At 41.8% G+C, this 57,671-nt stretch carries 52 protein-coding genes, 1 tRNA gene, 3 pseudogenes and 1 other annotated feature (1 of these 57 running past the window's edge); of the genes and pseudogenes, 21 read left to right on the forward strand and 35 right to left on the reverse strand.

Annotated elements, in window-relative coordinates; all coding sequences use genetic code 11:
- Positions 1 to 219 precede the first annotated feature (219 nt).
- On the forward strand, positions 220 to 513 hold the full coding sequence (locus tag FTU71_RS09285) for a hypothetical protein (protein ID WP_004970123.1): 294 nt from the start codon (positions 220 to 222) through the stop codon (positions 511 to 513).
- Between the two features lie 85 nt (positions 514 to 598).
- Here the strand turns inward: FTU71_RS09285 and FTU71_RS09290 are convergent, their stop codons facing one another.
- Positions 599 to 1,507 carry a DMT family transporter gene (locus tag FTU71_RS09290; RefSeq protein WP_096902732.1) on the reverse strand — a complete coding sequence of 303 codons (909 nt, stop codon included), beginning with the start codon at positions 1,505 to 1,507 and terminating at the stop codon, positions 599 to 601.
- A 285-nt stretch (positions 1,508 to 1,792) separates the two neighbouring features.
- On the opposite strand from FTU71_RS09290, the gene FTU71_RS09295 reads away from it, so the two are divergent.
- On the forward strand, positions 1,793 to 2,338 hold the full coding sequence (locus tag FTU71_RS09295) for a glutathione peroxidase (protein ID WP_179994487.1): 546 nt from the start codon (positions 1,793 to 1,795) through the stop codon (positions 2,336 to 2,338).
- 161 nt (positions 2,339 to 2,499) lie between these two features.
- Positions 2,500 to 3,105 carry a hypothetical protein gene (locus tag FTU71_RS09300; RefSeq protein WP_179994488.1) on the forward strand — a complete coding sequence of 202 codons (606 nt, stop codon included), beginning with the start codon at positions 2,500 to 2,502 and terminating at the stop codon, positions 3,103 to 3,105.
- 85 nt (positions 3,106 to 3,190) lie between these two features.
- Here FTU71_RS09300 and FTU71_RS09305 read toward each other — a convergent pair whose 3' ends face one another.
- The 11 genes from FTU71_RS09305 to FTU71_RS09355 form a co-directional block, all read right to left on the reverse strand.
- Entirely contained in the window at positions 3,191 to 3,676 is a 486-nt protein-coding gene (locus tag FTU71_RS09305) for a DUF2846 domain-containing protein (RefSeq protein ID WP_179994473.1), read from the reverse strand.
- A 124-nt stretch (positions 3,677 to 3,800) separates the two neighbouring features.
- Positions 3,801 to 4,220 (reverse strand): F0F1 ATP synthase subunit epsilon, encoded by a 420-nt coding sequence (locus FTU71_RS09310; protein WP_168419253.1) that lies wholly within the window; start codon positions 4,218 to 4,220, stop codon positions 3,801 to 3,803.
- 27 nt (positions 4,221 to 4,247) lie between these two features.
- The gene (gene atpD / locus FTU71_RS09315; RefSeq protein ID WP_004970134.1) at positions 4,248 to 5,642 is read right to left on the reverse strand and encodes a F0F1 ATP synthase subunit beta; all 1,395 of its coding nucleotides are present in this window, start codon (positions 5,640 to 5,642) and stop codon (positions 4,248 to 4,250) included.
- A gap of 29 nt (positions 5,643 to 5,671) precedes the next feature.
- Positions 5,672 to 6,541, reverse strand: a complete 870-nt coding sequence (gene atpG / locus FTU71_RS09320) for a F0F1 ATP synthase subunit gamma (RefSeq protein ID WP_004970136.1) — start codon at positions 6,539 to 6,541, stop codon at positions 5,672 to 5,674.
- Between the two features lie 83 nt (positions 6,542 to 6,624).
- Positions 6,625 to 8,169, reverse strand: a complete 1,545-nt coding sequence (gene atpA, locus FTU71_RS09325) for a F0F1 ATP synthase subunit alpha (protein WP_004970138.1) — start codon at positions 8,167 to 8,169, stop codon at positions 6,625 to 6,627.
- A 40-nt stretch (positions 8,170 to 8,209) separates the two neighbouring features.
- On the reverse strand, positions 8,210 to 8,746 hold the full coding sequence (locus FTU71_RS09330; protein ID WP_004970141.1) for a F0F1 ATP synthase subunit delta: 537 nt from the start codon (positions 8,744 to 8,746) through the stop codon (positions 8,210 to 8,212).
- Positions 8,747 to 8,760: 14 nt separating this feature from the next.
- Positions 8,761 to 9,231: a F0F1 ATP synthase subunit B gene (locus tag FTU71_RS09335; RefSeq protein ID WP_004970142.1), complete on the reverse strand. Its 471-nt coding sequence runs from the start codon at positions 9,229 to 9,231 to the stop codon at positions 8,761 to 8,763.
- Positions 9,232 to 9,270: 39 nt separating this feature from the next.
- Complete coding sequence (gene atpE / locus FTU71_RS09340; RefSeq protein WP_000424060.1) at positions 9,271 to 9,516, reverse strand: F0F1 ATP synthase subunit C; 246 nt, start codon at positions 9,514 to 9,516, stop codon at positions 9,271 to 9,273.
- An 85-nt stretch (positions 9,517 to 9,601) separates the two neighbouring features.
- The gene (atpB, locus tag FTU71_RS09345; RefSeq protein WP_004970145.1) at positions 9,602 to 10,477 is read right to left on the reverse strand and encodes a F0F1 ATP synthase subunit A; all 876 of its coding nucleotides are present in this window, start codon (positions 10,475 to 10,477) and stop codon (positions 9,602 to 9,604) included.
- A 103-nt stretch (positions 10,478 to 10,580) separates the two neighbouring features.
- Positions 10,581 to 10,979 carry an ATP synthase subunit I gene (locus FTU71_RS09350; RefSeq protein WP_004970147.1) on the reverse strand — a complete coding sequence of 133 codons (399 nt, stop codon included), beginning with the start codon at positions 10,977 to 10,979 and terminating at the stop codon, positions 10,581 to 10,583.
- Positions 10,980 to 11,151: 172 nt separating this feature from the next.
- On the reverse strand, positions 11,152 to 11,991 hold the full coding sequence (locus FTU71_RS09355) for a metal ABC transporter solute-binding protein, Zn/Mn family (RefSeq protein ID WP_179994474.1): 840 nt from the start codon (positions 11,989 to 11,991) through the stop codon (positions 11,152 to 11,154).
- A 135-nt stretch (positions 11,992 to 12,126) separates the two neighbouring features.
- Between FTU71_RS09355 and FTU71_RS09360 the strand changes: the two genes are divergently transcribed.
- From FTU71_RS09360 to znuB, 3 genes are read left to right on the forward strand one after another with little or no spacing between them, the layout of a single operon-like run.
- Entirely contained in the window at positions 12,127 to 12,621 is a 495-nt protein-coding gene (locus tag FTU71_RS09360; protein WP_004970151.1) for a transcriptional repressor, read from the forward strand.
- The gene (gene znuC, locus FTU71_RS09365) at positions 12,597 to 13,385 is read left to right on the forward strand and encodes a zinc ABC transporter ATP-binding protein ZnuC (RefSeq protein WP_131261255.1); all 789 of its coding nucleotides are present in this window, start codon (positions 12,597 to 12,599) and stop codon (positions 13,383 to 13,385) included. The genes FTU71_RS09360 and znuC overlap by 25 nt, the downstream gene beginning before the upstream one ends.
- A 3-nt stretch (positions 13,386 to 13,388) precedes the next feature.
- Positions 13,389 to 14,189: a zinc ABC transporter permease subunit ZnuB gene (gene znuB / locus FTU71_RS09370; RefSeq protein WP_004970154.1), complete on the forward strand. Its 801-nt coding sequence runs from the start codon at positions 13,389 to 13,391 to the stop codon at positions 14,187 to 14,189.
- Here the strand turns inward: znuB and FTU71_RS09375 are convergent.
- Entirely contained in the window at positions 14,186 to 14,584 is a 399-nt protein-coding gene (locus tag FTU71_RS09375; RefSeq protein ID WP_136144785.1) for a hypothetical protein, read from the reverse strand. The genes znuB and FTU71_RS09375 overlap by 4 nt on opposite strands.
- Before the next feature lie 111 nt (positions 14,585 to 14,695).
- Positions 14,696 to 15,316, reverse strand: coding sequence for a LysE family transporter (locus FTU71_RS09380; protein ID WP_096902738.1), 621 nt, complete (start codon positions 15,314 to 15,316; stop codon positions 14,696 to 14,698).
- Positions 15,317 to 15,476: 160 nt separating this feature from the next.
- Here FTU71_RS09380 and FTU71_RS09385 point away from each other — a divergent pair, with 160 nt between their 5' ends.
- The 6 genes and pseudogenes from FTU71_RS09385 to FTU71_RS09410 all read left to right on the forward strand — a co-directional run.
- Positions 15,477 to 16,397, forward strand: coding sequence for a Dyp-type peroxidase (locus FTU71_RS09385; RefSeq protein ID WP_179994475.1), 921 nt, complete (start codon positions 15,477 to 15,479; stop codon positions 16,395 to 16,397).
- Positions 16,398 to 16,627: 230 nt separating this feature from the next.
- Positions 16,628 to 17,176 (forward strand): annotated as a pseudogene (locus tag FTU71_RS09390) (IS982-like element ISAba4 family transposase); the annotation flags it as partial.
- 49 nt (positions 17,177 to 17,225) lie between these two features.
- Positions 17,226 to 18,445 (forward strand): annotated as a pseudogene (locus FTU71_RS09395) (IS3 family transposase).
- Positions 17,501 to 17,617 (forward strand) — a sequence feature (AL1L pseudoknot). Its footprint overlaps the pseudogene before it by 117 nt.
- 133 nt (positions 18,446 to 18,578) lie before the next feature.
- Positions 18,579 to 18,806, forward strand: a complete 228-nt coding sequence (locus FTU71_RS09400) for a hypothetical protein (protein ID WP_004970172.1) — start codon at positions 18,579 to 18,581, stop codon at positions 18,804 to 18,806.
- Positions 18,807 to 19,011: 205 nt separating this feature from the next.
- Positions 19,012 to 19,087: transfer RNA gene (locus FTU71_RS09405), tRNA-Thr, on the forward strand.
- Positions 19,088 to 19,449: 362 nt separating this feature from the next.
- Positions 19,450 to 19,707, forward strand: a pseudogene (locus FTU71_RS09410) (PAAR domain-containing protein); the annotation flags it as partial.
- A 70-nt stretch (positions 19,708 to 19,777) separates the two neighbouring features.
- On the opposite strand, the gene FTU71_RS09415 reads toward FTU71_RS09410, so the two are convergent.
- The 7 genes from FTU71_RS09415 to FTU71_RS09445 all read right to left on the reverse strand — a co-directional run bounded on the left by FTU71_RS09415 (position 19,778) and on the right by FTU71_RS09445 (position 27,824).
- Positions 19,778 to 20,608 (reverse strand): cyclopropane-fatty-acyl-phospholipid synthase family protein, encoded by an 831-nt coding sequence (locus FTU71_RS09415; RefSeq protein ID WP_179994349.1) that lies wholly within the window; start codon positions 20,606 to 20,608, stop codon positions 19,778 to 19,780.
- 297 nt (positions 20,609 to 20,905) lie between these two features.
- Positions 20,906 to 22,213 carry an FAD-dependent oxidoreductase gene (locus FTU71_RS09420; RefSeq protein ID WP_004970183.1) on the reverse strand — a complete coding sequence of 436 codons (1,308 nt, stop codon included), beginning with the start codon at positions 22,211 to 22,213 and terminating at the stop codon, positions 20,906 to 20,908.
- A gap of 423 nt (positions 22,214 to 22,636) precedes the next feature.
- A complete protein-coding gene (locus FTU71_RS09425; protein WP_179994350.1) occupies positions 22,637 to 23,521 on the reverse strand; it encodes a pirin family protein in 885 nt (294 codons plus the stop codon).
- 196 nt (positions 23,522 to 23,717) lie between these two features.
- Positions 23,718 to 24,281 carry an alkyl hydroperoxide reductase subunit C gene (ahpC, locus tag FTU71_RS09430; protein WP_004970191.1) on the reverse strand — a complete coding sequence of 188 codons (564 nt, stop codon included), beginning with the start codon at positions 24,279 to 24,281 and terminating at the stop codon, positions 23,718 to 23,720.
- A gap of 250 nt (positions 24,282 to 24,531) precedes the next feature.
- Positions 24,532 to 25,107: a single-stranded DNA-binding protein gene (gene ssb / locus FTU71_RS09435; RefSeq protein WP_096902231.1), complete on the reverse strand. Its 576-nt coding sequence runs from the start codon at positions 25,105 to 25,107 to the stop codon at positions 24,532 to 24,534.
- Positions 25,108 to 25,158: 51 nt separating this feature from the next.
- Positions 25,159 to 26,523 (reverse strand): MFS transporter, encoded by a 1,365-nt coding sequence (locus tag FTU71_RS09440; protein ID WP_179990582.1) that lies wholly within the window; start codon positions 26,521 to 26,523, stop codon positions 25,159 to 25,161.
- A 215-nt stretch (positions 26,524 to 26,738) separates the two neighbouring features.
- Positions 26,739 to 27,824 (reverse strand): DUF475 domain-containing protein, encoded by a 1,086-nt coding sequence (locus FTU71_RS09445; RefSeq protein WP_004970195.1) that lies wholly within the window; start codon positions 27,822 to 27,824, stop codon positions 26,739 to 26,741.
- A gap of 304 nt (positions 27,825 to 28,128) precedes the next feature.
- Between FTU71_RS09445 and tenA the strand changes: the two genes are divergently transcribed.
- Both tenA and uvrA read left to right on the forward strand, forming a co-directional pair.
- Complete coding sequence (gene tenA, locus FTU71_RS09450; protein ID WP_179994351.1) at positions 28,129 to 28,803, forward strand: thiaminase II; 675 nt, start codon at positions 28,129 to 28,131, stop codon at positions 28,801 to 28,803.
- Positions 28,804 to 28,945: 142 nt separating this feature from the next.
- A complete protein-coding gene (gene uvrA / locus FTU71_RS09455) occupies positions 28,946 to 31,780 on the forward strand; it encodes an excinuclease ABC subunit UvrA (RefSeq protein ID WP_179994352.1) in 2,835 nt (944 codons plus the stop codon).
- Positions 31,781 to 31,904: 124 nt separating this feature from the next.
- Here the strand turns inward: uvrA and FTU71_RS09460 are convergent, their stop codons facing one another.
- Complete coding sequence (locus FTU71_RS09460; protein WP_180111914.1) at positions 31,905 to 33,605, reverse strand: GGDEF domain-containing protein; 1,701 nt, start codon at positions 33,603 to 33,605, stop codon at positions 31,905 to 31,907.
- A 1,125-nt stretch (positions 33,606 to 34,730) separates the two neighbouring features.
- Here FTU71_RS09460 and omp33-36 point away from each other — a divergent pair.
- Positions 34,731 to 35,642, forward strand: a complete 912-nt coding sequence (gene omp33-36 / locus FTU71_RS09465) for a porin Omp33-36 (protein WP_257218283.1) — start codon at positions 34,731 to 34,733, stop codon at positions 35,640 to 35,642.
- 90 nt (positions 35,643 to 35,732) lie between these two features.
- Here omp33-36 and FTU71_RS09470 read toward each other — a convergent pair whose 3' ends face one another.
- The 3 genes from FTU71_RS09470 to FTU71_RS09480 all read right to left on the reverse strand — a co-directional run bounded on the left by FTU71_RS09470 (position 35,733) and on the right by FTU71_RS09480 (position 38,678).
- Positions 35,733 to 36,431: an ion channel gene (locus tag FTU71_RS09470; RefSeq protein WP_154321178.1), complete on the reverse strand. Its 699-nt coding sequence runs from the start codon at positions 36,429 to 36,431 to the stop codon at positions 35,733 to 35,735.
- 203 nt (positions 36,432 to 36,634) lie between these two features.
- A complete protein-coding gene (locus tag FTU71_RS09475; RefSeq protein WP_179994354.1) occupies positions 36,635 to 38,344 on the reverse strand; it encodes a cation acetate symporter in 1,710 nt (569 codons plus the stop codon).
- 1 nt (position 38,345) lies between these two features.
- Positions 38,346 to 38,678 (reverse strand): DUF485 domain-containing protein, encoded by a 333-nt coding sequence (locus FTU71_RS09480; RefSeq protein ID WP_179994355.1) that lies wholly within the window; start codon positions 38,676 to 38,678, stop codon positions 38,346 to 38,348.
- A 185-nt stretch (positions 38,679 to 38,863) separates the two neighbouring features.
- Between FTU71_RS09480 and FTU71_RS09485 the strand changes: the two genes are divergently transcribed.
- Together FTU71_RS09485 and FTU71_RS09490 are read left to right on the forward strand one after the other, a co-directional pair.
- Positions 38,864 to 42,355 carry a PAS domain-containing hybrid sensor histidine kinase/response regulator gene (locus FTU71_RS09485; RefSeq protein WP_179994356.1) on the forward strand — a complete coding sequence of 1,164 codons (3,492 nt, stop codon included), beginning with the start codon at positions 38,864 to 38,866 and terminating at the stop codon, positions 42,353 to 42,355.
- A gap of 536 nt (positions 42,356 to 42,891) precedes the next feature.
- Complete coding sequence (locus FTU71_RS09490; protein WP_179994357.1) at positions 42,892 to 43,659, forward strand: hypothetical protein; 768 nt, start codon at positions 42,892 to 42,894, stop codon at positions 43,657 to 43,659.
- A 125-nt stretch (positions 43,660 to 43,784) separates the two neighbouring features.
- Here FTU71_RS09490 and FTU71_RS09495 read toward each other — a convergent pair whose 3' ends face one another.
- Together FTU71_RS09495 and FTU71_RS09500 are read right to left on the reverse strand one after the other, a co-directional pair.
- Complete coding sequence (locus FTU71_RS09495) at positions 43,785 to 45,485, reverse strand: NAD-dependent malic enzyme (protein ID WP_004970216.1); 1,701 nt, start codon at positions 45,483 to 45,485, stop codon at positions 43,785 to 43,787.
- A 170-nt stretch (positions 45,486 to 45,655) separates the two neighbouring features.
- Positions 45,656 to 45,937 carry a DUF2798 domain-containing protein gene (locus FTU71_RS09500; RefSeq protein WP_004970219.1) on the reverse strand — a complete coding sequence of 94 codons (282 nt, stop codon included), beginning with the start codon at positions 45,935 to 45,937 and terminating at the stop codon, positions 45,656 to 45,658.
- 195 nt (positions 45,938 to 46,132) lie between these two features.
- On the opposite strand from FTU71_RS09500, the gene argS reads away from it, so the two are divergent.
- Together argS and FTU71_RS09510 are read left to right on the forward strand one after the other, a co-directional pair.
- Positions 46,133 to 47,923 (forward strand): arginine--tRNA ligase, encoded by a 1,791-nt coding sequence (gene argS, locus FTU71_RS09505; protein ID WP_104852866.1) that lies wholly within the window; start codon positions 46,133 to 46,135, stop codon positions 47,921 to 47,923.
- A gap of 34 nt (positions 47,924 to 47,957) precedes the next feature.
- Positions 47,958 to 48,566 carry an SPOR domain-containing protein gene (locus FTU71_RS09510; RefSeq protein WP_004970222.1) on the forward strand — a complete coding sequence of 203 codons (609 nt, stop codon included), beginning with the start codon at positions 47,958 to 47,960 and terminating at the stop codon, positions 48,564 to 48,566.
- A 95-nt stretch (positions 48,567 to 48,661) separates the two neighbouring features.
- Here FTU71_RS09510 and FTU71_RS09515 read toward each other — a convergent pair whose 3' ends face one another.
- From FTU71_RS09515 to FTU71_RS09525, 3 genes are all read right to left on the reverse strand, one after another.
- Positions 48,662 to 49,315, reverse strand: coding sequence for a glutathione S-transferase family protein (locus FTU71_RS09515; protein WP_180005908.1), 654 nt, complete (start codon positions 49,313 to 49,315; stop codon positions 48,662 to 48,664).
- 123 nt (positions 49,316 to 49,438) lie between these two features.
- Positions 49,439 to 49,837, reverse strand: a complete 399-nt coding sequence (locus FTU71_RS09520) for an OsmC family protein (protein WP_004970227.1) — start codon at positions 49,835 to 49,837, stop codon at positions 49,439 to 49,441.
- Positions 49,838 to 49,869: 32 nt separating this feature from the next.
- Entirely contained in the window at positions 49,870 to 50,817 is a 948-nt protein-coding gene (locus FTU71_RS09525) for a pirin family protein (protein ID WP_004970229.1), read from the reverse strand.
- Between the two features lie 246 nt (positions 50,818 to 51,063).
- Between FTU71_RS09525 and FTU71_RS09530 the strand changes: the two genes are divergently transcribed.
- On the forward strand, positions 51,064 to 52,356 hold the full coding sequence (locus FTU71_RS09530) for a GGDEF domain-containing protein (RefSeq protein WP_004970230.1): 1,293 nt from the start codon (positions 51,064 to 51,066) through the stop codon (positions 52,354 to 52,356).
- 215 nt (positions 52,357 to 52,571) lie between these two features.
- Here FTU71_RS09530 and guaA read toward each other — a convergent pair whose 3' ends face one another.
- Together guaA and FTU71_RS09540 are read right to left on the reverse strand one after the other, a co-directional pair.
- Positions 52,572 to 54,140: a glutamine-hydrolyzing GMP synthase gene (guaA, locus tag FTU71_RS09535; protein ID WP_096902212.1), complete on the reverse strand. Its 1,569-nt coding sequence runs from the start codon at positions 54,138 to 54,140 to the stop codon at positions 52,572 to 52,574.
- A 224-nt stretch (positions 54,141 to 54,364) separates the two neighbouring features.
- A complete protein-coding gene (locus FTU71_RS09540) occupies positions 54,365 to 54,787 on the reverse strand; it encodes a DoxX family protein (RefSeq protein WP_004970234.1) in 423 nt (140 codons plus the stop codon).
- Between the two features lie 232 nt (positions 54,788 to 55,019).
- Here FTU71_RS09540 and FTU71_RS09545 point away from each other — a divergent pair, with 232 nt between their 5' ends.
- Positions 55,020 to 55,655 carry a DedA family protein gene (locus FTU71_RS09545; protein WP_096902210.1) on the forward strand — a complete coding sequence of 212 codons (636 nt, stop codon included), beginning with the start codon at positions 55,020 to 55,022 and terminating at the stop codon, positions 55,653 to 55,655.
- A gap of 98 nt (positions 55,656 to 55,753) precedes the next feature.
- On the opposite strand, the gene FTU71_RS09550 is transcribed toward FTU71_RS09545, so the two are convergent.
- The 3 genes from FTU71_RS09550 to FTU71_RS09560 all read right to left on the reverse strand — a co-directional run.
- Positions 55,754 to 56,344, reverse strand: a complete 591-nt coding sequence (locus FTU71_RS09550) for a LysE family translocator (protein ID WP_131261281.1) — start codon at positions 56,342 to 56,344, stop codon at positions 55,754 to 55,756.
- A 241-nt stretch (positions 56,345 to 56,585) separates the two neighbouring features.
- Positions 56,586 to 56,981, reverse strand: a complete 396-nt coding sequence (locus FTU71_RS09555) for a hypothetical protein (RefSeq protein ID WP_004970241.1) — start codon at positions 56,979 to 56,981, stop codon at positions 56,586 to 56,588.
- A 13-nt stretch (positions 56,982 to 56,994) separates the two neighbouring features.
- On the reverse strand, positions 56,995 to 57,671 hold the 3' portion of the coding sequence (locus FTU71_RS09560) for a ParA family protein (RefSeq protein WP_070155018.1). The gene runs 160 nt beyond the window's last position; only the last 677 of its 837 coding nucleotides appear in the window; the start codon falls outside the window, past its right edge — the gene reads right to left on this strand; its stop codon occupies positions 56,995 to 56,997.

Consider the following 57,671-nt stretch of genomic DNA (forward strand, 5'->3'; position numbering starts at 1 on the left):
CATAATTCCAGACAAAATTTACTTCGGATGCTAACTGATTTAGCACCTTGCAATGTTTGTCTTTTATGCGTAATTTGAGTGTCTTCATCCAATTATTTTAACAGTATTTTTCTTAATAGTGACTATATTACAAGTATTTAAAACGACATTTCGTGTCGTTCATATGGTTTACTCCAGTCGCTTATATCCTCGTGCTGAACCACGAGGTTTTACGCTCCAGTGGATAAAAAAAAGCTCAACCATATAGGGATGGTTGAGCATAAAAAGGATGTGTATAAAAGCACATCCAGAGGGTTTGAAAATCTTGCTGCAAATGATATTTCACTGATTATTGAATACAGTGGATCATTTTCAGTACGTGAATTATGGAGTAATTTAGTCGACTATACAAATAGATTTTTCCTATTAATCCAAGACAAATATTCAATGAAAGATTCATCTTTTTTTCTTAACAATTTAAATTATCTTACTATTTTTACAATTATTTTAGAAAAATTAAAAAAACTGTCATAATTCATAACACTCAATACTGTATAAATTTTGAATAAAAGGCATTTTAAATACACCTTTATGTGATCAAAAAAAACACCAATTAAACTCAACTTTTTGCTTGAATGTGTACGCGTGCTTTCATTTGTGCCAACACAATACCCGTTAAAATAATCAATCCACCGATACTGTGATAACTCCCCCACACTTCTGCCAACCAAAAATATGCAATGATAGCCGTGAAAACAGGCATCAAATTCATAAAAATACTGGTGCGATTTGGCCCTAAATATTGAACGGCCAACATCCATACCAAAGGTGCAATAATTGAAGGAAATATACCTGCATACAGCACACTTAAACCATTTTGGCTATTTAAATGATCCAAGCCGAACCACAAAATAAATGGCAGATGGTAAAGTAAGGCGAATATAATTTGCACATAAAGACTCAGCATGAGCGGCAATTTTAAATTCCATTTCTTTAAAAACACCCCATAAAAGGCGTAAAAAAATACCGCCAAAACCATGAGCATATCGCCCGCATGTCCTGTCAGCTGACTGAGTTGACGCAAATCTCCTTGTGCAATCACATACAACAAACCCGAAAATGAAATAATGCAGCCCAAAACCGCAAATCGTGTCGGAATGTCTTTTAAGATCAGCAATGAAACCAAAACCGTAAACATGGGAATAAACGCATTAATAATGCCCATATTGGTTGCAGTGGTGTAATTGGCTGCGGTATAGCTTAGACCTTGATACAGCACCAAACCAAAAGCACTAAGCACTGCCAACTGTTTCAAATGTGGACGAATCAACTCACGCTGCTGCCAAACTTTGGGCAATATCCACGGGGTTAAAATCAGAAAAGCAATCAACCAGCGATAAAAACTGATACTGACGGGTGAAATATACTCCGCCACATACCTCGTTACTGCAATATTTAAAGACCAAATCAATACCGCAATCAATGGCAATAAAATTGCCCAAAATACGCCTTTATCTGACCGTATCATGTATTCATCATCCTTGTTGTACCAAACAGCATACCTGCTGTGAAACCCTTTTCTATAACTGACTTGTGATGCAAAGTGCTAAAAACCCAGTGTCTATTTATGGCACTTTTCGCTCGATTTATCCATCAATAAAATAAAATGCAGATACGAATTACATTTTTCTGCGCAATATCACGGCTATGCAGGATTCCATCAGTGTCGTAAATTTCTTTGCTATAAAACTTGCTGTACCCAAAAATTACAGTTACAACAGTAGCGGTAAAATACAGATTCTAGGAAGCAACTATGCGCACTTCAGTTTATGACATTGCAGTAAAAACCAATCAGGGTACGGAAACCACATTAAATCAATATGCAGGAAAAGTGTTGTTGATCGTGAACGTGGCATCAAAATGTGGCTTAACCCCGCAATACGAAGGCTTACAGCAACTCTACGCAGCAAAACAGGCACAAGGCTTAGAAATTTTAGCCTTTCCATCGAATGATTTCTTGGCACAAGAACCGGGCAGCGATACAGAAATTCAGGAATTTTGCTCACTGAATTATCAGGTGAGTTTTCCATTGTTTGCTAAAATTCCAGTCGTGGGTGCAGAAAAACATCCTCTCTACACGGCTTTAACGCAAGCAATTCCTGAACGTATTGGTGAAGGCCCATGGTGGAAAGATTTGGTCGATTATGGCTTAACCCCAAATAATCCGCCTGAAGTTTTATGGAACTTTGAAAAATTCCTAGTTAACAAGCAAGGTGAAGTCGTAGCACGTTTTGCGCCTGATCTAACTGCAGACGACCCACGAATTTTGGATGCGATTGCAGCAGAACTCGCCAAATAATGATTAGCAATAAATGCTTTAAACAGGGATTTGCTTCGGCAACTCCCTGTTTTTCGTTTCAACAACACTTCTAATATTTGTTATTGCTTTGCAATAATCTGTTTTTTATTCATATTTTCGTTTTATATTAGTTTTAATGCCTGATAAATGATTAGATCAAGATGAATACAGCATTTTCTAAATATGCAATACTGCTTCCCCTGCTCAGCGCAGGTTTACTACTCAGTGCTTGTGAGCAAGCATCTAGCCCTCAAAGCAGCTCAGTCGAAGAACAAGGGACTGTAACTTCTAGCAATAGCAATCCTGATGCAACACAAGCACCCCTAAGCAGCGGCAATATGTTTTACATTGTGCGCGATGTAGCTGATCTACAACTTAAAGCTGGACAATATGTTGAACAGCTCAATCAGTCCAAATCAGAATTGCAAACAGCAATCAACGCACAAGACCCACAACAACTCCAGCTTGCTGCAACTCAATTACAACATCAACTACATGGTTTTAATCAGACCCTCAGCAGCTTAGATTTAAAAACACAAGAAATTGATACGATTCGTCAAAACCTGTTAGCAGCTAATCAACAAGTTTTAAACTCCCCGTTTTTAAACGGACAAATTAACCTTAGTCAGGTCGATTTTAAAAAGCTAGAACAGCAAATGGGCAATATTCAATCTGAAATGGTGAAGTTGGCGGGTATGATTTTGCAGGGTGAATCGAATTATAAAAGTGAACACAATCAGCAGAATAATGAAAATACCACGACTTAGAAATTGTAAACAATTACAAAGCACGAAGTTTGTATCTCTAAAACAATAAGTCGTACAAACTTCGTGAAAAAATCAAAGTGAAAAATTAAGACTTTGGTAACAAAATCGTAGGTTTACTACACTTGCCTGCAACAGCTAGACTATATTTCTCCACTGCTGTTTTCCCTTCCATTTCATCAACTAGTTTTAAATTTGCACCACCAACAAAAACACCTGGCTTGATATATTGCTGAATATAGTAATTTTTTCCAGTTTCAGTATTCACTTTTAAATGATTTGGTGAAAATTCAGATTCTGTAGAAATAGTATGCTGTTTTCCGCCCTCTACTTCTTTATAAAAATAAACACCACGTGCTGTTTCCCCTAAACACTCCCCATCAATCCAAATATCTTTTTTTAAAGCACTACCAATAACATTGTTAGATCGATAAACAAAAAGTCCAGCATTACCGACCTGTGGAGTTTGTATTGCTTTTTGCTGTTGAGTTGTCGTCAAATCCGCCTTTGGAACTGATGCACAACCAACAAATCCCAATGCTAGCAATAACGGAAGTAAAATTTTATTAGACATTTAATACACCCTATTTTTTATATTTACATAAGAATACAAAATATAACAAATATTTCTTAAATATTCTTAACTTAAAATAAAAAAAGCCACTCTTTCGAGTGGCTTTTCAATCTTAAACCAGCAATTAAAGTGCGCGGTTTTTGATTTTGCGGATGGTTTCCAACTGTGCAGCAGTTTCTGCCAAAGCAGCCAAAGCAGCAGCAGAGTCCAAATCGCTTTTTTGATTCGCCAACAATTGTTCAGCGTGTTTACGCGCTTCAAGAATTGCGGCTTCATCTAAGTTTTCTGCACGAACTGCAGTATCTGCAAGAATCGTAACAACATGCGGTTGAACTTCTAGAACACCACCAGATACATAGATTAATTCTTCTGTACCATTTTCCAGCAGAACGCGGATTGCACCCGGCTGAAGCAAAGTTACTAGTGGTGCGTGACCCGGCATAATACCGAGTTCACCGCCAGCACCTTTTGCAATTAGCATAGTCACAGTGCCAGAGTACAAAGACTCTTTTACACTTACAACGTCACATTGCATAGTCGCCATGAGAATCTCCTAAATTAGAGCTGCTAATTAAAGTTTCTCGGCTTTAGCAATCACTTCGTCAATACCACCAACCATATAGAACGCTTGTTCAGGGATATGATCGTATTCACCAGCTAGAAGACCTTTAAAGCCACGAATTGTATCTTTAAGCGGTACAAGTTTACCAGGCGCACCAGTAAATACTTCTGCTACGTGGAACGGTTGAGAGAAGAAACGTTGGATCTTACGTGCACGGTATACAGTAAGTTTGTCTTCTTCTGACAATTCGTCCATACCAAGAATTGCGATAATGTCTTTCAATTCTTTATAACGTTGAAGAACGTTTTGAACTGAACGAGCAATTTCGTAATGCTCAGTACCAACAACTAATGGATCTAACTGACGTGAAGTTGAGTCTAGTGGATCGATCGCAGGGTAAATACCTTGAGATGCAATATCACGGCTCAATACTACAGTTGCGTCTAAGTGCGCGAACGTTGTAGCAGGTGATGGGTCAGTCAAGTCATCGGCAGGTACGTATACAGCTTGAATAGATGTAATCGAACCAGACTTAGTTGAAGTAATACGTTCTTGAAGAACACCCATCTCTTCTGCAAGTGTAGGCTGATAACCTACTGCAGATGGCATACGACCTAGAAGTGCTGATACTTCAGTACCTGCTAGTGTATAACGGTAGATGTTGTCTACGAACAATAATACGTCACGACCTTTACCGTTCTCATCTTTTTGATCACGGAAGTACTCAGCCATAGTCAAACCAGTTAACGCTACGCGTAAACGGTTACCAGGCGGCTCGTTCATCTGACCGTAGACCATTGCTACTTTGTCAAGAACGTTAGAGTCTTTCATTTCGTGATAGAAGTCGTTACCTTCACGAGTACGCTCACCAACACCAGCGAATACAGATAAACCTGAGTGCGCTTTAGCGATGTTGTTGATCAACTCCATCATATTTACGGTTTTACCAACACCCGCACCACCGAACAGACCAACTTTACCACCTTTCGCGAACGGGCAAAGTAAGTCAATGACTTTAATACCAGTTTCTAAAAGGTCAGTAGAAGCCGCTTGTTCTGCATAAGAAGGCGCTTGACGGTGAATTGGTAAACGCTCTTCAGTTGCAACTGGACCAGCTTCGTCGATAGGGCGACCAAGAACGTCCATGATACGACCAAGTGTCGCTGTACCTACTGGTACAGAGATTGGCGCGTTAGTGTTAGTTACGTTCAAACCACGCTTAAGGCCTTCAGTAGAACCCATTGCAATAGTACGAACTACGCCATCACCAAGTTGTTGCTGAACTTCTAATGTAGTTTCAGTACCGTCAACTTGGAGAGCGTCATAGATCTTAGGAACGCTGTTGCGTTCAAACTCGACGTCGATAACCGCGCCGATGATCTGAATGATACGACCGCCACTCATTGCTGTCTCCTCAATTCAAACTAATAATGTTAAACGGCAGCGGCACCACCAACGATTTCAGAAATTTCCTGAGTAATCGCGGCTTGACGCAGCTTGTTATAAATAAGTTGTAGGCTCTTGATCAGTTCACCTGCGTTATCTGTTGCAGCTTTCATTGCAACCATACGCGCAGACTGTTCACATGCGATGTTTTCAATCACACCTTGATAAACCATAGACTCGATGTAACGAACCAATAAACCATTTAACAGCTCTTCAGCTTCTGGTTCATAGATATAATCCCAACCGTATTGACGGTTAAGAGTCTTGTTTTCTTCAGCAGATGCTAAAGGAACAAGTTGTTCGATTTTCTGATCTTGAGTCATGGCATTGACAAAGCCGTTTGACACGAGGTAAATGCGATCTAACTCGCCTTTATCGTACGCATCTAACATCACTTGCACAGAGCCAGATAACTGTTCAAGACTTGGCGCGTCACCTACGTTTGTAGTTGCACCAAGCACTTTACCGCCGTAGTTTTTAAAAAACGAAACCGCTTTTTGACCAATTAAAGCAAACTGAACTTCAATTGACTGCTCTTGTTGTTGCTGTACATGCTTTACAACTTTCTTGAACAAGTTAATGTTCAAGCCACCTGCCAAACCACGATCTGAAGACACGATGATATAACCAACGCGTTTTACAGGGCGTTCAATCATATAACGGTGTTTGTATTCAGGGTTCGCCTGTACCAAATGAGCAATTACACGGTGCATATTTTCGGCATACGGACGGCCTTGAGCCATGCGCTCTTGCGCACGACGCATCTTAGAAGCAGCAACCATTTGCATCGCGCGAGTAATCTTTTGCGTGCTCTTGATACTAGCAACTTTGGCGCGAATTTCTTTTAAATTTGCCATACGCTTAACCTAGTATTCGAAAGCCCTTTCAGGCTTCCGAAGGTTGATTCCGTGAACCAAACCCCTAACTAGCCAATGCTAAATTAGTAAGTTTGAGTCGCTTTAAAGCTTTCAATACCTGCTTTGATTGCAGCTTCGATGTCTTTGTTGAAATCACCAGTTTCATCGATTTGTTGCATTAACGCAGCATGTTCTGAACGGAAGTAAGAAATTAACGCAGCATCAAAGTCTACGATTTTCTTCACTTCTACGTCAGCCATGTAGCCTTCGTTAGATGCATAAACTGAAACAGCTTGGTCAGCAATTGAGTATGGGGCATATTGTTTCTGCTTCATTAACTCAGTTACACGTTGACCATGTTCAAGTTGCTTACGAGTTGCTTCGTCAAGGTCAGAAGCGAACTGAGCAAACGCTGCCAATTCACGGTATTGCGCCAAAGCGGTACGGATACCACCAGACAATTTTTTGATGATCTTAGTTTGAGCAGAACCACCAACACGCGATACAGAAATACCCGCGTTCACAGCAGGACGAATACCCGCGTTGAATAATGATGTTTCTAAGAAGATCTGACCATCTGTAATCGAAATTACGTTGGTTGGTACGAATGCAGATACGTCACCTGCTTGAGTTTCAATAATCGGCAATGCAGTTAAAGAACCAGTTTGACCTTTAACTTCACCGTTAGTGAATTTCTCAACGTAGTCAGCAGATACACGAGAAGCACGCTCAAGTAGACGCGAGTGTAGATAGAACACGTCACCTGGATATGCTTCACGACCTGGTGGACGACGTAAAAGCAATGAAATTTGACGATACGCAACAGCTTGCTTAGACAAGTCATCATAAATGATTAACGCGTCTTCACCACGGTCACGGTAGTATTCACCCATTGTACAACCAGAGTACGGAGCTAAATACAGCATTGCTGCTGGATCAGATGCACCTGCTGCGACAACAGTGGTATACGCCATAGCGCCAGTTTCTTCTAGCTTACGTACTACGTTTGCGATAGTCGATTGTTTTTGACCAATTGCTACGTATACACACTTAATGCCAGAGTTTTTCTGAGCGATGATCGCATCGATCGCCATTGCTGTTTTACCAGTTTGACGGTCACCAATGATCAACTCACGTTGACCACGGCCTACAGGGATCATGGTATCAACTGATTTATAACCAGTTTGAACAGGTTGATCCACTGATTGACGCCAAATTACGCCTGGTGCTACTTTTTCTACAGCATCAGTTAATTTTGCATCAATAGGGCCTTTACCATCAATTGGGTTACCCAAAGCATCTACCACACGGCCTAAAAGTTCTGGACCAACCGGAACTTCTAATACACGACCTGTGCAACGTGCTTTTTGACCTTCTTGAAGGCTTAAGTAGTTACCTAAAACAACGACGCCCACTGAATCCTGTTCTAGGTTCAGTGCCATACCAAATAAGCCGCCGTCGAATTCGATCATTTCACCGTACATTGCATCAGCAAGGCCGTGAATGCGCACAATACCGTCGGATACCATAACAATGGTACCTTCGTTTTTAGCGGTCGCGCTGGTGTCCAGATCGCCGATACGCTGTTTAATGAGCGCACTGATCTCGGATGGATTCAGTTGTTGCATTGCGCTATACCTCAATCTTTTATTAGTTCAGTCTTCGCAATTAAGCTAAAAGACGTGTCCGCATTTTTTCAAGCTTGTTAAGCGCAGAATCATCTATCACTTGGTCGCCTGCACGAATAACCACACCCGCAATTAACGCTGGGTTCACTTCTACAGAAACATTTACTGCCGCAGCGAAACGTTTTTCTAACGCTTGAGCAAGAATTTGTTCTTGTACAGAAGTCAATGGGAATGCTGATTCAATCACAACATCCACAGTATTGTTATTCTGTGATTTGAGCTGTTCGTATTCTGCTTGAATTTCAGGAAGCAAAGCCAAACGGTTGTTTTCAGCAAGCAATGTCAAAAAGTTTGACACTGCTGCAGTTTGGTCTTCACCTAAAACTTTGGCAAAAATACTCACCTGCTCAGCAGGCGTAAGCTCAGGGCGATTTAAGTAAGCTGAAAATGCTTCGTCTTGCACCGCAGCACTGAGCAAGTTAAGTGCTGTTGACCAATTGTCAGTTGCACCTTGCTCAGAAGCGTAAGCAAATGCTGCTTTAGCGTATGGGCGTGCCAACGTCAAGAGTTCAGCCATAATCTGCCTCTCTCTTAAAGTTTAGCAGCCAGCTGAGTCAGCATGGCATTGTGAGCTTCTGCGTCAACTTGCTGGCTAAGAATTTTCTCTGCACCAGTTACTGCAAGCGCAGCTACTTGTTGACGTAATTCTTCGCGAGCAGAATTGATTTCTGTATCAACAGCTTCTTTCGCTTGTTGACGAATACGCTCACCTTCAGCAGATGCTTGGGTACGCGCTTCTTCTACCAATTGTGCTGCACGACGATTCGCTTGTTCGATCAATTGAGCCGCTTGTGCTTTAGCTGCATCTAATTCAGCTTTCACTTGAGCTTGCGCATCGGCAAGATCAGCTTTGGCTTTCTCAGCTGCATTTAAGCCGTCAGCAATACGACGCTGACGCTCACTAATCGCATTGATTAGTGGTGGCCATACAAACTTCATGCAGAATGCGACGAAAATCGCAAATGCAATCGCTTGGCCAAACAATGTGAGGTTGATATTCATTGCAAATTCCTCAAATAGTGAATTTCGGAATTAAGCTGATTAACCTACAAATGGATTAGCGAAGATGAAGAACAAGCCAATACCAACACCGATCATAGGCACAGCATCAAGAAGACCTGCGATTAAGAACATACGAGTTTGAAGTTGTGGAGCCAATTCTGGTTGACGAGCAACAGCTTCAAGGAAGCGACCGCCTAAAAGACCAAAACCAATCGCAGTACCTAAAGCACCGAAAGCGATCAAGATAGCAGATGCAATTGCAACTAGACCTAAAGTGAGTTCCATGATAATTCCTCAGAGGTTAGGTTTTATACCAAATTAAGTTAAAAAATTGTGTGCCCAACCGCCCGATGACAGTTAGGCCATACCATTAATGCTTTTCGCTTGCCATGCTCATGTACACGATAGTCAACATCATGAAAATGAATGCTTGTAGCGTAATAATCAAAATGTGGAAAATCGCCCAAGGCACAGACAATGCCCACTGGATCCAGAACGGTAATAACGCGATAAGAATGAAGATTAACTCACCCGCATACATGTTACCGAACAGTCGTAGAGCCAATGAAACTGGTCGCGCCAAGAAAGTAGTCAATTCCAACAATAAGTTGAATGGAATTAAAAGCACTTTAGCAACTGGATTACTTGGGTTGAATGGGTTAAGTGCCAACTCACCAACGAAGCCGCCAACACCTTTCTCACGAATACTATAGAAAATAATTAAGAAGAATACAGAAATAGACATACCTAAGGTAATGTTTGGATCTGTAGTCGGAACAATTTTAAAGTAAACCTGATGAGGGTCCACACCCAGCATAGATGCAATCGCCTGTTGAGCTACATAAGGAATAAAGTCAACAGGGATTAAATCCATCAAGTTCATGAGGAAAATCCACACGAAAATGGTTAATGCTAAGGGTGCAATTAATCGAGACTTCCCATGGAAGGTATCACGTACACTTGAATCCACAAACTCGATAATCACTTCAATTACTGACTGGAATTTACCAGGCACACCTGAATTTGCAGCTTTCGCAACAATCCAGAACAATAAACAGAAGATCAGACCAAGTCCGATAGACCAACCCATTGAATCCAAGTGAATAGCAGTGAACCCCATCTGTTGAGCTTCTTCAGCAGACTCAGCCAACTTCCATGAACCGTCTGGCATTTTGCCATAGGTCATATTGGTCAAGTGATGCTTGATATACTCGGTCGAAGTAAGGGCATGTTCTTCAGCAGCCATAAATCACACCTGGTCAATGTAAAAAAACTAATAGAACAAACGAACATCGCGTGCTGCTTGATATCTCGCCTATTCCTGAAAAACTTTTCAATTTTTGCTGCGTTTAGACTCGTTTTTGTAATCGTGACACCCAAAATGGCGCAACCCACGACATGCTTTGAACGAGCATAAAACCACAAAACAATGCCACCGGGGATAACGGCTGTACATTGCTTAAAATTAAAATGAATCCTACGATCACGATTGCAAACTTACCGAGCATTCCTCTATACATGTTCGAAAGAACCTGTCTGGACGCTCGTGCACCTGCTGCTCGAAACGACTGCCATGAAAAATAACAACTTGCCAACCAACAAACACTAGCACCAAGTGCAGCGCTTAAGGCAGCCGTTGAGTCTTTCAAGACCCACGCTATCAGGGCTGAAACTGGAATCATGAATGCTTGTAAGAAGACCAAAGCTTTAGCTAATCGTCGGTCAATCAAGCGACTAGTTCGGCTCATTTTTTTATCCACTCACAGCATTAATGCTTGACAAGTTCAACTGATGATCGTTTTTTATCGCAGGCATTATAGAGTTAGCCCCCTGAACATGCAATCGTTTCCCGACCTTAGTCGTGTTTTTTTGCATGTTTGTCTCGGAATTGTCATATTTCAATTTTGCTTAAAAAACGCATCATTTTCGTGCATTTAATACACAAGCCTTGGTTTGCTTGGCTAATTGCTGCCACGCTTGCACAAAATCATCTGCACCGCGCATGCTTTCATCGACCTTTTGAAACACAATTGGATTCAATTTCATATACTGATTTTTACTGGCATGTCCTTCTGCAAGTAGGCACATTTTTGGATTTGGTCGGTGATCGTTCAAATATTTAATTTGTGCGACTGTTGGCGCAATATGCGGATCATTGGTCATCGACCCAGAAAATTCTAAATTTAAGGCACGTTCTAAATATTGATAGGCATCGTGATAAGCCCAATATGGCTGTACTGCTGTTTGAGTCTGAAACTGACTTGCACTTTTGAATAAACTCTGTGCGAAGGCACGTGCGTTGTTCCAATAAGCCTCGCGATGTTCAGGCATTTGCTGAGAACGTAACGCGGCAATAAAGAAGCCGATACGCACCGCATTGTTTGGGTCTAGCCAGACATGGCTGTCTACTGTATTTTTTAATGCTGCACCACGTTCTGAACGCTGCGGCAAAGTTTTCATAATGCCCGTATCTAATAAAGCAATCGCTTTAGGATTTTGATGTAATACACGTTCTAGCGGTGCTTCATGCGCCTTACCTAGCCAAATAATTAAATCCGCATCTTGGATGATTTTTCGATGTGCAGGCGTGAGCGATACATCATGCCCTGTTTGATCTGCCAGTAATAACGTGGGTGTTTCGATATTTTGCGTGACTTTTTGGGCAATCAAATAGATAGGATGGGTAGACACCACCAAAGCCTGCGCCATGCTGACAGTACTGCATAACGCTAAAAGACAGAAACTAAATAAACGAAACATTGCGGCATATCACGAAAAATCGACAAATGTTATAATATAACAAATTTATAAAAATACCTACGTATAATCGAAACTAATAACGCTTCATGCTAAGATTTACTGTCGTTTTTCTTTTAAAGTTCAACTGGGGTGGCTATGAGCTTATGTTCGCACGAGCATCACAATGCATTACATGGCGTTCACGACCATCACAATGTCGATCAACGTCTTGCCGAAGCTGAAAGTTTATGTGCGGCAACAGGTGCTCGTTTAACACCGCTACGTAAAGAAGTGTTGGAACTCATTCTCAAGGCATCTGCACCAATGGGTGCTTATGATTTATTGGCGAAAATTAAAAGTGAGTCTGATCGTCCTGCAGCACCGCCAACGGTGTACCGTACTTTGGATTTTTTACTGGAAAAAGGACTAATTCACCGTTTGACTTCAATCAATGCCTATATTCCTTGCTGTCATCCACGTGAAGGACACCAAGCGGCTTTTTTGATCTGTACTGAATGTAAAGTCGTTAAAGAAGCTTCAGCGCAAGGTTTATTAGAGCAATTAGATCAGTTGGCAGCCTCTGACCGCTTTAGCCCGCATCACAGCATTATTGAGATTTCTGGAAAATGTCAGCAGTGCAACAGCAAATAACCACTGCACCGCTCATCGCCTTGCACAATATTCAGGTGCGAATAGATGAGCGCGATATTTTAAAAAATGTCGATTTTGAATTACATGCACGTGAAATTGTCACGCTAATTGGCCCCAATGGCGCAGGAAAATCGACTCTAATTAAAGTCTTGCTTGGCATTGTCAAACCAAATGCAGGCAAGCTCGTAAATGCTCGCAAATTGACCTTTTCTTATGTGCCGCAAAAGTTTAATCCTTCACACAGCTTGCCTTTAAGAGTGAAAGATTTACTGGCTTTAGAAAAATGCCCAGACGCAATTAAAGCAGAAATTATCCGCGATACTGGCATTGCCAAACTGCAAGATTCAAAAGTACAACAACTGTCTGGTGGTGAGCGGCAACGGGTGCTATTGGCACGCGCCTTATTACGTCAACCTGATGTTTTGGTACTGGATGAGCCGATGCAAGGACTAGATATTCAGTCCGAAGCTGAACTGTATGACTATGTGCGCAACTTACCGAGCAAATATGGCTGTGCGGTGTTGATGGTGTCGCATGATTTGCAATGGGTCATGCAAGGCACGCATCGTGTGGTATGTTTAAATAAACACATTTGCTGTAGCGGTTTGCCCGAAAATGTACAGCAACATCCTGAATACCAAGCTATTTTTGGAACCAATCGGGTGTTTTATCAACATCACCATGAACACTGCGCCCATGGCGATCATGCCGAGCCTTGTCAGCATGATTCACGTCCTCATATTCACCCTGAACCGGAAGCTTAACCCATGATGGATTGGCTACAATTGCTGTTACCTGCATGGATCATGGGCAGTTTATTGGTATTTTTGACCGCCCCACTTGGCTGTTTAATGCTGTGGCGACGCATGTCCTTTTTTGCCGATACGATGGCGCATGGCACCTTATTGGGTGTGGCAATTGCAGGCGCGTTAAGTTTACCTCTGTGGATGGGCGTGACATTCTTGGCATTATTATTGGTGGGTGTTTTGTGGATTTTACATGATCCACGGTTGCCGAATGATGCATTATTGGCGCTCTGCTCTGCGACCTTGCTCTGTTCAGGGTTGCTCTTTATTCAACATATTCCAAGTTTGCGCCCTGAGTTGCTGAGCTATTTATTTGGTGATTTACTCACCATTTCATGGGCAGATTTACCTGTATTTGCCCTAGTGATTATTGTTGCTTTAGCGGTGCTGTATAAATTTTGGCAGGCACAAATTCAAATTGCAATTGACCCTGATATTGCGGTCAGTGAAGGCGTGAATGCCCAATGGCAACGCCTGATTTTTATGTTGTTGTTGGCATTATTTACCGTATTGGCTTTACGTGCAGTCGGTTCTTTATTGATGGGCGCATTGTTGGTGATTCCCGCTTTAACCGCACGTTTATTGGCTCACTCGCCTAAACAAATGGTGATTTGGGCATTTATTGTGGCGCAAATTGCAGTCAGCGTAGGTTTATGGTCAAGTGCGGGCTTAAATATTTCGACAGGTTTAAGTATTGTGATGACTATGGCGATCATTTTTGCGGTGATTTTTAGCGTTCAAAAAGTCAGAAAGATAGCTTAGTTTTTCGTTAATGAATATCTATATTTTTGTATTGCAGCAATGAGCATTACGACCAAAAATGGCAGTATATACGCTATCCACAGTGCTATATCACTATGAATCACTTGCTGTAAAAGACTCAATTGCTGCTGACTTTCTGAAACAGCATTCCAATCTATCTTTTGTAGATAAAACATTGCATGAATGGCAATCAACAACACAGCCGTAATATTAATCAACACCACACTTTGCCACACCGTATGTTTAAAATAAGTTTGCAAGGCGGCAAATACAAAAGAAAAAATCAAATTGATACTCAAATGTGCCATCAAAGCAATTGGCCAAAACACGCTATCTACTGAAAACTGAATTGCTAATCCAATTGCAATTAAAGTTGAAAAACTTAAAAGCAACATGCTGATCCACCAATGTTGCCAATAAAGTGCTCGCGGAATACATTTTATTTTCAACGTATGTCTCAATCTATTTTTATAATTACAGCGTACACTTTTGTGTAATTGAAGACATTACTGATGCACCAAACTCAACAAAAACGCAGCACCTGCAAACAATGCAGCAAAAGTACGATTCATGACTTTTTGCTGCTTCGGTGATCTTAACAAACGTAAAACTTTTGCAGCCAAGCCCGTATAGCCCGCCATCACAATCAAATCAATACTAATCATGGTCAACGCCATAATTGCATATTGCGTCCATTGTGGTTTAGATAAATCTAAAAATTGCGGTAAAACTGCCAATAAAAACACAATTGCTTTGGGATTGCTCATATTGACCAGAAATCCGTACATCACCAATTTTCCAGCAGATTTTCGCGTCAGCTCATGCTGAATTTCAATCGACTGTGTAGGCGCTGCCCATTGCAAATACGCCAAATATAACAAATACGCCACACCAAACCATTTCACAATCAGAAATGCCCAAGGCGTTGTCGCAAATAATACTCCTGCCCCTGCAGCTACAATCGCGATTTGCAATAATAAGGCCAGTTGTAGACCAATCGCATTCCAATAACCATGTCGAAAACCATAATTCAAACCACTCGACATAGATGCTATTGCACCCGCGCCAGGTGAAACACTAATCACCCAACAGGCCAACATAAACGCAATCCAAACTTGATAAGACATATATCGCCGCTTTTCACAAGACAGTGCATTATATGATATTTCACTTAATCTCATGACTAAAAACGTGGAATAAAAATCGGGTTGAGGCTATTAAGCCTACATACAATCAGGCACAATAAAGTCAACTTTATAGAAAACAACAAATTTTCAGGAGCTATACATGACTGCCCAATCTGTAATTTTGCCACTACCTTCAGATCATGCTCGCTTTCTTGTACTTCGTTTAAAAGACTTAAGCATTACTGAGTTAAAAGAAAAATTGGCTGACTTGTTTAGCACACGGGATCGTTTGATTACCCAACATCCACATGCCCAAATTAAAACTGGCGTTGCTTTTGGTCCTGAACTTTGGGCACAACTCTATGAGCAATCTCCAGATGGTTTTAAACAATTACAACCGATTCAAGGTGCGTACCCAATGCCTGCCGTGCCTGCAGATGTGATCATTCACCTCGCCAGTACACGTGCGGATATTTGCTTTGCACTTAGTCAGGCCTTTTTTGAGGGGATTCAAGACAAAATTGAAGTCTTGGATGAACGGGTTTGTTTCCGTTATTTTGATGGACGCGACATGACTGGCTTTATTGATGGTACCGAAAACCCACAATTTCCAGATGATCGTGCCGAAGTTGCACTTTTAGGGGAAGATGCAGGCGTGTTTGCCGATGGTTCTTTTATTTTTGCACAGCGCTATTGTCACGATTTAGAAAAATGGAAAAAGCTCAAAGTCGATGCCCAAGAACACGTGATTGGACGCACCAAACTTGAATCGATTGAATTAGACGAAGATGTACAACCTGAAAATTCGCACGTTTCACGTACAGTCGTTGAAGATGATGCAGGCGATGAAATGGAAATTTTGCGCCACTCTTTACCTTATGGTGATGGCAAGGGCGATCAGGGTTTATTCTTTATTGCCTATACCAAAGATTTGAGCATTATTGATGCCATGTTAGAACGTATGTTTGGTACTTCAGGTGATGGCATCCACGATCGTTTATTGCATTTCGTCACCGCCTTGGATGGTGCATATTACTTTGCCCCGAGTGAGGAGTTGCTAGAAGAAGTTTTGGAAGACTAATCTGCAATTAGTATGAAGTCGTAAAATATCAGCGACTTCATACTGATTTATCGTTTCTTTTGGACAGATATGTAAACTCTTTCAAATGAGATCAGACAGCAAAATATAAGCATTAATTACACGCTTATTTTTCCTTATATAACCCGAATTACGGATAAGAAAAGCCCTTGAAAAAAAGGTAGTTAGAGCCATTTAGAAAGTTACGACACAACCCAAAGGCTCTAACTACCATGTACGATTTTACAGAAATTTTTTGTATTGTTGATGATTTTTTCAAAAAATTTGAACCCATCTATTGGCAATTTCTCAAGCAAGAAAACAAACGTCAACGTATCAGACAAGCAACGCTATCTTTATCAGAAATTGTGGCTATCTCCATCTACTATAAAACATCTCAAGTACATAATTTTAAGATGTTTTTTAACTTGCTTTGTCAGTTTGAAAGCAAACTCTTTAAAGACTTGCCTTGTTATAAAAACCTGATTACCCTCATCAATCAGCACCAACTTGCTATTCATGCTTTGCTTTATGCGTTGAGCCAAAAAGATGAAAGTTCATATTTATGGATTGATTCAACACCTTTACCTGTTTGTAAAAATAAAAGAATCCCTAAAGGTCATCATGCTTTAGATGAGATTGCTTCTCGTGGTAAAAGTACGATGGGCTGGTTTTATGGTTGCAAATTACACTTGCTGATGAATCAAGAGGGTGAAATTGTAAATTCAGATTTATCAAACGGACATATTGCTGATCTTAAAAAAGTTGAGGATTTAGTGAATGAACCGTACCGGGTTTGTCGGAGAGTCAATATTCTGAGAGACTATCCCGATGACAAAATTAAAATATACCCCTGAAATCAGAGAAAGAGCGGTTCAATTATTGATTGAATCTGAAAAAGATTATCCTTCTACTTGGGCTGCAATCACAGCAATTGCGCCTAAGATTGGTTGTACTCCTGAAACACTTCGTGCCTGGCATCAAAAGTATTTAGATCAGCAAAATCCTATTAAAGTACAACAGATATCTGATCAAGAAAAAATGAAGCAAATGGAATGTGAAATTAAAGAATTAAAGTGTGCCAATGAAATTCTACGTAAAGCAGCCGCTTTTTTCGCCCAGGCGGAGCTCGACCGCCCACACAAATAATGGTGGATTTCATCCATAACAATAAAGATCGATATGGTGTTGATGCGATTTGTAGGATTTTACCGATCGCAGCTTCAACCTATTACCGAACTTTAGATCTCGCTGACAATCCAGAACATCGAGCGAAACGAGATCTACATGATGAGTATCATGCTGAACAAATTAAACGAATTTGGAAAGAAAGTTCAGGTCGATATGGTGTGCGTAAGGTCTGGCAACAATTGAAACGTGAAGGTTATGTTATCGCACGTTGAACAGTTACTCGATTGATGCAGAAGCTAGGTATACAAGGTGTTTGGCGTGGTAAGAATAAACAAACCACCCGTAGCCGAGATGATCAAAAAAGAGCAGATGATTTAGTGAAACGTAATTTTAATGCTGATCATCCTGACCAACTGTGGGTGAGTGACTTTACGTATATTCAAACTCATTCAGGCTGGGTCTATACCGCCTTTATTATTGATGTGTTCTCACGAGCCATTGTTGGATGGAAAGTATCTACACGGATGAATACAGATATGGTACTCGATGCACTTGAGCAAGCATTGCACGATCGAGGCATGCCAAAGAATTTGATTCATCATTCCGATAGAGGTGTTCAATATCTTTCTATTCGCTATACCAATCGTTTAGAAGCTGCAAATTTACGAGCATCAGTCGGTACGACTAGTGATTCATACGATAATGCTTTGGCTGAAACAGTGAATGGCTTATACAAAACAGAGGTGATTGAGTATTTAAAAGCAGATTGGAAAGGTTTAGCGGATGTACAACTTGCAACACTCAACTGGGTAGATTGGTTCAATAAAGAGCGTGTACACAGTGCATTGGGTTACAAGTCGCCTTTTGAGTTTGAAGCAATGTACTATGATAAGATTAACCCGTTAGGTCAGGTGGCCTAACTTAAATAAAAAAGTCTCCGACAAACCCGGTACGGTTCATCTCAGCTTTCTACATAAAAGGGTCATCATTAAGCTTTAGCATAATAAAAGCATGCAAATGCCTTACATATATAACTGCTATTCGGGAGCGAACATGAATAACAGCCAAAATTATGTCAAACAAATTAAAAATGCTAAACGTGGAGGATATACGCCTACCATCGCCAAAGACATCAACAAACATAAGATTCAAAAAGCCATTCGCCTAATTGAACAATGGAGAACGCTCGCAAATGAACTCAAACCACAAATGCAACTTGATATGGCCTTTACCTTAGAAGAATGTGCACAGGATTTAGATCGCATCTTAAGAAATAAATAATCGCTTTTCACACTTCATTTCAAGTTATTTTCTTCAATGAGCCCACCCGCTGGGCTCATTTCATACAAAACCTTCTATGTGATTTCCTCGTTTGTAACGCGCCAAAATACTGTGTACAAAATCTTCAAAAACTCTATGCCCTGCATTAAACGGTTACTTTTTGGCTTGCGCACACGTAAAAATTCTGTAAAATTCTCTACACAACGCCGGCATAGCTCAGTTGGTAGAGCAACTGACTTGTAATCAGTAGGTCCACAGTTCGAATCCGTGTGCCGGCACCATATTAAACCTCATAAGTTTTTAATTTATGAGGTTTTTTGTTTCTATAAACGTATATTTTTATCTTCCTCATGCTGCTCGAATCTCCAATTTATTTAGGGCTTCGATGTATCTGCAAAACTTCAATTGCAATACAAGATTGTGACTTTTCACTTGTTAAATGTATTTTATGATTTAGAATGCTGTACACATATTTCAGATCGTATTTTTATATTGATGGTCTATTTTGTTGATGTTTCATCCATATAAACTGACATTTAAAAATATTTTTGTGAATTAAAATAAAAATTTAAAATTATAAGTCTTAGAAAATTGAGTATTAAAACAATGCTTCTCTAAAATTTTCCAGTTTAAGGAAGACCTCATGGCTCAAAGCTTTGCAACGCATCATTCCATGACCAATCATGGTGGAATCATCCTTGCCAACCAAATGCGTGTTTCTCAAATGGGAAATTTATTTTTAGTGGCGGGTGATGGACATTTCTGCCCTCAGTGCCAACGTTGGTCCACGATTATAAAAAGTCACGATCATATTCTTTTTGATGATAAAGCCGTGGCTTATGTCGGAGATCAATTGACGTGTGGCGCAAAAATTTTACCGAAGCAGTTTCATGTGGTGGGTAGGATTTAAAGCTAAGCATGGACAACTAAACACCGAAAAATCCCATCATCTAACAGCTCATTACAATAGATTAAGCTTTTTCCGCACTCACCTGCACATATTTAATCCAGCCATCTGCATAGAGCTTGGCACATAAACGTGCGGTCATGGCAATTTTAAACCAGTCTGCATCTCGCGTTTGAATTTGATGCTTGAGATGCTGATTCACATAGTCAGCAAAACCCGCCAAAACTTGTGCCGACAAATCTTCCACCTGAATCTGTTTAAATTCAAACTGTTCTAAAACCGCTCGAAGCTGACTTTCAGACATCAGATCTTTAAAATTGACAGCGGCAGATTTTAATAAGGCACGATATTGCAGCTGTTTGAACGCATGCGTTGGCGCTTGTTCTGCCCAAATTAAATAATGAAAGCCCAAACGTCCATTTGAATTCAAAACCGCACTGACCTGACTTAAAAATGAATTCAAATGACTGTGATATGCCGCATCAATACAGAACACCACATCAAAACGTGGTTGTGGAAAAAGTGCTTTTAAATTTAAAAATGAAGCAGCGTGAATTTTAATATTTGAATTTAAATGTTGTCGAATCGACTGCACATGATGATCTTGTAGCTCAACAGCTTCAAGTCGTTGTATTTGATAGTGTTCCAACCAATATTTAAGACTGGCACCTTGCCCACAGCCTAAATCCAGTACAACATCTTTTGAATTTAAATGCACTGCTGCGGCCAAATGCGCTGCTAAATTTTGACATGCAGCGGGATAATCAGATCCCACTGCATCTGACCAATAACCTAAATTGCTCCACGGCAGTGCGGAAGTATCTCCCAAATATGCCGCTTGAATGGCATATTTATGTTTTGGAAAATGCTGTCGTATCGCCTGTTGCCATTTCATACTGACTCAGTCTAATTCAAAAAAGAGGGGCTGTTGATAATTCATCTATGTTTGCGACAACGCATATTTTTTAGCTGATATAAGGCATGAGGCAGGAAATTTAGTCATTCTAAATGACTGACTCATAACGCAATAGCAGCAAAAAATATGCTTGTCCTGAAAGGCTGTGGCTAAAACTTTCTCAGATTGCGTTATGAAACTTGGCAATAGTCTCGCTATTCCCTGCGTTTCATGCCTGATCTGCTCAGTTTTAGCCTACAGCACAAACCATTTATGAAATATCAACAGACCCTAAACTTAATAACCTAATTGCGGCGCAACCTCAACTTGTGGTTTTAAATCAATAAACGGTAATGGTGCACCAAAAATTTCTGCAATATGCATAGCGGAAGTCACTGCAGATTCTAAAATAGGCAAACCATCGCACGACCATGAACCACAGAAGAACACTTTACGATTGTCTTGATGATGCCGTTGCTGCAATTCTTTGTTTAATGCCACCGTCTTTGAATCCACTACAGCGCGGGTTAAAGTTACCGTTGAAATGATCTTTTTCGGATCAATTGGTGTGACTGGACGCCATGTTTGGAACACTGGCGATTTACCGACCAAAGTTGGTTCGATCGAGTTAAGCCATACCGTAAATTGCTGACGAGTAAATTTACGATCCATCATATAACTTAAAACAGACCAATCTTTACGTTTTGGCGGCATCACCGTTTGATCAGTGTGAATCACCAAATCACCCTGCTCGAATTTGAACTGTTTAAGCAATTCAATATCTTCTGCAAATTGTTGATTGTCCAAGAAGTCTTGGACTTTAGTGGTTGGCGTTGCAATCACCACACGGTCAAATGTTTGCGACTGACCCTCAGAATTTTCAACAATTACACCATCTTCTTGTTGATGAACACGAGTAATCGCTGCACCACTTTGAATATTAATACCTTCAATCAACTTATCAACCAATGCAGGCGTGCCACCTTGTAAACGCAATAATGCATCACCATCAGTCAATTGGCGTAAAAATACCAACAATGGTTTTGCTGGCCATTCACCAATGGTTTTAGGGTCACAAGTACAAATGGTGTAAAGCACTGGCATCACTGCACCATGCCAAAACACTTCTTCAATTTCGTTACGGTTGATAAATTCCGCAAGGGTAATGTCTTGGTTTTTAGATTTGAAAAATTTAGCGATGGCTGTTTTTAACTGCAACATGCCTTTTACCAAACGCCAGCCGTATTGTTGTATGCCTTTACGGTTGTTAATGATTGGGAAATTACCAATACGGGTACGGCTTGTGGTCAGCCAAGTTTCGGTACGATCTTCAAATAACCAACTGCACGCCATATAAGTACGCACAGGATAAGTTTTAATGCCTAAATGTGTGGCCAAGCTGAGGGTGTTTTTCCACAAATGTGGGTTCATGACCCGTAACGGCGCATCAATTAAACCATCCTCAAATTCGATGCTATGACTGTCCATTCCACGACCAGGCAGCGCCTCAAAAATTGTAATGTTATGCCCTGCATCTTTAAGAATTCTTGCGGTAGCCAGTCCAGCCATACCACTACCGATCACTGCGATATCCAAACCGATCATCCATCTTTTTACATACTTTATGAAATTATGAACCATGCCTAAGGAAAATGAGCTATTAAAAACTACCAGATTGTGTACTTTTCACAGAGAAACAACACAAAGTACATTGGCAATATGATTACATTTTTTAACAATCAGAAAGTGCTTAAATAAGCCTTAGAATTTATTCATATTATTTCTTTAATACTATAAATAGTGTTCTAAAGCATGTAGATAAATTCACCAATTTTATAATTTTCGTTTTACAAATAAATCTCTAAACGCTATGATACCAAGCACAAAAATGATAACTACATCACATATAATTATCATAAGGAATATGATCAATCCGCTAAAACTAGAAATTTGACAGCGCCAGAACAACAAAAGCCTCGGTCGGGACATCGACATGAGGCTTTTTTCTTGGCTAAGATTTTTTAAAGCTTAACCCGCTTGATGTTGAATCGGAATTTCACCAAACTTGCCTTGATTAAAATCTTCAAAAGCTTGAATGATTTCCTGCTTGGTATTCATGACAAATGGACCATAGCCTTGAATAGGTTCATTTAATGGCTTGCCTGTCAGCACTAAAAATTGCGTATCTTGCAGTGCTTCAAGCTGAATTAACGCTTCGCCATCTTGAGCAAATAACACCACTGAGTGATCTTGCACAAGTTGACTGCCATTGACCCGCACTTCACCTGCCAACACCACCAATAAAGTATTGTGATCTACCGGCACATGCAGCGCTTGGGTCTGTGCAGCTTTCAATTGTCCATCCCAAACATTGACAGGGCTAAAGGTGCTGGCAGGCCCAGATTGCTCTGCGTACTGACCTGCAATAATGCGTAAATGCCCCGCCTGATTTTCAAACTCAATTTTCGGAATATTTTGAGATTCAATGGCTTGATAACGTGGCGATGTCATTTTGTCTGCGGCAGGCAAATTCACCCAAAGCTGCACCATTTCAAACAATCCGCCTTGTGCTGCATAGTCTTTGGAGTGAAATTCCTCATGCACCACACCCGCACCTGCTGTCATCCACTGCACATCGCCTGTTTTGATGGTGCCACCACCACCTGCCGAATCTTTATGCGTCACTTCGCCCCGATAGGCAAGCGTCACCGTTTCAAAACCGCGATGTGGATGCGAACCAACACCATGTTGTGCGGTAGTCGCATCAAAATGATACGGCGCTGCATAATCCAAGAGTAAAAATGGACTGATCGCCTGCCCTAAACGGTCATAAGAAAATAGATTTTTGACTGGAAAACCATTGCCCACCCAATGCATGTTTTGGTTGCGATATAAACCGATTATTTTTTTCATGTGTTACACCTATTGCTAGGAGAATAGATGTTTTGATCTTAATCGCTCATCGCACCACAACCTAGTGCAAATTTGGCATACAGCATTGCAAGAATGGAATAATCTTGCTGAAACTTATACATGGTTAAACAAATCATGAGCATAAAAAATCCAGAAGCGAGGTTCTGGATTTTTAAAATTGAGTGCGATGATTCGATTAGATTTTACCCACCAAATCAATAGATGGTGCTAGGGTTGCATCGCCTTCTTTCCACTTGGCAGGGCAAACTTCGCTAGGGTGTGCATGCACATATTGCGCTGCTTTTACTTTACGCAACAACTCTTGCGCGTCACGACCAATACCGCCTGCATTGATTTCTACAATTTGGATTTTACCTTCAGGGTCAATCACGAAAGTACCACGATCTGCCAAACCTTCTGCTTCAATCAGCACCTCAAAGTTTTTAGACAATGTCCAAGTTGGGTCGCCAATCATTGGATATTGAATCTTTTTAATTTCTTCTGAGGTGTCGTGCCATGCTTTATGGGTAAAGTGTGTGTCTGTAGATACTGAGTAAATTTCCACACCCATTTTTTGGAATTCAGCATATTGATCGGCTAAATCGGCAAGTTCAGTTGGGCAAACAAAGGTGAAATCTGCAGGGTAGAAAAACACCACTGACCATTTACCAATAAAGTCTTGCTCAGATACGTCAATAAATTGACCATTGTGGTAAGCGGTTGCGTTAAATGCTTTGACTTGGGTATTGATTAAACTCATGGATGACTCCTCAATTCGTTTCGGGGATTGCTTATCTTGTGTAGCTAGAATACGAAAATCGAAAGAATCGGTAAAACAGTGTTTTTTTATAAAAATAATCGGATTTATGAATTATAAATCCTATCATAGTTTGAAATTTAATCGAGAAAATAGATATTTGCTAAATATCTGCATAAAAAACCCTTTGTCGAAACAAAGGGTTTGGATGATGATTTTCCATTTTGAATCAAATGGCTATCTCTAGTATGTCTCAAAACGGCAAATCATCATCTAAATCTGCAGGTGCGGTTGCAGGCGCAGCTTGTGGCTTCGGTGCAAAACCACTTGGGTTATTGTTGGCATAGCCACCACCCTGATTTTGGTTAAAACCGCCTTGATTTTGATTCGCATAACCTGTGGCTGGAGCTTGGTTCTGATTGCCATAACCGCCTTGGTTATTGTTAAAACGTGGTTGAGCAAAGCCACCATCTTGCTGGTCAGATTGTCCACGGTTAGCAGAGTCGAGCATTTGCATTTGATCGCCACGAATTTCAGTGGTGTAACGCTCTTGACCATTTTGGTCTGTCCACTGACGCGTACGCAATGAACCTTCAATATATACTTTAGAACCTTTGCGTAAATATTGCTGTGCAATCTCGCCTAAACGGTTATGTAAAACAATGCGATGCCACTCTGTTTGCTCTTTACGCTCACCTGTGTTTTTGTCTGTCCAGACATCACTGGTTGCGATAGAAAATTGAGTGAGAGAACCACCATTTGGGAAAGTTTTTGTTTCAGGATCACGACCTAAAGTACCCACTAAAATGACTTTATTTACACCACGCATTAGACGTTTTCTTCCTATTTGTTTCTATTATTTACTTTATAAGAGTTATGCTTAAATGGCTACCTCTTTCCCCAACAAGTGCGTTAATTGTTGTCGCGCAGCATCATCAATTTGCTGTTTATCCACTTTCACATAAGCCACTTGCTGGTCAGACATCACCACGACCTCTTCAATACCACGAATTGCCAAAAGTTGAGAAGTCCATTCATCTGTTTCTCGGTTCTCAGGCAAACGCAACACCAAAGACGAAAGATAGCGCGGCTGCGCCAATCCAAAACTAACGAATAGCCAAATTATAGCAATCGCGGTCAAAATACTCCAACCCATTGCGGTGTGGTTGAGCATCAATAATTGTCCGCCAATCATCCCACCAAAGAATGCACCCAAAAACTGACTGCTGGCATTTACACCCATCGCGGTGGCTTTAGATTGAATTGGTGCAGCCTTTGACAACCACGAAGGTAATAAGGCTTCCATAACGTTAAAGGCAATAAAGAATAAACCCAAACCCAATAAAAGGATGTATTTCGATTCAAACCCGAAAATCAGCACCAACAGCCCTAAAATAATACCTGCAATCGCGGTCAGGAAAATGCCACGCATTTTGCGATATTTTTCTGCCAAAACAATGCTTGGAAATGCCACGAACAGACTGACCAACAACAATGGCAAATACACCCAACCATGATGCTGCAAAGGAATATCGGCAAATTGGATTAATTGCGAAGGCACATAAATAAACATGGCAGTCAGCAATAAATGTAGGGTAAATACCGATACATGCAGACGGTTTAAATCGCCCATTTTCAGGACTTGCTTTAACTGAGTGATATAGCCTTGCTGAAAATTACGATGATGACGCGTGACTTTAGGCACCAATAACAACATGAGAATCGCTGCTAGTCCCATCACTGTGGTGACCCAAAATAACCCTGAAATACCAACCCAGCCCGTAAGCCATGGCCCTAAACTAAAGGCCACCACAAAGGACATACCGATACTCATCCCCATCACCGCCATGGCTTTCATGCGGTTTTCTTCGCGGGTCACATCGGCCAGTAATGCCATCACCACGGCAGATACTGCGCCACCACCTGCAATGGCACGACCAATAATCACGCCATAAATGGTGTCAGACATGGCTGCAATTGCACCACCCAAAGCAAACAGTAATAAGCCAAAAACCACCAATGGCTTACGGCTATAACGGTCTGCAATTAAGCTAAACGGAATTTGTAAAATGGCTTGGGTGAGTCCATAAACACCAACGGCAAGACCAATCAGTGCAGGAGTTGAGTATTGATATGACTGCCCTGCTACTGAAAATACAGGAATAATCATGAACAGACCCAACATGCGCAATGCAAAAATACTGCTTAAAGCAAAGGTCGAGCGGCGTTCTAAGGCATTCATCATATCAATCGACTAAAACTAAATAATTTTGAATTTGCAGATATCCTACAACATTCAGCTTAAGGATGCTGATTTTTCCCGATGTTTATTCAACAGACCCTACTTTTTCAATAAAAAAGGGCGCAACGTTGTGCACCCAAATTTATATTTTATACAGTCTTCATCACCGTATTGCTCTGTGATTTCGCGGCAATACAGCAACGGGCATCACCATAGCATTAACCCGCTTTTGCCTGACGTTTTTTAAATTGAATAGATGCAATCACCGCCCAAACAATAAAGGCAACACCAATTAAACCTGTCACCACTTCTGGCACATGCAAGCCTGTACCGCTGGCAATCATAATAAAGGCCAACGCACCAATCGCATAGTGCGCACCGTGTTCAAGGTAAATATAGGCATCCAACGTGCCTTTTTCGACTAAATAAATCGTCATCGAACGCACGAAAATTGCACCAATCGCCAAGCCTAACATGATGATCACCACATCAGAGGTGATTGCAAATGCACCAATGACACCATCAAAACTGAACGAGGCATCTAGCACTTCCAGATATAAAAAGCCCCCAATACCCGCTTTCACCACGCCTGTCGGTACGCCATTTTCGTCATGACGCACAGCATTGCCCTGTTCATCGACCTCTGGTTCACCGCCCAACATGTGACTCAGCACTTGTACGCCAATATAAATCACGATGCCCCAAATACCCGCCATCGTCACCACAAGGCGCTTATCTTCCACCACATTGGCCGCCATGATTAACAAAGTCACTAAGGCCAAAAATACCGACATGGCAGGCACGCTTGCCAGATTGCTCAAACGACGCTCAAACCATCTAAACCAGTGCGTGTCTTTTTCATCATCCAAGAAAAAGTTTAGGAAAACCATCAACAAGAATGCGCCACCAAAAGCAGCAATTTCAGGGTGATGTGCCATCAGTTTAGCCGAATATTGCTTCGGATCATTCAATGCCAGTTGCACCACTTCCATCATGCCCATATCGGCAGTGACCGCCACAATGACCACAGGGAAAATTAAACGCATACCAAAAACTGCAATGATAATCCCCACGGTTAAAAACAGCATTTTCCAGAAATGATCCCAACCGCGCAGCACTGACGCATTCACCACCGCGTTATCAAACGACAACGACACTTCCATAATCGCCAAAATTGCGGTAATGGTTAGTGCGGTAAGCATGGTTTGCACACCTGCTTCTGGGCCATGGGTATAGCCCCAGTATGCAGATAGCGCAAGACACACAATCGAAAATACGATTGAGAAACCAAAATGTTTCATCATGAGAAACGACCTATCACTATATTTTGATCTGAACTTTTCATCTGCCGAATCTGTACCATCAACGCAAAGTACAGTTTTGATTAAGTTTCAACAGATGCAAAAATTCTGAAAGTTGAATTGCCCGAACTTTAAATCGGACAAAAACTGAGAATGTAAAATTTTATGCTGCAATTATGACGCTTTTTTCTCAACTTCGGCAAAATTCTTCGTATGATTTTTGGTTTCCCGATCAGATACCGTGAAAACCGTGCTTTCCATTCCCAAACTGCTATAGTGAAATGCAACGACATATTAGGAATTTAGGATGCGCTTTTCTCAAGACGCTTGGCAACGTAACCTTGCCCTTTATCACAAGACGCTCGCTTTACCGTTTAATCAGGAATTGGCACAAGGTACGCTCAGCAAAGCCGCTTTTTGTCATTATGTGATTCAAGATTCACATTACTTAATTGCTTACGGGCGCGCACTGGCAGTCTGTGCAGCCAAAGCTTTTGATGCAGATGATATTATTCAGTTTGCAGATGCCGCCAAAATTGCAATTGTGGTGGAACGTACCTTACATGACAGCTTTATGCAGGAGTTTGATATTTCCAAACAGGAATTTGAAAGCACTCCGCTGACCCTTGCCTGTCATCACTACACTTCTTATTTAGTCGCAACCGCATGGTCAGAAAGCTATCCTGTGGTATTGGCATCGCTGCTGCCATGTTTCTGGATTTATGCCGAAGTTGGTAAAGATATCGTCAATAATTCTGCACCGAATAATCCGTATCAGGCATGGGTCGATACCTATTCGGGCGAGGAATTCCACACCGCAGTCAATAATGTGATTCAAACCATAGACCGTGTTGCTGCGCGCTGTGATGCCGATACCCTTGAAAAAATGCACCACGCCTACACCAAAGCTGCAGAACTGGAATGGTTATTCTGGGATAGCGCCTATCATCAACGTCAGTGGCCGGGTTTAGATCAAGCTTAACGGCCGCCCTCACGCACCGTATGGGGATCACTCCATACAGTGCGACAAGCCATGACCGATAAAGCATGAAAAATAACACTTGAACAATTTTCATGCGCTATCATATATAGGTTTTTCATTTGCAAAATATCGAGAAGTTTTTATGAGCCAAAGTCATATCCGTATTCGAGGTGCACGTACCCATAACCTAAAAAACGTGAACCTTGATATTCCACGCGATAAATTTGTGGTAATTACGGGTTTATCTGGTTCAGGAAAATCTTCACTGGCGTTTGATACCCTTTATGCCGAAGGACAGCGTCGTTATGTCGAATCGCTTTCTGCATACGCACGCCAGTTTTTATCGCAAATGGAAAAACCTGAAGTCGACTCGATTGAAGGTCTAAGTCCCGCAATTGCCATTGAACAGAAATCGACCAGCCATAACCCGCGTTCAACCGTGGGTACCATTACCGAAATTTACGACTATTTGCGTTTACTGTATGCACGTGTCGGCACACCTTACTGTCCTGAACATGATTTACCAATGGTGGCGCAAACTGTTTCAGAAATGGTCGATGCTGTAAAAGCACTGGAAGAAGGCACTGCCTTAATGCTACTCGCGCCTGTGATTCGTGAGCGTAAAGGCGAATATGTGCATCTGTTTGAACAGCTACAAAGTCAGGGTTTTGTACGCGCCCGAGTTGATGGCGAAGTCATGGACATTGACCCACCACCAGAACTCGATAAAAAGAAAAAACATACCATTGAAGTGGTGGTAGACCGTTTTAAAGTCCGAGATGATTTGGGCAACCGTATTGCCGAAAGCTTTGAAACTGCACTGCGTTTAGGTGGCGATTTAGCCATTTTATCGTGGATGAATGCGGAACAACATGATCGTATTTTTTCGGCCAAGCACTCTTGCCCGCAATGTGACCGTGCCGTGGCAGAACTTGAACCGCGCCTGTTCTCATTTAACAACCCTTTTGGCGCTTGTCCAACTTGTGATGGTTTGGGGACACGTAGCCATTTCAGTGCGGAAAAATTGATTCCAAACCCTGAACTGTCGATTAGTCAGGGCGCAATTCGCGGCTGGGACAGACAGCGTCCGTATTATTACAGCATGCTGGAAAAAGTCGCGGCACATTATGAACTCTCACTCGATACGGCATGGAATCAGCTGGACAGCGTGACACAAAAGAAATTCCTGTATGGCACAGGTAAAGACAAAATTGACCTGAGCTATACTGATGAACGTGGACGCCACCATAAACGTGTGATTGCGTTTGAAGGCGTGTTACCGCATTTAGAACGTCGTTACCGTGAAACCGAAAGTAATTATGTACGTGATGATTTGGCGCAGTATTTATCTAATGCTGCCTGTGATGCCTGCGGTGGTTCACGTTTAAATGAAATCTCTCGTAATGTCCGCGTGAAAGACAAAACCATTGCTCAAATTACCCAAATGTCGATTGGCGATGCCGAAGACTACTATCAAGGCTTAAATCTTGAAGGGGCTAAAGGTGAAGTCGCAGATAAAATCTTTAAAGAAATTCGTGAACGTCTGCACTTTTTAGTGTCGGTGGGTTTGAATTATTTAAGTCTGTCACGCTCCGCCGAAACTCTTTCAGGCGGTGAAGCACAACGTATCCGCTTGGCATCTCAAATTGGTGCGGGGCTTATGGGCGTGATGTATGTGCTAGATGAACCTTCAATTGGCTTGCACCAGCGTGACAATGATCGCCTGTTGGAAACCCTGATTCGTTTACGTGACTTGGGTAACACGGTGTTGGTGGTAGAACACGATGAAGATGCGATTCGCGCTGCCGACCATATTATTGATATTGGCCCAGGTGCAGGTGTGCATGGTGGACATATTATTGCCGAAGGCACCTATGCAGAACTGGCCGAACATGCAGACTCCCTAACAGGGCAGTATTTATCGGGCAAATTAAAAATTGAAGTGCCGAAAACGCGCACCCAACCGCCACATCCCGAACAACAAATTAAGCTAATGGGCGCAGCAGGACATAACCTGAAAAAAGTGGATCTCACTTTGCCTTTAGGGGTAATGACTTGTGTCACAGGCGTGTCGGGTTCAGGAAAATCCACCCTAATTAACCGTACTTTGTTGCCTTTGGCTGCAACACAATTAAATGGCGCAACTACATTAACCGCAGAAAAATTCGACTCGATTGATGGTTTGCAATATTTAGATAAAGTGGTGGATATTGACCAAAGCCCGATTGGGCGAACGCCACGCTCGAACCCCGCGACCTATACAGGCTTGTTCACTCCAATTCGTGAGCTGTTTGCGCAAACCCCTGAAGCTAAAGCACGTGGCTATGCAGCAGGACGCTTCTCCTTTAACGTTAAAGGTGGACGCTGCGAGGCCTGTGAGGGGGATGGCATGATTAAAGTTGCCATGCACTTCTTGCCAGATATGTACGTGCCTTGCGATGCCTGTCATGGTAAACGCTATAACCGCGAAACTTTGGAAGTCAGTTATAAAGGTCGCAATATTTCTGATGTTTTGGAAATGACCGTTGAAGATGCCATGCATTTCTTTGATGCCATTCCTGTGATTCATCGTCGGTTGGAAACGTTAAATCAGGTTGGCTTGGGTTATATCCGCCTTGGTCAATCAGCTACAACTTTATCTGGCGGTGAAGCCCAACGCGTAAAACTGGCGCGTGAACTGGCCAAACGAGATACAGGAAAAACCTTGTATGTACTGGATGAACCGACCACAGGCTTGCACTTCCATGACATTGCTAAGCTACTCGACATCCTGCATGAGCTACGCAACAAGGGTAATACCATTGTGGTGATTGAACACAACCTAGATGTAATTAAAACTGCAGACTGGATTGTCGATTTAGGCCCTGAAGGTGGTGCAGGCGGTGGACAAATCATTGCCGAAGGCACACCTGAAACTGTCGCAAAATCTAAAATTTCACATACCGCAAAATTCTTAAAACCGATGTTAAAAGGCTAAAATAGATTATTTCAGTTTTTAAGCCCATTCAAGTTTAAATACAGATTCAGCACAAACTTGTGCTGAATCTTTCACTCTAGGCTTTTTATCACTTCGGAAATGCTCGTGGATCAATTACTGTGACTTAGTCACCAGCAACGGCATTGCGCCCACGTGCTTTGGCTCTAAATAAGTGTTTATCGGCTTTTTCCAACAATCTGCTCCATGACGCAGCACCCACCGCCACGCCAGCACTGACCGACACTTGAATATAATCATTCAGTTCTGGAATAAAAATTTCTTGATTCACAATATGGCAGCGCAATTTATCTGCCAAATACAGCGCCTCAGTAAATTCTATTTGCTCAATCAAAACCAAAAACTCATCGCCACCATAACGCACCACCAAGTCTGAGGCACGGACATGCGCTTTGAGAGTATCGGCAATACATTTTAAAGCTTGGTCACCTACCACATGCCCGAAGGTATCGTTAATGTGTTTGCATTTATCCACATCCATAATAATCAGACCAGTTTTGCTCAATTTTTCAGGTCGATGTTCTAAATATTTGATGTATTCCTCAAGCACCAAACGGTTGGAAACACCAGTTAAGGCATCGGTATTGGCAATATTACGCAGCTGAAATTCTAAAATATCACGCTGCTCTAGGCGTTGTTTTAATTTTTGAATGGCCTCTAAGAGCGTTACCTTGTCTGGATTTTGCGTCCCTTGAGCTTCATCATCATAAGCTGCCAAGCGTAAAATTTGGCTGCGTGCCTGAATTAAAGGAATAAAGACCTTTGAGCGCGCATAGACCATGGTGAAAATCGCAGCCAATAACGAAATAATTGACGCTACTAGGGTTAAAATGAAAATACGCTGAGCTTGATGATAATCTTTGTGCGCAACCTGCAAACTGTGCGCTAATATAAATGACTGCAAACTGACCACAGTGTTGAATTTATCCACCATTTTTTGGGTGAGTTCAGTGCCTGTCAATGAATAGGGTTGCCCATCAATACTTTGCTGAATCAATTGATTGACGATAGGAATTCCCTCATCCAGAAACTCCTTTTTTAATTGATCATGCAAAATATTATATTCAGGAATTTTATGTGCTTCAGGCAAAATGGTATGGATTAAATCCCACAAATAATAAGCTTGGCGTTGGGTTTGCAAAGAGCTCGCCAAATTGGTTTCAGGAATTTTTTCAGCAAACGTTACCGCGGCAATAATATTGGATGCCACCCTTCCCGCTTGATCACGCAAATCTGAAAGAACAAAAATCACACTATAATAGGTCGATACCGATGAGTCTTTTGCCACTGAATCGAGCATGACGTGTTTCAGCACATGCTGAGAACTGTCCCATGCCGCAAACATTTTTTGAATCGCATGATCCATCTGTTGAGAGCTACGCAAATGCTGTGGAGTTGCTGCATATTCATCGACCGCCTGACGCCCTTGTTCTAAAGCAGTCTTTAACTGATGCGATAAATGATGCGCATGGATAATAAAACCTTCTTTTCTTAAAATATTGATGGTCTGTTCTACTTGTTGATCCACGCCAGCACGGTACGCTTTCAATTCTTGTAAATTTTGCTGAAATTCAGCTGCTGAACTCGACATGACTTTGTTTGCAGGTGCTCGTTCACGCGAGATACTATTGGTCAGTTCAGCCACTTTGCCTAATACAGAAATTTCAATTAAAGCACGTTTTGTTTTTTGATAACTCTGATAACTATTCACCATCAGAGGAACGCAAATAAAAAGCAATGACACGATAATAATGATCATCGAGATCAACAGTCGCTGACTGATATGCTCTGTGCGCAATTTCATCATCATGCTAAGTTTTACCTACGTCATTATAACTGTGCAAAATCGTGGACTTGATCACTTAATCGGCGACTATATTACATGAGCAATCTTTAAATTACTTACAAAAAAGATAATTAATTCACTTATATTTTGAATTATTTAGTTTTTATCACCAAATCATAACAGCTAAATTGGATCTGATATTTTAAACCTGTCTAACTAGAGCATCTTATTCAAGAAAACTTCTAAGCGCATACCCATGACCCATTTGCTTAAAACAACAAATACAAAAAATAATGTTTCAGCATGCAGAAAATATTTTACAGATGCAACATTTGGGTGCATAATGCACCTCATTAGGGCGAGTTTAGTTTTTCCTCAGCAGTAAACTAAATTTACCCGCAAATTTTGGCGAAAAATCCCAGTTTTTGAAAGAAAACTGGGATTTTTTTATGGGTTTTGATCATATCACACCCTCAAACTGCACCATATCAGTGCAATTTTCGCAAAACCATTTGCGTTTTCACATGCAAAAAAAAACCCAACCTTGGGGAAAGTTGGGCAGATAAAAAGCAAACAATTATGGAGAATCAGATCGCACTACTGGATGAACCAAGCTTAGGATTTGATGGTTAAATTATGAGATAAGTCACATAATTTACAAACCCGACTTAAGTAGTAGGACTTCATGGTGGAATTATGAAATAAATCACAGTTTATGTAAAGCCTAGTCAACCAGTCTGATTTATTTTTATACAAATATTAAAATTTAATGTGACTAAACTCACATTAATTCAAATATTCCACTCAAATTCAGTCTAAACAAGCCTTCTTTATTGCTTGTTTTTTACCCAAATATCATGATTTCACCCTAAAACAGGTGAATTTTTCCGTTATTCTTCACATTCCAAGAATTATTATTAAAGATAATTTCAATAAAACTGATCGATTAATCCAATTAATGCTTTGCTTATTATTTCTACTTTTGTTGCAAAAACGAACATATCGACTTGTTATCCATACAGTTTTTAGGTTGACAGCAAAAATTTTATTTGAATATTTTTTAAACAACAAAGTCAATTGGACTTAATTCTTAAATAAAGTCCTTTTAGTTCATTGATTTAATAATTTGTTACACTAAAATGATCAATGTTTCATCCATTTTTAACAAAACTGGTAACTATCATGAAAAAACTCGGTTTAGCCACTGCATTATTATTAGCCATGACCGGTGCTCAAGCGTACCAATTCGAAGTTCAAGGTCAATCTGAATACATCGACAATACAGTAAACGATAAGAATTTCACTGGTGCTGTTCAAGGTACTTACTACTTCAAAAATGTTGATGCGACTAAAGGTCCATTGGCTGAAGCTGCATTCTTAAACCAAGCGTCTAACTTCTCTTTAGCATACAACTATGGTGAATATGACGAAGATGGTTTAGATATCGTTTCTCACACATATGGCGCTAAAGCTGAAGCGTATGTACCAACTCAATTGGTTCCAGTTTATGCAAGTGCAGCATATAGCCATACAATTAATGACAGCAAAAATAACCTTGAGTTTGATGACCAAGGCGACCGTTATGCCTTAGAACTTGGTGCAGTAGTAGCGCCGAACTTCTTAGTTGCTGTAGGTTATACAAGCGTTGCAGACCAAACTTCTTATGATACTTTCAACATCCTTGCTAATGGTGTTGCTAAAGCAGCACTTGAGTCGGGCACAATCAATCAAGATCAAGATGCAATCACTGCACGTACAAAATACGTAGGCGCAATTGACGGCACCAATATGGCTGTTGGTTTTGAAGCAGGTCTTGTATATGGTGAAGATACTATGTACAACTTAAAAACAGATCTTTACTTAACACCAGCGCTTAGCGTAGGTGCTTCTTATGTAGAAACAAGTGCTGACTCTGTTGTCGATTCTGCTTGGGGCGCGAACGTAAACTACTTCATCACTCCTGCAGTTGCAGTTGGTGCTAGCTATGTAAATGCGAATGCTGTAGGCGAAGCTGTTGACACTCAAACTGTTGGTGTAAACGCTAAATTCCGTTTCTAATTTCACATTAGACACTGAAGTTAAAAAAGACGCTCATCTGAGCGTCTTTTTTATGCCTGAAATATGTCATGAAAAATTTGAACTGCTATTTCACTCAGCCGAATCATCATGGTGATGATGCGGTAAGTGGCGAATGTACTGCAATGCGATTAAACGTGACACGATCAATGCCAAATACATCACGCCACAGAACATTTGCAACATGGCAATCAACCGTGCTTCGGGACTGATCGGTATAAGATCAGATAAACCTGTCGCAGATTGCAAACTAAAACTTAAAAACAGTAAATCCAACCAGCTTTGTAAACCTGTAACATTCGGGTTCTGAAAACTATTTGGAATCAGAATCTGGCAAATGCTGTATAAAAAAGCAAAACCCCAAGCAATTAAAGTAAACACTGCGGCAGCGGCAAACAGCTCATCTTTGGTTAAATAACGGTCATGGAACATATAGCGCAATAAGCCATACGCTGCGCTAAAATAGGCTGCAGCTTCACAAGCATGACTCATCACCAAAATAAGAGGATGCCGCACACCTAGTAAAATAAAGAATGAAAAGAACAAAGCCGCATAAACAAAACTGAGCCCCAAAACACTCAACATTGGCGTTTGTCGAATCACTTTAGCAATGAGCAGCAACACCAATACCCCCACCATCCAAGTGATGACTTTGTAGGGCATGTTGTGATGTGAAAAGAGTGAAAGTAGCAAAATCACAAACTGCAAAAACAACAGCCATGCCGAAGGCAAGACCTGAAACCTTTTCCAGACATTGTCTAATATGTACATATATCTGCTACCTATTCTTTTTATATTGCATCCAACATAGCAGCTTATTTAGTCATGTAATGCAATCACTCTGTATCAAAATTGCATATCTCAATAACCGTATCCATAAATGCTCAAGATATTAATCGGTATGCTTACCCAAGCCAACAGGCAGACATAAAAAAAGTCCCATGACTGGGACTTTTTTTCAGGGGTTTCAGACCTTAGTGGTCAGATGCACCTGAGATACCAATACCAGTTTGTGAGCGTACGAACTGTGCATCAAATGCTTTACGTTCAGCTTGTGCTTGCGCAGAGTTGTCAGTGATAGAGAACAACCAGCAGCAGAAGAATGAAAGTGGCATTGCAAAGATCGCAGGACCGTTAAATGGGTTGATTGGTGTGTCAGAAATTTGAAGCGTATCTACCCAAACTGCTTTAGACAATATAATTAAGGTTACTGCTGAAGCTAAGCCTGCTACACCACCAATCACTGCACCGCGAGTCGTTAAGCCTCTCCAGAACATAGACAATACAAGTACTGGGAAGTTTGCACATGCTGCTACAGAGAATGCTAAACCTACCATGAACGCAACGTTTTGTTTCTCGAAAAGAATACCCAAGATCATTGCGAAGATTGCTAAGCCTAAAGTTGCAATTTTAGACATGCGAAGTTCAGATTCAGGAGTCGTTTGACCTTTCTTGAATACGTTAGCGTATAAGTCGTGAGAGATTGCTGAAGCACCAGACAATGTCAAACCAGCTACAACCGCAAGAATTGTTGCGAATGCTACCGCTGAAATGAAGCCCATGAACAAGTCACCGCCAACTGCGTCAGACAAGTGCACCGCAGCCATGTTGTTACCACCAACAAGTTCTAACTTGCCAGTCACTGCCATTTTCGCAACATCAAGGAATTGTGGGTTGTTTGATACATAAAGGATCGCACCAAAACCAATGATGAACGTTAATAGGTAGAAGTAACCAATGAAACCTGTAGCAACTACAACTGATTTACGCGCTTCTTTTGCATCTTTTACAGTAAAGAAACGCATCAAGATGTGTGGTAAACCTGCAGTACCGAACATTAATGCAAGACCAAGTGAGATTGCATCAATTGGGTTAGAAGCTAGCTTACCAGGACCCATAATGTTTGCAGCATCTGCCAAGCTCAAGTCATGTACTTTAGAGAATACTTGGATTGATTGCTCGAACATGTTCGTGAAGCTGAAGCCCACACCTTTCATTACCATGAAGGCCATGAAAGTTGCACCTGAAAGTAACATCACCGCTTTGATGATCTGTACCCAAGTTGTTGCCAACATACCACCGAACATTACGTAAGCCATCATGAGTAGACCCACGATTACTACAGCAAGGTTGTAGTTTAAACCAAAGAGTAGTTTGATTAACTGACCCGCACCTACCATCTGTGCAATCAGATAGAACGCAACTACAACAAGTGAACTGAATGCTGCAAGAGTACGTACCGGCTTTTCAGCTAGACGGAACGAGACCACGTCAGAAAGGTTATATTTACCTAAGTTACGTAAACGCTCAGCAATCAAGAACAATACAATTGGCCAGCCCACCATGAAGCCCAGTGAATATAGCAAGCCATCAAAGCCTGACATAAACACCATTGCGGAAATACCGAGGAACGATGCTGCTGACATATAGTCACCTGCAATCGCTAGACCATTTTGGAAACCAGAAATACCACCGCCTGCGGTATAGAAGTCCTTAGTACTCGTGGTTTGCTTCGCTGCCCATTTAGTAATGAACAAAGTTGCGCCCACGAAAATCAAGAACATAATAATTGCTGGCCAGTTGGTTGGCTGCTGTTCTGCTGCACCTAAATCTGGTCCTGCAAATGCCATACCTGACATTAATACAGTAGACGCAGCCAGTGCTTTCAATGAATTCCATTTCATCTTAGTGCGGTCCTTTCTCATGTGTAATTGCTTCAACTTCACGCATCGCTTCTTCATTCAACTGGTCAAGTTTGCCATTCGCAATTGATGAGTAAACTGCACATAAAATGAAAGATAAAACGATAATGCCCAGACCTAATGGAATACCCCAAGTCGTCACACCGCCAGAAATTGAACTCAATAAGAATTCTTTGTTATAGCCCACTAAAAGCATGAAACCTACGTACACAAACAACATGATTGCTGTTAATGTCCAACTTAGGTTACTTTTTCTGCGAACCATTTCTTTGAATTTTGGGTTTTGTAGAATGCGTTCTACTTGTACCTCATCCATAACCTGCTCCTTCAAGCGCCCTGCCTTAGGCGCAAATTTTTAATTCGAATTATTTCGAACTTAAAATTAACAATGTTGGAGCCGATTTGCAATTTAGACTTTGGTCGCTAAAAAAATGATCAACCTCAGCGCAAAGGCAATGGAATAGGCTATCATAGCCCTATTGTCGATACTTTTAAGGCATCATGAACAGCTGGCTCATTATGGGGGTTTTAGCCCTCTATATCGCATTACTTTTTATCTGTGCTTTCTATGGGGAAAAACACGCCAGTCGTTTAAGCACGCGTGGGCGCATGCTCATGTTCAGCTTAACTTTAGGGGTGTACTGTTCATCATGGACTTTTTATGGTGCAACGGGCGCAGCCGTTCGTGAAGGGATCATTTTTTTACCCATTTATTTAGGGCCATTGCTGTTTGTCGCTGTTGGTTATGATATTTGGCGACGTTTAGGTCGAGTGCGACAACACCACGCCATTTCATCGATTGCTGACTTTGTTGCTGCACGTTACGGTAAAAGCGGGCCATTGGCATCACTGGTCACAATTTTGGCGGTGATTGCAATTATCCCGTATTTGGCTTTGCAATTACGCGCAATTGCGCTGAGTGCCGCAGTGGTTTTAGATCAAAGCACCAATGTTGAAAGTACCACCAATGCAGTGTTATTCCTGACAGGTTTATTGGCTATTTTGGCGATGCTGTTTGGTACTCGACAAATTGCCAATACCGAGCAACACGGCGGCTTAATGCTCGCGGTTGCCTTTGAGTCCTTTGTCAAACTATTTGCCTTGCTGGCGGTGGCTTTCTTCTTTGTATTTGAAGCACCTGACAATATTCATCAAATTGCCAATGATGTTTCAATTACCTTCCATGAAGTACAACTGTTTGGTGTGCCTGAAACTTTTTGGGTGCAAACTTTATTGGCGGCCTTAGCAATTATTTGTTTGCCACGTCAGTTCCACGTTGCTGTGGTCGAACTGCGCGATGAAAAGCATATTCGTGGTGCGCGCCGCTGGTTTGCCGTTTATCTGATTTTAACCACCATCGCGATTGTTCCAATTGCCAGTTGGGCCTTGCACGCAGCTCCGCAATATTTAGCCATCCCAGATGTAGCAGTTTTGTCTTTACCACTCAGTTATAACCAAGACTGGCTAACGCTGTTGGCATTCTTGGGAGGATTCTCCGCCTCGACAGGAATGTTATTGGTATCTTCAGTAGCACTGTCGATCATGCTGAGTAATGACCTGATCATGCCTGCCTTGTGGCGTATGGGCATTTTCTCACGCCATGACAAGCGCTTACCTTTGGTACTGAAATTCACCCGACGCATTTGTATTTTAGCGGTGATGCTGCTTGGTTTCCTGTTCTTCAACTTCTTTAACGATATTGATCAGCTTTCTGTGTTTGGCTTGTTGGCCTTTAGTGCAGTGGCACAGTTCTCCCCTGCCCTGATTGGTGGTTTGTATTGGCGCGGTGGCAGTAAACAGGGCGTTTATGCAGGTTTAATTGTTGGTTTTGCGATGTGGGCCTATACCCTGCTGCTTCCGACTATTTTACGCAGCCTGCCAAGTCAGTTCAGCGAGTTTACCCGTGAATTTTTATTGCTGGGACCTTTAGGCATCAACTGGTTACGCCCTGAAGCCTTGCTTGGCTTTGAATCTTTTGCCCCGCTCACACATGGGGTGGTTTGGGCGCTCGGTTTAAATATTTTGTTATATGTTTGGGTGTCACGTATTTTCCGCCCAAGTGTGGCAGAACAGATTCAGGCCGAAAGTTTCTTTTATTATGAAACCAAGCCTTTGCCAACTCAGAACATGAGCAACGAGGTCAGCTATTCACATCAGGATGTAGCGCGTTTAAAAGTAGGCGATTTAATCACACTGGCAAAACGCATTACAGGCGAATCTCCAACCCGACAAGCCTTTGAGCAGTTTAGTCAGCAAAATAATGTGGTGCTGAATGAAAATGCCAATGCCAACGGCATGTGGTGGCGTTTTACCGAACAATATTTGGCAGGCACCATTGGTGCAGCATCTGCGCGTACTTTGCTCACCACTGCCATGGTCAATAACGGACTCGCTTTAGGGCAAGTTGCGAATATTCTTGACCAAGCCTCACAATGGCAACGCTTTAACCAAAACCTAATCATGACCATGATTGACCACATGACCCAAGGCGTGAGTGTGGTAGATGAAAATATGTGTTTGGTAGCATGGAATAATCAATATCTCAAACTATTTGATTATCCTAAAGATATTGTCTATGTCGGGTGCCCAATTGCCGATTTGATTCGCTATAACGCAGAACGTGGTGAATGTGGTCCGGGCTCAATTGAAGAACACGTGCGTAAACGTATTCACTGGATGAAAATGGGCAGTGCACACGAGTTTGAACGCATCCGTAAAGATGGTCGTGTAATTCAAATGCGTGGTAATCCAATTGAAGGCGGTGGTTTCGTGACCACCTTTGCCGATATTACCGCTTTCCGTGAAAACGAAGCCGTACTTGAAGCACGGGTACAAGATCGCACACAACAATTGGCCGATGCTTTGGCAGAACAGCAATTGGCACGTGAACAAGCCGACAAAGCCAATATGTCCAAAAGCCGCTTTATTGCCGCTGCCAGTCACGACTTATTGCAGCCGATGCACGCAGCACGCTTATTTAGCACGGCTTTAGAGCAAAGCATTCAGTCCGATGAAGACCGTAAAACTCTACAACAACTGGATCGTGCCCTACATGGTGCAGAAAGTATGCTCTCGGCCTTATTGGATATTGCCCGTTTGGAAGGCGGTACGATTCAGCCGAAACGTCAGGCTTATCCACTGCATGACTTACTCAGCGATTTAAGCCTGCAATTTAAATCCATTGCGGCACAACGTGGCATTGAATTCCGTGTGCATGACGTACAGTTCTGGATTGATACCGACCCACAATGGATTCGTCGTATTATTCAAAACTTTGTCAGCAATGCGCTGCGCTATACCGCCAAAGGGCGTGTGGTCGTGGGCGTGTTACGTTCTGCAGAACATCCACAACATATTAGAATTGGGGTGTGGGATACAGGTCCGGGTATTGCCGAAGAACAACGTATTAAACTGTTTCAGGAATTTGAGCGTTGCGGACATACGTCGCCTTGGGGTGAGCAAGGTCTAGGTCTTGGGTTAGCGATTGTGCAGCGTATGACCAGTTTGCTGAACTACCCTGTGCATGTCTATTCGGAATTGGGCAAAGGCTCGTGCTTTATGATTGAAGTGCCGATTGTCGAAGCTCCAAAAGTAGTGGCTGCACCTGTGCAAGTGGTGCCGTTGAAAACCAAAGCCTATAAAATTTTGTGTTTAGACAATGATGAAACCATTTTGGAAGGCATGGCGACCCTGCTGAGTAAATGGGGCTATCACGTATTTAAAGCCACCGAACCTGAACAAGCAATTGAGTTGATTCAACGTGAGCACATTCAAGTTTGGTTGGTCGATCAGCACTTAAATGACGATAAAATCGGTTTAGATTTTATTCTGGAACATCGTCAAGCCGATGTACCTGTGGCGTTAATTACTGCTGACTCTGATCCAGAACTACCGCAACGCTTAAAAGAACTCAACATCGTCTTGCTGAAAAAACCATTAAAACCAGCATCGCTACGTTCTTGGTTATCGGGTCTGAAAATTTCGGAGACTTGATTCACATACCTAACTTTGGCTAATTTGGGGCGCTCATCCCACAGAGATAAAGCTGAGATGAACGCACCGACCTTGTTACATTTTCTGGTTTGGTTACATTTGTTAGTCTGATGACCAAGCTTCACTTTACATAGCGAAATATGGCTACAATGAAAATCCAACACATTTGCTGTCAATATTGACAGCGATTGACCTGATGCAGCACACCAATTGACCAAACTTTTCAAAAACACTGCCTTTTGATGCGCTACAATTCACATTAAATATCATGGTCAGATTCGCTATGGCAAAGTCTGACAAGATCGTAAGCAAATACACCCAAACTTGCTTACAATTTCTTTAATTGCCGAGTTTGTAAAGGCTTTTCTGAGCACATTGCAATACATTAGACTTTAGTCTTATACATCTATTGACTATCTGCGCGCATAACTAAGTACAAGAAATGATCAGCGCATTCATCTTCAAGCCACATCCAAACAAATTTCCTGCCCTATTAAGCGTTGATCGACCTGTTTTCACGTTTTAGGAAGAATCTCATGAATACCGTGAACCATGAACAGCAGCTCGCAGAACAAACACAGCAGCTACAGCGTCAATATGGCGTAAATGCGCTCTTACCCGAAATTCAATGGAATCAACTGTTCCCCAATAGCAAACTCAGTTCCACTCATCTTCAAGCTTTGGAAACCATTTACCAAAGTGCTGTGCCCTTAGCCTTGCAGGTTTTTGAAGAGTTAAACTTTGATGTATTTAGTCCTGCAGCGTATAAACCTCAAGGTTTAGGTCTGTTCGAGAAACTTGCAGATCAGGAACAACAATTACTCAGCCTTTTGGAGCAAAAAGCTCAAGGCCTAGATGAACCTACCCGCCAACATATTTGGAGTATGTTATTACGTGGTGGTGCGGTACTGGTCTTTAAAGCATGGTTAGGCAAAGTCAAAACAGATGAGGCACAACTCGATACAGCTCAATTTGATGAATTGTCCGATTTGCTGTTCATTAAAACCTCACCTTTTGAGCTGGCAGAACGCTTAAAAGTCGATGCGCATGCACCCACTGAACATATTTTTCTACTGTATGGCAATGACGTGTATTTAGACCGTTTTAACAGTCTTGAAACGGCAGCCTTATTTGTCGATTTAGGCGTGTACGATGCTGCGTTTATAAGCCTGAGAGATGACCACGTTGCAAAATACCTGATTGGACAAGGCTATGTCAGTGAGCAGCAAATTGATGAATTGCAATGTGCCTTAAATCCTTTGAATTGTGCCGATTTAAATCCAAAACAGAACTATATTGCTTAGTGTGAGTTGAAGACTTAAATTCCAAGTAATCACATCGCAAACCCCATCCTATTCCAAATAAAAACAAGGCGTGCAATAACACGCCTTGTGGCTTATTTCATTAACAATACACGAATGAATTTTGCTTAAAACGTCACACGTTTATAATCACGATATTCAGGCTTCCAGAAATTAGCCTCAATTGCCTCTCGTAATGCCTCATCACTCATGACAGCTGCAACGCCTGCATCCATTGCTGCTTTTGCGACTCTAAATGCAATAAATTTAGACACCTGCTGAATTTCATTTAAATCAGGCAATAAATCTGCATTTGGATCCTGCAACAATGGTGAGCAGTCCGCCAGCGCATTACTGGATGCAATTAACATACTGTCTGTCACACGTGTTGCCCCTGCAGCGATTACCCCTAAGCCAATACCTGGGAAAATATACGAGTTATTGCATTGGGAAATATTATAAAGTTTGCCCTGATAGTTCACTGGCTCAAATGGGCTACCTGTTGCAATTAAGGCCTTGCCTTCAGTCCACTCCAAAATATCGGCAGGAAATGCTTCAACTTGTGAGGTTGGGTTTGACAATGGCAACACAATTGGACGCTCGCAATTGGCAGCCAAGGTTTTAATCACCTCTTCAGTAAATAAACCCGGTTGCCCCGAAACCCCAATCAATACCGTTGGCTTGGCGTTTTGAATGACGTCCAACAGAGAAATCACACCTTCAGGATTGCCCCAATGTGCAACACGGTCAGGACTTTGTGCCAATTTACGTTGGAAATCGAGCAAGTTTGGCTGATTGCTGGTGAATAAGCCAAAACGATCCACCATATACACACGAGCACGTGCTTCAGCATCGCTTAAGCCTTCCACCACCATTTGCGCCACAATTTGCTCGGCAATACCACATCCTGCAGAACCCGCGCCCAAAAAGGCAATGGTTTGATCTTTCAGCTGCTTGCCTGCCGCACGTGATGCAGCAATTAAACTGCCCACAGATACAGCAGCAGTGCCCTGAATATCATCATTAAAACAGCAAATCTGATCACGATATTTATTCAGCAAGGGCATGGCATTTTTCTGAGCAAAATCTTCAAACTGAATCAATGCCTTTGGCCAACGGCGTTTCACCGCATCAATCACCTGATCGACAAATTGATAGTATTCCTCACCACTAATACGTGGCTGATTCCAGCCCATATAGATCGGATCATTCAGTAATTGTGGGTTATTGGTGCCTACATCTAAGGTAATGGGTAAGGTATAGGCAGGACTAATACCGCCACATGCTGTATATAAAGACAGTTTTCCAATTGGAATACCCATGCCGCCAATGCCCTGATCACCCAAGCCTAAAATACGCTCACCATCGGTAATCACAATCACTTTGACATTCTTTTTATTGATGTTTTGTACAATATCATCAATATGGGCACGGTCTGGATAGGAAATAAAAATACCCCGATGACGGCGGTAAATATCGGAAAAACGCTGACATGCCTCGCCTACAGTTGGGGTGTAAATAATAGGCATCATTTCACTCAAATGCTGTTCAATCAGGTGATAAAACAGGGTTTCATTGGTGTCCTGAATGTTGCGCAAATAAATATGCTTGTTGATGGCATCGCTAAAAGCAGAATATTGCTGATACGAACGCTGGCTTTGTTCTTCAATATTTTCAATTGCATGTGGAATTAAGCCATGCAAGTTAAAACGGGTGCGTTCTTCTTCTGAAAATGCAGAACCTTTATTTAATAAAGGCAATTCTAAAAGGCCGTTGCCCGCATAGGGAATATATAAAGGACGTTTCTGCTGCAAATTTGCGGTTGTCATTGTTCATCTCATTCTAATCGGTTGCTGATGGCGCATGGATTGAGATGCACCATCTGACATCTGACTAGCTTAGCCCCTTTTGCAGCAAAGGGGGCATTTAGAAGTTTGATAACCAAATCTGAATGATTTTTATTTCTGATAGCCCATGTTATATAGGCATCGAACCTAATTTATTTGGGTGGTTGCAGTGGCGTCATATCTACAATTAAGCCAGTGAACTTACGCACCAAAGGCAGCACACATAATACGACTGGAAAAGCAAACGCCCAAGAAATCATCCAGTTATGCAACCACAGGGTAAAAAATCCCTCAATCCAGCCCAAATTTCGGATCATATTAATCAACGAAATGATGCCACTCATCAAACATGATAAAAAGAAAGGCATTACCACCGTGGCCCATTTCATGGGTAATTTGGGTACATTGCCAAAAATCATTGCACGTTGTTTCATGCTCTAGCCTTTTCGCCTCACTGAATGCCGCATACTATGCCATGAATTGCTTGCTTAAAGGATGATTTTTCAGGCAATTTGTTCATGCTTAGCTACAATCTCTGAAATTCGATAAAGCATACAATTGCACTCCCCTAAAGCCCCTGAAATTTGCTATATTTAGCGTTTTTCTGCACATCTATTTTTCGACTAAATATGAATACGGCAATACAAGCAGCGCTCGATCATGCAGTGCAATCCCTTCAAGCTGAAGGTGTACTCCCATCTGACTGGAACAATACGAGTAATTTAACCCGTACCAAAGACCGCAGCCACGGTGATTTCGCATCAAATATTGCCATGATTGCCTCTAAAGCCGCAGGCATGAAGCCACGCGATTTAGCCGAAAAAATTCTTGCTGCTCTGCCTGAAGTTGCAGACATCAGCAAAGCAGAGATTGCAGGCCCTGGTTTTATTAACTTCTTTTTAAATGCCGACCAGCGTTTTAGTGTTTTAGATCAAATTCAAGCACAAAAACAACAATTTGGACGCAGCCAAATCAATGCAGAAAAACGCATTCAGGTCGAGTTCGTTTCTGCTAACCCAACCTCAAGCCTACACGTGGGTCATGGTCGTGGTGCTGCTTATGGTATGACAGTTGCCAATTTACTTGAAGCCACAGGTGCTAAAGTTGACCGTGAATACTATGTCAATGATGCTGGCCGTCAAATGGATATTTTGGCGACTTCAACTTACTTGCGTTATTTGGAACTGGCAGGTCAAACGCTGGTGTTCCCCAAAAATGCGTATCAGGGTGACTACGTTAAAGACATCGCACAAAGCATTTTAAAACAGGATGGTGAACGCCATGTACGCCCTGTTGCAGATGTATATAACAATGTGCCTGAAGATGTGCAATATGCGGCAGAACTCGATGCCGATGGCAACAAAGTGGTCTTGTCGGGCGACAAAGAAAAACACATTGATGGTTTGATTTTCAATTCACAAACGCTCTTGGGTGATGATTATCGCGTGTTCCATCAGGCTGCGCTGAATGCTATTTTGGCCGACATTAAAGATGACTTGGGCGAGTTTGGTGTCACCTTTAACCAATGGTTTAGCGAAGCGTCATTGACTGAAAAAATTGATGAAGCTCTGCAAACACTAGATCAACGTGGTTATCTATACGAACAAGACGGCAATATCTGGTTTAAATCGACCGCATTTGGCGATGAAAAAGACCGTGTGGTGAAACGCCGCAATGGTCAAACCACTTACTTTGCTTCAGACATTGCTTATCACCTGAATAAATTACAACGTGGCTACACAGACCTAATTGATATTTGGGGTTCAGATCACCACGGTTATATTTCACGTGTGAAAGCGGCCATTGATGCACTAGGCTACGACTCGAAAAAATTAACGGTACTGTTAGTGCAGTTCGTGAGCTTATGGCGTGGTGGTGAAATGGTACAAATGTCATCCCGTTCAGGTCAGTACGTGACCTTGCGTGATTTGCGTAAAGAAGTCGGCAACGATGCTGCACGTTTCTATTACGTCATGCGCAAATCTGAACAGCACATTGACTTTGACCTAGATTTGGCCGTTTCACAAAGTAAAGACAATGCGGTCTACTATATTCAATATGCTCATGCACGTATTTGTCGTATGCTCGAAAAAGCTGCTGCTACGCAATTGAATTTTAATGCGACAACTGCACGTCAGTTTGCCGCTAAACTTGAGCTAGATGCTGAAACTGAAATTTTAGCCAAACTGGCTGCGTATCCTGAAATTTTAGTACGTGCTGCCAACAGCCACGAACCGCATCAGGTAGGTAACTATTTGAAAGAATTAGCAGCATTGTTCCACGGTTGGTACAATGAGCATAAAGTTCTGAATGATGATGCAGCCTTGACTCAAGCACGCTTATTGCTTTCAGTAAACGTACAACAAGTCTTGCGTAATGGTTTAGAATTATTAGGTGTCTCTGCACCAGAAACAATGTAAAAGCCAAATAAAAGCATAACAAGAGGAAGTCCACGTGTTTGGAAAAACGCAACGCGGTGTATCTGAACGACCGAATAAGCCCAAAAAACCACTAATTCCAACGTGGTTAGGCACACTCGTGGTGATTTTAATCGTGTTGTGTTTTGCTGTAGCCTTAATGCTATGGAAACCGTGGGCACCTGTACAGCCTAAAGGGCAAATCAATTCTGAGCATTATCAGGAAGATACCAACAAAGACTATCGTTTTTATGATTTGCTGCCACAGCAACAGGTTACCCCAATTCCTGAGCAAGCGGTGCCTGAAACACAGCAACAGAATACCGTAGTCATTGTTGAAGCGCCTGCTGCTGTAGAGGCGCCAGCGGCCAGCGAAGCCAATGTTGGTCTGACAGAAATGCCTGCCCCTGTGGTACAAGCCAGCTATATTCTACAAGTGCGTAGCTATACCGACCCAGATGCTGCAGATGCACGTCGTGCCGAAATTATTTTGAATGGTTTATCGGCAGATGTAGTGAAAAGTGTAGAAGGTGGTGAAACTTGGTATCGGGTGATTTCAGGCCCTTATGATTCAGCCGATGCTGCAGTGATTGCTCAGCAAACTTTGCAGCATAGTGGAATTGATTCAATTGTCGTGAAACGCTAAGCCTCATTGTTATCAATCGACCAAAATCAATTAAAAAAAGATGCCTCGGCATCTTTTTTTAGGTCTATAGAACGATGTACTCACAAAAATCATCGCTAGATTTGCATTAACTGCTGCTCACGTTCGCGTGCACGCTGAAATGCAGGACGCTGTTCCACGCGTGCCAAATAAGCCGCAATCTGTGGATAATGATGCCCGGTACGGCTTTGCAATGCTTGGAGCGGGAAACCCATTTGAATATCGGCAAAAGAAAAATCCCCTGCAAAATAATCATGTTTGCCCAAATAATCTTCTAAATAAGCAATATGATCTTTTAAACGAGGCTGAATAAACCCTGCTTTAACACCTGCAGTAATTTTTTGCGCCATTGGTCGAACTAACCATGGCACATGCTGCGGCACATTGGTTATCACCAATTGTATCACTAACAATGGCATTAGCGAGCCTTCGGCATAATGCATCCAGTATTGATATGCTTGCTGTGCTGAAGCCTGCTGCGGTTTAAACTGCCTTTGAGTATCATAATGCTGCTGCAAGTACTCCAAAATGACTGCAGATTCTGCAATGGTCTGCTCTGCATCCGTCAAAATTGGTGCTTTACCCAATGGGTGAATCAGCTTCAATTCATTGGGCGCACTTAAATTGGGCTGACGGTGGTAAAACTTGATTTCATAGTCCAAACCCAGCTCTTCGAGCGCCCACAAAATGCGGAAAGAGCGGGATTGATCAAGGTGGTGTAAAGTAATCATAAACGTCCTATTTTGTTTTTATTACATCTGTTTTAAGTGATTGTTATATCTTCTGTTTCACGCAACATTATAAAAAGGCATGTCCTGCATGCCTTTTTATAAGAGACGGATTCAACTCTAGGTTTAACCCAATTCAGTACGAATTTCCACACTGCGTAACAAGGTTTTCGTCACAGGTGTTTTTTGACAGATATTCAGTACTTTTTGCTGTAATTCTGCATCTAACGCTGCTTCAGTTTGCACACGGCGTTCAATCCACTCCTGCCCTTCCTGATTGGTAAAGAAGTCCGCCTCGACCTGAATTTTGCCAAAATCCAAACCCTTATGCTGTGCATACATACGCAAGGTAATCATGGTGCAAGCGACCAAACTGCTACATAACAGATCATAAGGTGCAGGACCTGCATCTTGACCACCTAACTTTTCAGGCTCATCTACCTTCCATTGGTGCTGACCACTTTGGATCTGACCTTGCCATGCCGTGTCTAAACTGCGTACCTGTGCTGTGCCAATCTTGGCCATAAGATGCTCCCTATAGATTGATATTCCATCATTTATTTTGATGCACGCATTTTTGCGGGGAAAGTCGGCGCTTCTAAACGTGGTCCATCGTAGTCTGGTATTGTGCCAAAACGAGGATCATGATTGACCCATTGCTCACGTGCAATGCTGAGTTCCTCTTGGGTACGACCGACGAGATTCCACCACAACAAAATTGGCGACTCAAAAGGTAAACCGCCCAATAGCAACAGACGCGCACCCGCATGTAAATCTAGCTGAATTTCGGTTAAGCCCGGTTCAAGCACCAGCATATTTTCATCGTTTAATTCATGCCCATGCACAGTGGCTGTGCCTTCCAGCATCATCAAACCATATTCAAATTTAGGATTCAGCGGCAAACGGGTTGTCGTGCTGGTTTCACTATAAATATCTACCCCTAGCAACTCACTATGTACTAATACTGGTGAAGTGGTATTTAAAAATTCACCAACTAAGATGGTAAATTCCACTCCATCTAGCAAAACCACAGGCAAGTCAGGGTAATGATCAAAACGTGGCGCCATATTGCGCTGATCATCAGGTAAAGCAATCCACAGTTGCGCTGTATGCATGTGTGTTTCGGTGTCGGGAGCAACTTCGGTATGTGAAATACCATAACCCGCGGTCATTAAATTAACCTGTTTGGGACGAATCAATTGCTTAGTACCCAAACTGTCGGTATGCATAATGCTGCCTTCAATCATCCAGGTGAATGTTTGCAAACCAATATGTGGATGCGGCCCGACATCTAAGCCTTCACCTTGTGGAAAATTAACAGGACCTGCGTGATCTAGAAAACACCATGCCCCAATCATGCGTTTATGCCGACTCGGTAAAGCACGTTTAATTAAAGTTCCCTGCCCAATTTCAGCACTACGCAGTGGAAATTCCTGTATAAATTGCTTGACGTACTTATCACAATCGTCTGAATTGGAAAGCTCGGTATAATTGCTGTTGCTCATCCTATACCTCTTATATTTCTGTAAATTCCTTGACTATTAAATATAGTAAATCACTAACGAAGAGCAAGATGAAATTTGTTGTTCTGATTTTTATGGTTCAAACTTGAACTACACCTTAAAATATATGGCATAATTTTGACCAAAATTTAAAAAAAATAGAGAAAATACCCAAATTTAGGGAGGTTATTTTTTCTGCATTTTGCGCATAATCCTCACTATAAGTTGTCAATTTGAGTAAATATCGCTATGTCTGTAAAAGCTCGAATGGGGGAACAGACCCGTTCGAAGATTTTAAGCAATCAGGAAGCCTCAGAAAAACTTTTAAAAACAACTGAGTGTGATCTTGAAAACCGACAAGCAATTGAAAAAGCATTGCAGCACCCTGCTGCGCAACTCCCGCCGCAATTTGAAACACATTTTTATCAACACCAGAATTTACATCAGCGTCGTTATTTACGCCAAGTCAATTACATTGGGCAAATGACGTTCCTGCTGTATTTCTTTATCGATTATTTCATCATTCCAGATGTCACTACACTCTCGGCCACACTCCGTCTCAGTGCTGTTGTATTGGCGCTGATTGGCAATTATTTCTGCTTTAAATTGATCAAAGATATTCGCCTGCTAGATTTAATTTTACCGGTCAGCGCCACACTGTGCTGCGGTATTTGGTTCTATATCCTGTCGCAATCACAAAGCCCTTGGATTTCCACTTATGTGTATGCCTCGGTCATTTTTGTGCTCATGGCGAACCTATGTATTCAAGTGCGTTTCCGCCCTGCGGTCTACAATTCATTGGTCATGAGCGTACTCATGTTTTTGGGGGTGATTTCCCTCACCAATTTGCAGGATGCCTTAGTTTTTATGGTGGTGTATATCCCTGTATGTTTGTTGAGTTTGTATATCAGTTGGATCAACACCCTAAATGCCCGCCATCACTTTTTACGCAGTTTGCTGGATGACTGGAATTTTCATACCTTGCAAGCCTTGGCACACACCGATGAACTGACCCAACTCAATAACCGACGTCAGTTTGTACACATGGCAGAACACAAAATTCATGCATGGCCTAAATCTGAATCGGTCTGCTTACTAATGTTTGATGTCGACTTTTTTAAACAAATTAACGATACCTATGGGCACGATATTGGAGATCGGGTCTTACAAAATATTGCAGACATTGCTCGTAAAGAAATGCGCCGCAAGGATATTTTGGCACGCTTTGGCGGTGAAGAGTTTATCGCTCTGCTTAGTGAAACCAGCTTAGATGAAGCACTGATGATTTCAGAACGCTTAAGACAAAAAATTGCTCAGCATGAAATGTGCATTGATAAAAAATGTTTTAATTTCACTGTCTCCATTGGAGTATCCAGTTTAAAACCACAACAAACCGACTTACAGACCCTAATTAAAGAAGCCGATTTGGCCTTATACCAAGCCAAACAACGTGGACGAAATTGTGTCATCAGTTTTGATGTGGGGATGCCTGAGCCCCCTAAATCTACGGTAAAAAAAGAAATTAAATCTTGGATTGTTTAGCAGGCATAAAAAAGAGCACATGGAGTGCTCTTTTTTTATGTGCAAGAGGAAAGCTAGCTGCCGCAAGCATCTTGCACCCATTTTAAAAGCCGTGCTTTAAAATGGGCTCATGTCGTAAAACTGGCAAGCAGCAGTGCTGCTTGAAACCCCGACTGCCGCGCACATAGCGCTTGGCGTAATTCAGGCACGAAGCAGTGCTTCGCGAAATCCCTGAATTACTCCCATTCAATGGTTGCAGGTGGTTTAGATGATACGTCATAAACCACACGTGAAACCTCTGCAATTTCATTCATGATGCGCGTTGAAATACGGTCAACCAAATCATACGGCAAGTGTGCGAAACGTGCAGTCATAAAGTCCACTGTTTCTACGGCACGTAGTGCGATTACCCATGCATAACGACGGCCATCACCTACGACACCAACTGATTTTACAGGTTGGAATACTGCAAATGCTTGAGCTGTTTTGTCATACCAGCCACTTGCACGTAATTCCTGCATGAAAATATCATCAGCTAGACGTAAAATGTCTGCATATTCTTTTTTCACTTCACCCAAAATACGCACGCCCAAACCTGGACCTGGGAATGGATGGCGGTAAATCATGCTGTGTGGCAAGCCTAAAGTGGTGCCAAGTTTACGAACTTCATCTTTAAACAAGTCACGTAATGGTTCAACCAATTCAAAAGCTAAATCTTCTGGTAAACCACCCACGTTGTGGTGTGATTTAATCACATGCGCTTTGCCTTGTTTGCTGGCTGCAGATTCAATCACGTCTGGGTAAATCGTACCTTGTGCCAAGAATTTCACGCCATCCAGCTTACGTGCTTCTTCGGCAAAAACTTCAATAAATTCACGACCAATGATTTTACGTTTTTTCTCTGGATCAACTTCGCCAGCCAATGCACCCAAGAAACGCTGTTCAGCGTCGGCACGAATCACGCGAATCCCCATGTTTTCTGCAAACATTTGCATCACTTGATCGCCTTCGTTCAAGCGCAACAAACCATTGTCTACAAATACACACGTTAATTGATCGCCAATGGCTTTATGCAACAATGCCGCAACCACAGAAGAATCCACACCGCCCGACAAACCAAGCAATACTTTTTCATCGCCAATTTGCTGACGTAATTGCTCTACACGCAAGTCGATAATGTGTTCTGGTGTCCACAAACCACGACATCCACAAATTTGATGTACGAAGTTAGACAGTAATTCTGCACCTTTAGCCGTGTGCGTTACTTCTGGGTGGAATTGAATCCCATAGAAACGGCGTGTTTCATCAGAAATCATCGCCACAGGGCAGCTTGGTGTGCTAGCCGTAATTTGGAAGCCTTCTGGAATGCGTGCCACTTTATCGCCATGGCTCATCCAAACGTGCAATTGGTTTTCACGGTCTTGCAAGTTACCAATCAGTTTGTCACGTACCAAAATATCGACTTCGGCATAACCGAATTCATGTACTGAACCCGCTTCAACTTTACCGCCCAGTTGTTCTGACATGGTTTGTAAACCATAGCAGATACCCAGTACAGGTACGCCTAAGTTAAATACAATTTCAGGTGCGCGTGGACTACCCGCTTGGTGAACACTTTCAGGTCCACCCGATAAGATAATACCGTTTGGATTAAATGCACGAATGTCTTCTTCCGACATATCGTAGGCATACATTTCAGAATATACGCCCGCTTCACGAACACGACGTGCGATCAGCTGGCTATATTGCGAACCGAAATCCAGAATCAGGATACGATCTTCAGTAATTTGAGTATTGGTAGTCATGACAAACAACTATAGAAAGGCAAACGAATTAAGCGCGCTATTCTAGCATTTTTCCACGCCTTGCGCACACTATTCAGACAATCCTAAAAATGGCTATTTTTCTTCGTGATATTGCAGTGACCACATACTCTAAGTTTTAAAAGACTATGCATTTTCTATGGCATAAAAAAAGCAACCTTCTTGAAGATTGCTTAAATTGTTGAGCTGATGTGGAAATCAATGACTTACTTTTTTGCTTCCAAAAGATGGTCTAGACTTATTTTGCCTGCACCGTAAAGCATGATGTAGAAGAAACCGCCAGCCAAACCAATATTTTTCATAAAATTCAGCGCATCTTCTGGTGCAGCATGGAATAAAAATGCAGTTAAAAGACTAAAAACACCTAAACCCAAACCCACGACACGTGCTTGTAAACCGAATAGAATTGCCAAACCACCACCAAGTTCTAGCAAAATCACCAAAGGTAGCAATGAACCTGAAACACCCATAGCTTGCATATAGCCCACTGTTGCATCATAGCCTGCAATTTTTCCCCAACCAGATACAATAAATAAATACGCTAAAAAAGCACGTGCAAATAAACTTACAATGGCTTGCACACTTGCTTTTTCGACCACACTTTTTAACACAACATTTGGATTAAACATCAGATCACCTATATTTTTGATTCATTCTTGAAGACAAATACATCTTAGTTTTTTCAAAATTCAGGATAAATACGCATTTAAAAGACATGTTGTTGCATCTATGCAACGAAAAAGAACCGATGTGGCTGGTCTAGCATCCCTAAAATCACTGTGAAAATTATTTACCTTTTCATACTGACTTTCCGCCTGTGGACTGCTAGGATTTGGGCACACTTTCGCTTGTTTTTTCCCCATGGAACTGATTGATTTTATCTTACACGTCGATGAACATTTGCTCGAATTCATCACCCAATATGGGGTATGGATTTACGCTATTTTATTCCTGATTATTTTTGTAGAAACAGGCTTGGTGGTCATGCCGTTTTTACCTGGCGATAGTTTGCTGTTCGCAGCAGGCGCACTGGCTGCATCGACAGGAGTGATGGATCCGTGGATTTTGGGTATTTTATTGTTTACTGCTGCGGTACTCGGTGACACCTTGAATTACCACATTGGTAAATATATTGGTCCACGGGTTTTTGAGCTGGAATCACGTTTTATCAATAAAAAACATTTGATCGAAACCCAGAAGTTTTTTGAGCGACACGGCGGAAAAACCATTATTTTTGCGCGTTTTGTGCCTTTTGCGCGTACCTTTGCGCCCTTTGTGGCGGGTGCAGGCAGCATGAATTATAAATACTTCCTAACCTATAACGTAATTGGCGCTTTTTGCTGGATCGCGTCGTTTATTACACTCGGTTATTTGTTTGGCAATATGCCAATTGTGAAAGACAATTTCACCCATTTAATTTTCGGCATTATTATTTTAAGTGTCTTGCCTGGGGTGATTGGTTTTATTCGCCAAAAACTCAAGAAAAAAACTGCTTAAGTTGTGAAATTCTTTGGGCATGCCTGTTGAACAGTGCTGCCCTTATCCATTCAAAATAGGTGAGATGAGTGCTCAACTCACCAAAAATCTCTAAATCTTTAGAAAAAACGTGCTACCACTGGCAGCATACACACCACCAACAGCAAAGCCGAGCCTTTATATAACAAATCTGCCGTCACTTTATTGGTTTCTCGCGCCAAAACTGCTCGCCCAAAAGACATCCAAAATAACGCTGTTGGCAATAAAATCAGACCAAATAAGACATAGACCATGGCAAAGTTGGTCGGGTTATCCCATGTTTCTGTAGGCAAAATACCTGCCGCAAATAACAAGGCTTTCGGGTTTTTAAAAGTCGAAAAAAATAATTGTGCAGGGCGAATGGCAGAGTGTTTTTGACAATGTTGCTCTAAATGTGACTGCTTCCATAAATGAAAAGCCATCCAAAACACATAGCCTGCGCTTAAAACATGCAGTATATCAATTAAATAAGGCCAAATTGGCGCACTCAAATGAATGAATAACGCCCACAGACTAATGGCATACATATAACCAAAAAACTCTGCGGGAATCAGCAGACTGGTTTTGGCAATGCCTTGTTGGTGGGCTGAGCTTGCCAATAGCGCATTGGTCGGGCCAGGAATCATCAAGACCGCAATCATTGCTAGGACAAAGAGCCAACTTTCAATCATAAACACCAGAGCATGCAAATCAAAAATAGGAGCACACCTTATATGAAAGCCATTGAAAATGACAAGTTTTTCTATCTGGCAGGACTGACCCAAGGGTATAAATAGAACAGAAAATAAAATTAAGTTTTTGTTTTTAAAATATTAGATTGAGATCAACCTTGAATTATCTTGCTACATTTTTTAAGCAATGGTGCTGCACAAATGGCAGCACCACGGACGAAATATTCGCAAATCCTAAAATTTAAGATGTTACAGGTTTGGGCTTAACAATAATCGGGCAAGCTTTAAATTTTGCTGCTTGTACAATGGCTTCTTGTTCACCTAAAAGACGTGCCAGTTCTGTTCTTTTAGTATTGGATGACTGTCCCATATTGACTGAAACACTCGGTGCAACGCCCCAACCGCCACGGCTTCCCCAACCACCGCCTAAACCGATACCTACACCAACACCTGTACGTTTCGGCGCTTCGACACCGCTTTCAATATATTGCTGAATACGGTTATATTCGCTTTGTAATTGTTGGCAATTCAAAGCCTGATAATGTGTAGGCGACACATAGCTAGGTTTCACTGTGGTCGCACAAGCCCCCAGCAATAAACTACTTGCCGCGACAAGACCAATTGCAAATGTTTTCATGTCTACCTCTGTATCACGCTTGCTCAATTTCATTGAACAACGATTGATAGGCCTGCGTCAATTTATGATCTGTTGCCAAATGAATTAATGGCAAATTTTTATGATGTGATTCTTTCATCAACACCGAAGGCGGCAACATGCTATTCAAAACAGGTAAACCTTCATCTTTAAGTTGCTGCACCACTTCACGCGGTAACTTGGCCTGTGCTTGATATTGATTCACCACAATGCCTTCAATTTGCAAGTTTGCATTGTGGTCATCCTGAGTTTCCAAAACATTTTCAATCAAGCTTTGTAAGGCACGTTTAGAAAAGACATCACAGTCAAAAGGAATGAGCACCCGATCTGCCGCAATTAAGGCAGAGAGCGTAAAAAAGTTAAATGCAGGTGGGGTATCAATAAATACACGGTCATATTGATCGGACAATTGTTGCAAGGCATCGCGCAGTTTGTAAATTTTATGTTTCGATTCAAGTGCGTGTGCCAAACCGCCCAATTGCGGACTCGCAGGGATTACATCCAAATTTTTAAATGGCGATTGATGCACATAGGCTTCTAAACCTTTGCTGCGGTTTTTTAAAATTGAGCCTAAAGCATTGCCTAATAAGCCTTTGGATTGATTTGCACCCAACACTTCTTCAAAGTAATTTTCGATGTTGGGTTCAAGCGCAGGCTTGTCGGCAGAATAAG

It is taken from the genome of Acinetobacter sp. YH12136 (assembly GCF_013418545.1).
GTDB lineage: Bacteria > Pseudomonadota > Gammaproteobacteria > Pseudomonadales > Moraxellaceae > Acinetobacter > Acinetobacter towneri.

What these genes read in the sequence shown, in the direction of transcription:
- FTU71_RS09400 (WP_004970172.1), top strand. Translation starts at nt 18,579, where the DNA reads ATGAATAACAGCCAAAATTATGTCAAACAAATTAAAAATGCTAAACGT.
- FTU71_RS09375 (WP_136144785.1), bottom strand. Translation starts at nt 14,584, where the DNA reads ATGTTGCTTTTAAGTTTTTCAACTTTAATTGCAATTGGATTAGCAATT.
- FTU71_RS09290 (WP_096902732.1), bottom strand. Translation starts at nt 1,507, where the DNA reads ATGATACGGTCAGATAAAGGCGTATTTTGGGCAATTTTATTGCCATTG.
- FTU71_RS09420 (WP_004970183.1), bottom strand. Translation starts at nt 22,213, where the DNA reads ATGATCGGTTTGGATATCGCAGTGATCGGTAGTGGTATGGCTGGACTG.
- atpA (WP_004970138.1), bottom strand. Translation starts at nt 8,169, where the DNA reads ATGCAACAACTGAATCCATCCGAGATCAGTGCGCTCATTAAACAGCGT.
- ahpC (WP_004970191.1), bottom strand. Translation starts at nt 24,281, where the DNA reads ATGAGTTTAATCAATACCCAAGTCAAAGCATTTAACGCAACCGCTTAC.
- FTU71_RS09480 (WP_179994355.1), bottom strand. Translation starts at nt 38,678, where the DNA reads ATGGATGAGGTACAAGTAGAACGCATTCTACAAAACCCAAAATTCAAA.
- argS (WP_104852866.1), top strand. Translation starts at nt 46,133, where the DNA reads ATGAATACGGCAATACAAGCAGCGCTCGATCATGCAGTGCAATCCCTT.
- FTU71_RS09355 (WP_179994474.1), bottom strand. Translation starts at nt 11,991, where the DNA reads ATGTTTCGTTTATTTAGTTTCTGTCTTTTAGCGTTATGCAGTACTGTC.
- FTU71_RS09415 (WP_179994349.1), bottom strand. Translation starts at nt 20,608, where the DNA reads ATGAAATGGCAACAGGCGATACGACAGCATTTTCCAAAACATAAATAT.
- atpE (WP_000424060.1), bottom strand. Translation starts at nt 9,516, where the DNA reads ATGGAACTCACTTTAGGTCTAGTTGCAATTGCATCTGCTATCTTGATC.
- FTU71_RS09350 (WP_004970147.1), bottom strand. Translation starts at nt 10,979, where the DNA reads ATGAGCCGAACTAGTCGCTTGATTGACCGACGATTAGCTAAAGCTTTG.
- FTU71_RS09310 (WP_168419253.1), bottom strand. Translation starts at nt 4,220, where the DNA reads ATGGCGACTATGCAATGTGACGTTGTAAGTGTAAAAGAGTCTTTGTAC.
- FTU71_RS09295 (WP_179994487.1), top strand. Translation starts at nt 1,793, where the DNA reads ATGCGCACTTCAGTTTATGACATTGCAGTAAAAACCAATCAGGGTACG.
- tenA (WP_179994351.1), top strand. Translation starts at nt 28,129, where the DNA reads ATGCGCTTTTCTCAAGACGCTTGGCAACGTAACCTTGCCCTTTATCAC.
- FTU71_RS09440 (WP_179990582.1), bottom strand. Translation starts at nt 26,523, where the DNA reads ATGATGAATGCCTTAGAACGCCGCTCGACCTTTGCTTTAAGCAGTATT.
- FTU71_RS09360 (WP_004970151.1), top strand. Translation starts at nt 12,127, where the DNA reads ATGAGCTTATGTTCGCACGAGCATCACAATGCATTACATGGCGTTCAC.
- znuB (WP_004970154.1), top strand. Translation starts at nt 13,389, where the DNA reads ATGATGGATTGGCTACAATTGCTGTTACCTGCATGGATCATGGGCAGT.
- FTU71_RS09530 (WP_004970230.1), top strand. Translation starts at nt 51,064, where the DNA reads ATGTCTGTAAAAGCTCGAATGGGGGAACAGACCCGTTCGAAGATTTTA.
- FTU71_RS09515 (WP_180005908.1), bottom strand. Translation starts at nt 49,315, where the DNA reads ATGATTACTTTACACCACCTTGATCAATCCCGCTCTTTCCGCATTTTG.
- FTU71_RS09490 (WP_179994357.1), top strand. Translation starts at nt 42,892, where the DNA reads ATGAATACCGTGAACCATGAACAGCAGCTCGCAGAACAAACACAGCAG.
- FTU71_RS09495 (WP_004970216.1), bottom strand. Translation starts at nt 45,485, where the DNA reads ATGACAACCGCAAATTTGCAGCAGAAACGTCCTTTATATATTCCCTAT.
- FTU71_RS09335 (WP_004970142.1), bottom strand. Translation starts at nt 9,231, where the DNA reads ATGAATATCAACCTCACATTGTTTGGCCAAGCGATTGCATTTGCGATT.
- FTU71_RS09540 (WP_004970234.1), bottom strand. Translation starts at nt 54,787, where the DNA reads ATGTTTAATCCAAATGTTGTGTTAAAAAGTGTGGTCGAAAAAGCAAGT.
- znuC (WP_131261255.1), top strand. Translation starts at nt 12,597, where the DNA reads ATGTCAGCAGTGCAACAGCAAATAACCACTGCACCGCTCATCGCCTTG.
- omp33-36 (WP_257218283.1), top strand. Translation starts at nt 34,731, where the DNA reads ATGTTTCATCCATTTTTAACAAAACTGGTAACTATCATGAAAAAACTC.
- atpB (WP_004970145.1), bottom strand. Translation starts at nt 10,477, where the DNA reads ATGGCTGCTGAAGAACATGCCCTTACTTCGACCGAGTATATCAAGCAT.
- FTU71_RS09550 (WP_131261281.1), bottom strand. Translation starts at nt 56,344, where the DNA reads ATGATTGAAAGTTGGCTCTTTGTCCTAGCAATGATTGCGGTCTTGATG.
- FTU71_RS09545 (WP_096902210.1), top strand. Translation starts at nt 55,020, where the DNA reads ATGGAACTGATTGATTTTATCTTACACGTCGATGAACATTTGCTCGAA.
- FTU71_RS09445 (WP_004970195.1), bottom strand. Translation starts at nt 27,824, where the DNA reads ATGATGAAACATTTTGGTTTCTCAATCGTATTTTCGATTGTGTGTCTT.
- atpG (WP_004970136.1), bottom strand. Translation starts at nt 6,541, where the DNA reads ATGGCAAATTTAAAAGAAATTCGCGCCAAAGTTGCTAGTATCAAGAGC.
- FTU71_RS09425 (WP_179994350.1), bottom strand. Translation starts at nt 23,521, where the DNA reads ATGAAAAAAATAATCGGTTTATATCGCAACCAAAACATGCATTGGGTG.
- FTU71_RS09475 (WP_179994354.1), bottom strand. Translation starts at nt 38,344, where the DNA reads ATGAAATGGAATTCATTGAAAGCACTGGCTGCGTCTACTGTATTAATG.
- FTU71_RS09470 (WP_154321178.1), bottom strand. Translation starts at nt 36,431, where the DNA reads ATGTACATATTAGACAATGTCTGGAAAAGGTTTCAGGTCTTGCCTTCG.
- ssb (WP_096902231.1), bottom strand. Translation starts at nt 25,107, where the DNA reads ATGCGTGGTGTAAATAAAGTCATTTTAGTGGGTACTTTAGGTCGTGAT.
- FTU71_RS09555 (WP_004970241.1), bottom strand. Translation starts at nt 56,981, where the DNA reads ATGAAAACATTTGCAATTGGTCTTGTCGCGGCAAGTAGTTTATTGCTG.
- atpD (WP_004970134.1), bottom strand. Translation starts at nt 5,642, where the DNA reads ATGAGTGGCGGTCGTATCATTCAGATCATCGGCGCGGTTATCGACGTC.
- guaA (WP_096902212.1), bottom strand. Translation starts at nt 54,140, where the DNA reads ATGACTACCAATACTCAAATTACTGAAGATCGTATCCTGATTCTGGAT.
- FTU71_RS09330 (WP_004970141.1), bottom strand. Translation starts at nt 8,746, where the DNA reads ATGGCTGAACTCTTGACGTTGGCACGCCCATACGCTAAAGCAGCATTT.
- FTU71_RS09300 (WP_179994488.1), top strand. Translation starts at nt 2,500, where the DNA reads ATGAATACAGCATTTTCTAAATATGCAATACTGCTTCCCCTGCTCAGC.
- FTU71_RS09520 (WP_004970227.1), bottom strand. Translation starts at nt 49,837, where the DNA reads ATGGCCAAGATTGGCACAGCACAGGTACGCAGTTTAGACACGGCATGG.
- FTU71_RS09305 (WP_179994473.1), bottom strand. Translation starts at nt 3,676, where the DNA reads ATGTCTAATAAAATTTTACTTCCGTTATTGCTAGCATTGGGATTTGTT.
- FTU71_RS09460 (WP_180111914.1), bottom strand. Translation starts at nt 33,605, where the DNA reads ATGATGAAATTGCGCACAGAGCATATCAGTCAGCGACTGTTGATCTCG.
- FTU71_RS09485 (WP_179994356.1), top strand. Translation starts at nt 38,864, where the DNA reads ATGAACAGCTGGCTCATTATGGGGGTTTTAGCCCTCTATATCGCATTA.
- uvrA (WP_179994352.1), top strand. Translation starts at nt 28,946, where the DNA reads ATGAGCCAAAGTCATATCCGTATTCGAGGTGCACGTACCCATAACCTA.
- FTU71_RS09500 (WP_004970219.1), bottom strand. Translation starts at nt 45,937, where the DNA reads ATGAAACAACGTGCAATGATTTTTGGCAATGTACCCAAATTACCCATG.
- FTU71_RS09380 (WP_096902738.1), bottom strand. Translation starts at nt 15,316, where the DNA reads ATGTCTTATCAAGTTTGGATTGCGTTTATGTTGGCCTGTTGGGTGATT.
- FTU71_RS09385 (WP_179994475.1), top strand. Translation starts at nt 15,477, where the DNA reads ATGACTGCCCAATCTGTAATTTTGCCACTACCTTCAGATCATGCTCGC.
- FTU71_RS09525 (WP_004970229.1), bottom strand. Translation starts at nt 50,817, where the DNA reads ATGAGCAACAGCAATTATACCGAGCTTTCCAATTCAGACGATTGTGAT.